This window comes from Campylobacter sp. 2352 PW, from assembly GCF_024723575.1.
Classification (GTDB): domain Bacteria; phylum Campylobacterota; class Campylobacteria; order Campylobacterales; family Campylobacteraceae; genus Campylobacter_D.
In genome coordinates this window covers 1-43,618 of sequence record NZ_JANQCX010000009.1, presented here as the reverse complement: position 1 = coordinate 43,618, position 43,618 = coordinate 1, and the positions used below count along the sequence as shown (strand labels likewise).

At 29.7% G+C, this 43,618-nt stretch carries 39 protein-coding genes; 30 read left to right on the top strand and 9 right to left on the bottom strand.

Translation table 11 applies throughout. From position 1 onward, the window contains the following. From CAMP5121_RS06200 to pckA, 4 genes are all read left to right on the top strand, one after another. Positions 1–756 (top strand): sodium-dependent transporter (locus CAMP5121_RS06200; protein WP_337215097.1); only part of this gene is annotated, 756 nt, incomplete at its 5' end. A gap of 9 nt (positions 757–765) precedes the next feature. Next, complete coding sequence (locus tag CAMP5121_RS06195; RefSeq protein ID WP_263663469.1) at positions 766–2,100, top strand: sodium-dependent transporter; 1,335 nt, start codon at positions 766–768, stop codon at positions 2,098–2,100. A 58-nt stretch (positions 2,101–2,158) separates the two neighbouring features. Then, entirely contained in the window at positions 2,159–3,943 is a 1,785-nt protein-coding gene (locus CAMP5121_RS06190; protein ID WP_337215096.1) for a biotin/lipoyl-containing protein, read from the top strand. Between the two features lie 9 nt (positions 3,944–3,952). After that, positions 3,953–5,527 (top strand): phosphoenolpyruvate carboxykinase (ATP), encoded by a 1,575-nt coding sequence (gene pckA / locus CAMP5121_RS06185; protein ID WP_337215095.1) that lies wholly within the window; start codon positions 3,953–3,955, stop codon positions 5,525–5,527. Positions 5,528–5,544: 17 nt separating this feature from the next. Here pckA and CAMP5121_RS06180 read toward each other — a convergent pair whose 3' ends face one another. Continuing rightward, the gene (locus CAMP5121_RS06180; RefSeq protein WP_240379776.1) at positions 5,545–5,910 is read right to left on the bottom strand and encodes a histidine triad nucleotide-binding protein; all 366 of its coding nucleotides are present in this window, start codon (positions 5,908–5,910) and stop codon (positions 5,545–5,547) included. 84 nt (positions 5,911–5,994) lie between these two features. On the opposite strand from CAMP5121_RS06180, the gene pheS reads away from it, so the two are divergent. The 8 genes from pheS to efp are packed head-to-tail and all read left to right on the top strand — an operon-like array spanning position 5,995 to position 15,839. Continuing rightward, positions 5,995–6,987 carry a phenylalanine--tRNA ligase subunit alpha gene (gene pheS, locus CAMP5121_RS06175; protein WP_337215094.1) on the top strand — a complete coding sequence of 331 codons (993 nt, stop codon included), beginning with the start codon at positions 5,995–5,997 and terminating at the stop codon, positions 6,985–6,987. After that, complete coding sequence (pheT, locus tag CAMP5121_RS06170; protein ID WP_337215093.1) at positions 6,984–9,314, top strand: phenylalanine--tRNA ligase subunit beta; 2,331 nt, start codon at positions 6,984–6,986, stop codon at positions 9,312–9,314. The genes pheS and pheT overlap by 4 nt, the downstream gene beginning before the upstream one ends. Continuing rightward, positions 9,311–10,597, top strand: a complete 1,287-nt coding sequence (gene aroA, locus CAMP5121_RS06165) for a 3-phosphoshikimate 1-carboxyvinyltransferase (RefSeq protein WP_337215092.1) — start codon at positions 9,311–9,313, stop codon at positions 10,595–10,597. Before pheT ends, aroA begins: the two co-directional genes overlap by 4 nt. Then, positions 10,587–11,423, top strand: a complete 837-nt coding sequence (locus tag CAMP5121_RS06160) for a 4-hydroxy-3-methylbut-2-enyl diphosphate reductase (protein WP_039668700.1) — start codon at positions 10,587–10,589, stop codon at positions 11,421–11,423. Before aroA ends, CAMP5121_RS06160 begins: the two co-directional genes overlap by 11 nt. Before the next feature lie 55 nt (positions 11,424–11,478). After that, a complete protein-coding gene (locus tag CAMP5121_RS06155; RefSeq protein WP_337215091.1) occupies positions 11,479–13,146 on the top strand; it encodes a 30S ribosomal protein S1 in 1,668 nt (555 codons plus the stop codon). Between the two features lie 6 nt (positions 13,147–13,152). Next, complete coding sequence (locus CAMP5121_RS06150) at positions 13,153–13,632, top strand: hypothetical protein (RefSeq protein WP_220555329.1); 480 nt, start codon at positions 13,153–13,155, stop codon at positions 13,630–13,632. Next, positions 13,629–15,209, top strand: coding sequence for an alpha-ketoglutarate reductase / D-3-phosphoglycerate dehydrogenase (locus CAMP5121_RS06145; RefSeq protein WP_039618935.1), 1,581 nt, complete (start codon positions 13,629–13,631; stop codon positions 15,207–15,209). Before CAMP5121_RS06150 ends, CAMP5121_RS06145 begins: the two co-directional genes overlap by 4 nt. Positions 15,210–15,269: 60 nt before the next feature. Next, positions 15,270–15,839, top strand: coding sequence for an elongation factor P (gene efp, locus CAMP5121_RS06140; protein WP_337215090.1), 570 nt, complete (start codon positions 15,270–15,272; stop codon positions 15,837–15,839). Positions 15,840–15,856: 17 nt separating this feature from the next. Here efp and uvrB read toward each other — a convergent pair whose 3' ends face one another. Continuing rightward, positions 15,857–17,830 (bottom strand): excinuclease ABC subunit UvrB, encoded by a 1,974-nt coding sequence (uvrB, locus tag CAMP5121_RS06135; protein WP_337215089.1) that lies wholly within the window; start codon positions 17,828–17,830, stop codon positions 15,857–15,859. A 154-nt stretch (positions 17,831–17,984) separates the two neighbouring features. On the opposite strand from uvrB, the gene CAMP5121_RS06130 reads away from it, so the two are divergent. From CAMP5121_RS06130 to ispG, 6 genes are all read left to right on the top strand, one after another. Then, on the top strand, positions 17,985–18,218 hold the full coding sequence (locus tag CAMP5121_RS06130) for a hypothetical protein (protein WP_012661890.1): 234 nt from the start codon (positions 17,985–17,987) through the stop codon (positions 18,216–18,218). Continuing rightward, entirely contained in the window at positions 18,205–18,444 is a 240-nt protein-coding gene (locus CAMP5121_RS06125; protein ID WP_012661889.1) for a hypothetical protein, read from the top strand. Before CAMP5121_RS06130 ends, CAMP5121_RS06125 begins: the two co-directional genes overlap by 14 nt. After that, the gene (locus tag CAMP5121_RS06120) at positions 18,445–18,915 is read left to right on the top strand and encodes a type II secretion system protein (protein WP_337215088.1); all 471 of its coding nucleotides are present in this window, start codon (positions 18,445–18,447) and stop codon (positions 18,913–18,915) included. After that, positions 18,912–20,756, top strand: coding sequence for a primosomal protein N' (locus CAMP5121_RS06115; protein WP_337215087.1), 1,845 nt, complete (start codon positions 18,912–18,914; stop codon positions 20,754–20,756). Before CAMP5121_RS06120 ends, CAMP5121_RS06115 begins: the two co-directional genes overlap by 4 nt. 122 nt (positions 20,757–20,878) lie before the next feature. Beyond that, the gene (locus CAMP5121_RS06110) at positions 20,879–22,372 is read left to right on the top strand and encodes a C69 family dipeptidase (protein ID WP_337215086.1); all 1,494 of its coding nucleotides are present in this window, start codon (positions 20,879–20,881) and stop codon (positions 22,370–22,372) included. Between the two features lie 56 nt (positions 22,373–22,428). Then, on the top strand, positions 22,429–23,493 hold the full coding sequence (gene ispG / locus CAMP5121_RS06105) for a flavodoxin-dependent (E)-4-hydroxy-3-methylbut-2-enyl-diphosphate synthase (RefSeq protein ID WP_412175499.1): 1,065 nt from the start codon (positions 22,429–22,431) through the stop codon (positions 23,491–23,493). Here ispG and CAMP5121_RS06100 read toward each other — a convergent pair. From CAMP5121_RS06100 to CAMP5121_RS06080, 5 genes are all read right to left on the bottom strand, one after another. Beyond that, the gene (locus CAMP5121_RS06100; protein WP_337215085.1) at positions 23,490–24,854 is read right to left on the bottom strand and encodes a nicotinate phosphoribosyltransferase; all 1,365 of its coding nucleotides are present in this window, start codon (positions 24,852–24,854) and stop codon (positions 23,490–23,492) included. The genes ispG and CAMP5121_RS06100 overlap by 4 nt on opposite strands. A 21-nt stretch (positions 24,855–24,875) precedes the next feature. Continuing rightward, a complete protein-coding gene (gene ftsZ, locus CAMP5121_RS06095; protein WP_039626779.1) occupies positions 24,876–25,982 on the bottom strand; it encodes a cell division protein FtsZ in 1,107 nt (368 codons plus the stop codon). 11 nt (positions 25,983–25,993) lie between these two features. Continuing rightward, complete coding sequence (ftsA, locus tag CAMP5121_RS06090) at positions 25,994–27,373, bottom strand: cell division protein FtsA (RefSeq protein WP_263663486.1); 1,380 nt, start codon at positions 27,371–27,373, stop codon at positions 25,994–25,996. Next, positions 27,370–28,848 carry a peptidylprolyl isomerase gene (locus CAMP5121_RS06085; RefSeq protein ID WP_337215084.1) on the bottom strand — a complete coding sequence of 493 codons (1,479 nt, stop codon included), beginning with the start codon at positions 28,846–28,848 and terminating at the stop codon, positions 27,370–27,372. The genes ftsA and CAMP5121_RS06085 overlap by 4 nt, the downstream gene beginning before the upstream one ends. Before the next feature lie 79 nt (positions 28,849–28,927). Then, a complete protein-coding gene (locus CAMP5121_RS06080; protein ID WP_257397147.1) occupies positions 28,928–29,506 on the bottom strand; it encodes a class II aldolase and adducin N-terminal domain-containing protein in 579 nt (192 codons plus the stop codon). A gap of 61 nt (positions 29,507–29,567) precedes the next feature. Between CAMP5121_RS06080 and rsmH the strand changes: the two genes are divergently transcribed. Together rsmH and CAMP5121_RS06070 are read left to right on the top strand one after the other, a co-directional pair. Continuing rightward, positions 29,568–30,485: a 16S rRNA (cytosine(1402)-N(4))-methyltransferase RsmH gene (rsmH, locus tag CAMP5121_RS06075; RefSeq protein WP_337215083.1), complete on the top strand. Its 918-nt coding sequence runs from the start codon at positions 29,568–29,570 to the stop codon at positions 30,483–30,485. A 3-nt stretch (positions 30,486–30,488) separates the two neighbouring features. Continuing rightward, positions 30,489–31,409 carry a hypothetical protein gene (locus CAMP5121_RS06070; RefSeq protein WP_337215082.1) on the top strand — a complete coding sequence of 307 codons (921 nt, stop codon included), beginning with the start codon at positions 30,489–30,491 and terminating at the stop codon, positions 31,407–31,409. Here the strand turns inward: CAMP5121_RS06070 and CAMP5121_RS06065 are convergent. Then, a complete protein-coding gene (locus CAMP5121_RS06065; protein ID WP_220517091.1) occupies positions 31,406–31,897 on the bottom strand; it encodes a hypothetical protein in 492 nt (163 codons plus the stop codon). The two genes, CAMP5121_RS06070 and CAMP5121_RS06065, sit on opposite strands and share 4 nt — an antisense overlap. Before the next feature lie 129 nt (positions 31,898–32,026). Between CAMP5121_RS06065 and CAMP5121_RS06060 the strand changes: the two genes are divergently transcribed. Together CAMP5121_RS06060 and CAMP5121_RS06055 are read left to right on the top strand one after the other, a co-directional pair. After that, entirely contained in the window at positions 32,027–33,004 is a 978-nt protein-coding gene (locus CAMP5121_RS06060; RefSeq protein WP_337215081.1) for a glycosyl transferase family 90, read from the top strand. Between the two features lie 11 nt (positions 33,005–33,015). Next, positions 33,016–33,873, top strand: coding sequence for an aminotransferase class IV (locus tag CAMP5121_RS06055; protein WP_337215080.1), 858 nt, complete (start codon positions 33,016–33,018; stop codon positions 33,871–33,873). Here CAMP5121_RS06055 and CAMP5121_RS06050 read toward each other — a convergent pair. Further along, on the bottom strand, positions 33,870–35,204 hold the full coding sequence (locus CAMP5121_RS06050) for a cation:dicarboxylate symporter family transporter (RefSeq protein ID WP_337215099.1): 1,335 nt from the start codon (positions 35,202–35,204) through the stop codon (positions 33,870–33,872). The genes CAMP5121_RS06055 and CAMP5121_RS06050 overlap by 4 nt on opposite strands. Positions 35,205–35,505: 301 nt before the next feature. Between CAMP5121_RS06050 and CAMP5121_RS06045 the strand changes: the two genes are divergently transcribed. The 8 genes from CAMP5121_RS06045 to CAMP5121_RS06010 all read left to right on the top strand — a co-directional run bounded on the left by CAMP5121_RS06045 (position 35,506) and on the right by CAMP5121_RS06010 (position 43,578). Next, on the top strand, positions 35,506–37,581 hold the full coding sequence (locus CAMP5121_RS06045) for an FTR1 family iron permease (protein WP_442863289.1): 2,076 nt from the start codon (positions 35,506–35,508) through the stop codon (positions 37,579–37,581). Further along, positions 37,578–38,099 (top strand): iron transporter, encoded by a 522-nt coding sequence (locus CAMP5121_RS06040; protein ID WP_337215079.1) that lies wholly within the window; start codon positions 37,578–37,580, stop codon positions 38,097–38,099. The genes CAMP5121_RS06045 and CAMP5121_RS06040 overlap by 4 nt, the downstream gene beginning before the upstream one ends. 75 nt (positions 38,100–38,174) lie before the next feature. Further along, entirely contained in the window at positions 38,175–39,596 is a 1,422-nt protein-coding gene (locus CAMP5121_RS06035; RefSeq protein WP_337215078.1) for a Fe-S-containing protein, read from the top strand. Then, positions 39,586–40,878: an ABC transporter permease gene (locus CAMP5121_RS06030; RefSeq protein WP_337215077.1), complete on the top strand. Its 1,293-nt coding sequence runs from the start codon at positions 39,586–39,588 to the stop codon at positions 40,876–40,878. The genes CAMP5121_RS06035 and CAMP5121_RS06030 overlap by 11 nt, the downstream gene beginning before the upstream one ends. Beyond that, positions 40,868–41,983, top strand: coding sequence for an ABC transporter permease (locus tag CAMP5121_RS06025; RefSeq protein WP_337215076.1), 1,116 nt, complete (start codon positions 40,868–40,870; stop codon positions 41,981–41,983). The genes CAMP5121_RS06030 and CAMP5121_RS06025 overlap by 11 nt, the downstream gene beginning before the upstream one ends. After that, positions 41,983–42,639, top strand: coding sequence for an ABC transporter ATP-binding protein (locus CAMP5121_RS06020; protein ID WP_337215075.1), 657 nt, complete (start codon positions 41,983–41,985; stop codon positions 42,637–42,639). Before CAMP5121_RS06025 ends, CAMP5121_RS06020 begins: the two co-directional genes overlap by 1 nt. After that, positions 42,629–43,120, top strand: a complete 492-nt coding sequence (locus CAMP5121_RS06015) for a TlpA family protein disulfide reductase (protein ID WP_337215074.1) — start codon at positions 42,629–42,631, stop codon at positions 43,118–43,120. Before CAMP5121_RS06020 ends, CAMP5121_RS06015 begins: the two co-directional genes overlap by 11 nt. Then, positions 43,081–43,578 (top strand): TlpA family protein disulfide reductase, encoded by a 498-nt coding sequence (locus CAMP5121_RS06010; protein WP_337215073.1) that lies wholly within the window; start codon positions 43,081–43,083, stop codon positions 43,576–43,578. The genes CAMP5121_RS06015 and CAMP5121_RS06010 overlap by 40 nt, the downstream gene beginning before the upstream one ends. Positions 43,579–43,618: the final 40 nt, after the last annotated feature.

The window sequence follows — 43,618 nt, the reverse complement described above, 5'->3', positions numbered from 1 at the left end:
GCAAGTGAGTTTTTATTTGTACCTGATTTTTCAAAATTAAGTGTTAATTCTATATTAGATGCACTAGGGCTTGCATTTTTTAGTATGTCTTTGGGTGTATGTGTGATTTTAACTTATGCAGCAAGTTTGCCCGATAAAACAAATTTTATAAGTAGTGCTTTAAATATTATCATTATTAATACTATCATTGGTTTGATGATGGGACTTATTGTATTTACTTTTATATTTGAATTCGGAGCTGATCCTACCCAACAAGGTCCAGGGCTTATATTTATATCATTAACAACACTTTTTGCAAAATTAGGATTTTTGGGAAATGTTTTAGCCATAGCCTTTTTTATAGCTTTATTTTTTGCAGGGATTACTTCAGCTATTTCCATGATAGAACCTTTTACTTTTTATCTTATAAATCGTTATCAAATTTCAAGAAAAAAAGCTTTGGTTTTTGTAGGTGTGATTGTTTATTTTCTTGGAAGCTTATCTATACTTTCTTTTTATCATGTAAGTGCGCCAAGTTTAAATTTCTTTGGAAAAAGTTTTTTTGATATTTTAGACTTTTTCATACAAAATTTATTAATGCCAATTTCTGCTTTAATTACAGCATTTTTTGTGGGTTTTGTGCTTAAAAAAGAAGCTTTGCAAATTTTATTTCATCCCTTTATGCGTGGGGTGTATTTTGAAATTTGGTATATCTTTTTAAGATATATTTCTCCATTAGCAGTGATTTTAATCATGGCCAGACAGCTTTTTTTCTAAGGCATTAAAATGAATGATAAATTTTCTAAAATAGGCTTTGTATTAGCCGTTGCAGGTGGTGCTATAGGGCTTGGAAATGCTTGGAAATTTCCAACCTTAGTAGGGCAAAATGGTGGTTTTGCTTTTGTGCTTTTGTATTTGCTTTTGACTATTAGCGTGGGATTTTGTGTATTTTTAGCTGAAATTGCTATGGGAAGATTAAGTCAAAGTGATCCTGTAAATGCTTATAAAAGTTTAGCAACCAAGTATGCTCAAAAATGGAAATTTGCGGGATTTTTTATGCTTGGTGGAATTTTTGTATTATCCTTTTATCTTGTTATTATGGGTTGGGTTTTAAAATACATGATAACTTCGATTTATTATTTGCCTAGTAATACCCAAGAGGCAGGAGCTTTGTTTGGAAATTTAATACAAAATAGTATTTTAGAAAGTAGTTTGTATTTTTTAATTGCTTTTTTTCTTACCTTGTTTGTTGTCTCAAGAGGGGTTAAAAGTGGTATAGAAAAACTGAATGTTTGGATCATGCCAAGTTTATTTATCATGCTTGTATTAATGCTAGTGTATTGCTTTTTTCAAGATGGTTTTAAAGAAGCTTTTGTTTATTTGTTTTATCCTGATTTTACTAAACTTAATCTAAACTCAGTTTTAACAGCTTTAGGCCTTGCTTTTTTTACCTTATGTTTAGGTATAGGTTGTATTACTACTTACGCAGCTTCATTAAAAGATGATACAAATTTAATCACAAGTTCAGCCATAATTGTGCTTTTAAATATCAGCATAGGCTTAATGATGGGGCTTATTGTATTTACTTTTATATTTAAATTTAATGCCAATCCCGCAGAAGGTGCTGGACTTGTATTTATATCTTTAACGACTTTATTTTCCAACTTAGGTGCTATCTTTGGGCATTTTTTAGCCTTTTATTTTTTCTTGGCTTTGTTTTTTGCAGGGATTACTTCAGCAGTTTCTATGATAGAACCTTTTACTTTTTATCTTGTGAATGAATATAAAATTTCAAGAAAAAAGGCTTTGGTTTTTATAGGGTTTGTGGTTTTTCTTTTGGGGATGAGTTGTATTTTATCTTTTAGTGCTAGTTATGGGGCTAGTTTTAGTTTTTTTGGTTTTAGTTTTTTTGATATTTTGGATAAATTAACTTCTAATTTTATGCTCCCACTTGGAGCTATTGCTAGTGCTATTTTTGTAGGATTTTTTGTAGATAAAATGAAAATGTATAATTTGTTTTCTAAATTTATGAGTAAAAGTATTTTTGAAATATGGTATTTTTTACTCAGATTTGTTGCGCCTGTTGCGATTATTATCATTATGTTAAACCAAATTTTATAAATTTATTTTTTAAGAAAGTAAGGTTATAATTGCAAAGATGCAAAAATAAGGAAAAATTATGGCTAAAAAATTAATTGATGTGATGGATACCACATTTAGAGATGGTTTTCAATCTGTTTATGGTGCTAGAGTTTTGATGAATGACTTTTTTCCTGCCTTAGAAGCAGCTAAAGAAGCAGATATTAAGCATTTTGAATTTGGCGGTGGAGCTAGGTTTCAAAGCTTATTTTTTTATTTAAATGAAAATGCCTTTGAAATGATGGATAAATTTAGAGCCATCGTTGGAAAAGAAGCAAATTTGCAAACCCTTGCAAGAGGGGTTAATACTGTAGCGCTTGATACAGGTAGTAAAGAAATTATTGATTTACATGCAAAAATGTTTGCAAAACATGGCACAACCACCATAAGAAATTTTGATGCATTAAATGATGTAAATAATTTGAAATTTAGTGGAGAATGTATAGTTAAGCATGGTTTAAAACATGAAATTACTATTACTTTAATGGATTTGCCTCCAAAATGTAAAGGTGCGCATAATGTACCTTTTTATGAAAGAATTTTAAAAGAAATCCTACAAGCGCAAATTCCTTTTGATAGTATTTGTTTTAAAGATGCAAGTGGAACTTCAAATCCAAATAAAATTTATGAAGTTATTAAAATGGCTAGAAAAAACTTGCCTGAAAATATGCATATAAGGTTACATACGCATGAAACTGCAGGGGTAAGCATAGCATGCTATTTAGCAGCTTTAGAGGCAGGTGTTGATGGTATAGATTTGGCTGCTGCTCCTGTTAGTGGTGGTACAAGCCAACCTGATATTTTAACTATGCTTCATGCTCTAAAGGGAAGTAATTTTGATCTTGGTTTGGATGAAGAAAAAATTTTAAAATACGAAGAAGTGTTAAAAGATTGTTTAAAAGATTATTTTCTACCACCTGAAGCAACAGCGGTAAATCCTTTAATACCTTTTTCGCCTATGCCAGGTGGAGCATTAACTGCTAATACACAAATGATGAGAGATAATAATATTTTAGATAAATTTCCTCAAGTTATAAAAGCCATGCAAGAAGTGGTAGAAAAAGGTGGTTATGGTACTTCGGTTACCCCTGTATCGCAATTTTATTTTCAACAAGCTTTTAATAATGTAATGTTTGGACCTTGGAAAAAAATAGCAGATGGATATGGTAAGATGGTTTTAGGATATTTTGGAAAAACTCCCGTTGCTCCAGATCTTGAAGTAATTAAGCTTGCAAGCGAGCAATTAAAATTAGAACCAACTACACAATTAGCAACAGATATCGCTGATGCAGATGAGAGTAAAAGTATAGCTTATATTAAAAACTTATTGGAAAAAGAAAATTTAGAAGCAAGTGAAGAAAATATTTTTATCGTTGCAGCTTGTAAAGAAAAAGGCATAGCTTTCTTAAAAGGAGAAGCTAAGGTTAATGTTAGAAAAAATAGCAAATTAAAACCAAGTCTTATCAATGAAAATCAATTTACCGTTTCAGTTAATGGTAATAAATATCATGTGGAAGTAAGTGCAGGTTTTGATAGAGATGTTAATGTTAAAAGTGCTGTCAAGGTAAATTCAGACAAAACAGAAGTGAAAAAGGCACAAGTAGATGATAGCGCTAATGCCATCGTTGCGAGTATGAATGCAAATGTATTTAAAATTTTAGTAAAAGAAAATGACAGTGTTAAAGCAGGTCAAGTTGTAGCTGTGCTTGAAGCTATGAAAATGGAGATTGAAGTTAGTGCAAGTAAAGATGGAGAAATTGCAGAACTTTTAGTAAATGCTGGTGAGAGTGTAAGTGAAGGCCAGGTTTTAATGACTTATAAATAAGGAGGCAAAATGATAGGTTTAGAAAATTTAGGTTTAGAAAATATCGGGCAAGTTTTTCATAATCTTAGTTATGATGAGCTTTTAAAACATGAAAAAAATAACAATGAAGGTGTATGTACTAAAAATGGCACTTTTAGTGTGGATACGGGAATTTTTACCGGAAGAAGTCCTAAGGATAAATATTTTGTAAAACAAGATCCTTCACAAAAATATATTGCTTGGGGTAAGATTAACCAACCTATTAGCGAGGAATTATTTGAAAAACTTTTAGCAAAAGCTAAAAAGCAGCTTAGTAATAGTGATATTTATATCCAAGATGCATATTGTGGTGCTTCGTTAAAAAGTCGCAAAGCTGTGCGTTTTGTAACACAAATTGCTTGGCAAGCGCATTTTGTAAAAAATATGTTTATTCGTCCAAAAGAAGAAGAGCTTGGTGAGTTTAAACCTGATTTTGTGGTGTATAATGCTTGCAAATGTGTGAATGAAGACTATGAAAAAGATGGTTTAAATTCAGAAGTTTTTGTCATTTTTAACATAGAAAAAAATATAGCAGTAATTGGTGGGACTTGGTATGGCGGAGAGATGAAAAAAGGAATTTTTTCTATGATGAATTACTGGCTTCCGCTAGAAAATAAACTTCCTATGCATTGTAGTGCTAATGTTGGAGAAAAAGGTGATGTGGCGCTTTTCTTTGGACTTAGCGGTACAGGTAAAACTACTCTTTCAACCGATCCAAAAAGAAAATTAATAGGCGATGATGAGCATGGCTGGGATGATGAGGGTGTGTTTAATTTTGAAGGAGGTTGTTATGCAAAATGTATTAACCTTGACCCACAAAGTGAGCCAGAAATTTATGGAGCTATAAAGCAAAATGCACTTTTAGAAAATGTAGTTTTAAAAGATGATTTAAGTGTTGATTTCAATGATGGTTCTAAAACTGAAAATACTAGAGTTTCTTATCCGATAGAACATATTTTAAATCACGAGCCAAGTCTTAGTGCAGGTCATCCTAGTAATATTATTTTCCTTTCAGCGGATGCTTTTGGTGTTTTACCTCCGGTTAGTAAACTTAGCAAAGAACAAGCAATGTATTATTTTCTAAGTGGTTATACTGCAAAAGTAGCAGGAACTGAAAGAGGTATTACTGAGCCTGTTGCGACTTTTTCAGCTTGTTTTGGAGAAGTATTTTTACCATTACACCCAACTGTTTATGCAAAACTTTTGGGTGAAAAAATCAGCAAGCATAATGTAAATGTTTATTTGGTAAATACCGGTTGGAGCGGTGGAGCTTATGGTGTAGGCAAAAGAATGAGTATAAAAGCTACTAGAGCTTGCATTAATGCGATTTTAGATGGTAGCATACAAAATTGTGAGTTTGAAAATTATGATTTATTTAATCTTGCAGTTCCAAAAGAATTAGCAGGTGTAGAAAGTAAGCTATTAAATCCTATTAATACTTGGGAGGATAAAAAAGCTTATAAGGAAACCAAATTAAAGCTTGCAAAAATGTTTATAGAAAATTTTAAACGCTATGAAGATGTAAAAGAAGGAGCAGAATTTAAATTAGCTGGTCCTGCTATCTAAAAAGAGTTAAGCTCTTTTTAAAATAGTGATTCAGGATTGATTTGGGTTTCTTTATTTTTTGGAAGCTCAAATCCACCTAACATATGAAAATGTAAATGAAAGACTTCTTGCCCGCTATTTTTTCCACAATTTGTGATTAATCTATACCCACTTTTATCAAGCCCTAAAAGAATAGCTAGTTCTTGAATAAATTGTGTCATTTCACTCATTAATTCAGGTCTTAATTCTTGAAAGTTTTCAAAATGCTCTTTTGGAATGATTAAAATATGAATAGGTGCTTTAGGATTAATATCATGAAAGGCTAAAAATTTTTCACTTTCTAAAACTTTATTAGCAGGGATTTTTCCTTCTATGATTAGTTCAAATACGGTTTTTTCTCTCATTTAGTAGTCCTTTTTTTGTTATTTTTGCTAATTTTAAATAATTTTACATTAGAATGTTTAAAAAAAATTTAGTTGGAGCTAAAATTGCAAGATATGATAGAAAAAATTGCTTCTGCAAGTACTTTAGCAGAACTTGAAAATATAAAAGTAAGTGTTTTAGGAAAAAAAGGTATTTTGACTTTGGAATTTGCAAAGTTAAAAGATTTGCAAGGTGAAGAAAAAAAAGAATTTGCTAATGGTTTAAATAAAGCAAGAGATGAATTTAATGAAGCTTATCAAATAAAATTAAAAGAATTAGAAGAAAAAGCTTTAAATGAAAAAATGAAACAAGATGTGCAAGATTTTAGTTTTTTTGATGAAACTTCAAATGCAGGTACTTTGCACCCAATCATGCAAACTATGGATAAAATCATAGAATATTTTACAGCTTTAAATTTCAGCATAGAAAAAGGGCCTTTGATTGAGGATGATTTCCATAATTTTGAAGCATTAAATTTACCACAAAATCATCCTGCAAGAGATATGCAAGATACTTTTTATTTTGAAGATAAAACCTTGCTTAGATCTCAAACTTCTCCAGTTCAAATTAGAACTATGCTATCTCAAAAACCACCTATTAGAATGATAGCACCAGGTGCAGTTTTTAGAAGAGACTTTGATATTACCCATACACCTATGTTCCATCAAGTGGAAGGACTTGTGGTAGAAGAGGGTGATAAGGTAAATTTTGCAAATTTAAAAGATATGCTAGAACATTTTTTAAAACATATGTTTGGTGATGTAAAAGTGCGTTTTAGACCTAGCTTTTTTCCTTTTACAGAGCCATCTGCTGAAGTAGATATTTCTTGTGTATTTTGTAAAGGTTGTGGATGTAGGGTTTGTAAGCAAACAGGATGGCTTGAAGTTTTAGGGTGTGGTGTTGTTGATCCTAATGTTTATAAATTTGTTGGTTATAAAAATGTAAGTGGCTATGCTTTTGGTTTGGGTGTGGAGCGTTTTGCTATGCTTTTACATAAAATTCCTGATTTGCGTTCTATGTTTGAAGGTGATTTAAGATTATTGGAGCAATTTAGATGATTATTAGTAGAAATTGGTTAAATGAATGGATTGATTTAAGTGAAATATCAACGCAAACTATAGTAAATACTTTAAATTCTATAGGATTAGAAGTTGATAGTTTCAAAAGTGTCAAAGCTCCCCAAAAAGTTGTAATAGGTAAGGTTTTAGAAAAAGTTAAACATGAAAATTCAGATAAATTGAATATTTGCAAAGTAGATGTTGGGAATGAAATTTTACAAATTGTTTGTGGTGCAAAAAATGTTGATAAAGATCAATTTGTAGCCGTATCTTTAGTGGGTGCAGTGCTTCCAAATGGACTTGAGATAAAACCTGCCAAACTTAGAGGGGTTGAATCTAAGGGTATGATTTGCTCTTCTAGTGAGCTTGGTTTTGGAAAAAGCAATGAAGGCATTATGGTTTTAGATGAAAGCATGGGAGAATTAGTTCTAGGAAAAGCCTTAAATGATTATGAACTTTTTAATGATGAATTAATTGAAATAGAACTTACTCCAAATCGCGGAGATTGTTTGAGCTTATATGGTGTTGCTAGAGATTTAAGCGCAGCGCTTGATTTAAATTTAAAAGAATTAAATCCTTTAAAAGAAAGTGAAAATAGCGTAGGTATAGGAAGAATACTAAGTGTTAAAAATCAGAGTGATGTTGAAGGCTTTTTTGCTTATAAAGCATTAGAGATTAAAGAAGAATTTAAGCTAAATATTACGATACAAATTCGCCTTGCCTTGATTGAAGCATACAAAAATAATAACATAGAAAATCTTTTAACATATGCAACTCATGCAAGTGGAGTGATTTTTTGTGCTTATGATTTTCATAAACTTTGTCAAGATTGTCAAATCGATGAAAAGATTGTTTTAGAAATTAAAACTCAAGAACATGGAGAATATGGAGTTTATTATAAAGATGAGTTGATTGCTTTAGCGGGTATAGAGCAAGAAGATAAATTTAAAATTAATGATGAGAGCAAAATCATCATTATAGAAGCAAGTTATACTCATCCTCAAACTATAGCAAATGCAATAGCCTTTTATAAAAAGAAAAATGACACTATATATCGTTCTTTAAGAGGTAGTGAGCCTAAGCTTTCTTTGGGAATGGAGTATTTATTTAATGAGTGCTTGAAAATTAGCGCGATGAATGTTTTTTCTGGAAGTCAACAAGTTTTTAAAGAAAATGAAGCAAATATTATTGGTATTTTTGGTGCAGAGATTGATAAAATCATTGGTATGTCTATAGATAAAAATAATTTAGTAAAAATTCTTAAAAAACTAGGCTTTGAAATAAGTGTAGTAAATGATGAACAATTTAATATCAAAATCCCACTTCATCGCAGTGATATAGCAAATATAGCTGATATTAGTGAAGAGATAGTAAGAATTGTTGGCATTGATAATATCCCATCAAAAGCTTTAGAATTTAAAGAAAAAAATCGCCTAAATCAAGTATATTTTGATTATCAAGAGCTTAAAAATTTAAGATTAAAAGCAAGTAGTAATGGATATTTTGAAAGTGTACATTATGTTTTAGATAATGAAGAAGAATTAAGTCAATTAGGATTTAAATGCATTAAAAATAAGCTTATTAATCCTATCACCAATGAACTTAATACTTTAAGAAGCACTTTGATAAATCACCTTTTAAATGCAGCAAGCTTTAATCTAAGAAATTCAAAAAAGAAAATCAAACTTTTTGAATGTGGTAGTGTTTTTGATGAGTTTTCAAATGAGCATGCTAAATTTGCGATGATCTTTAGTGGCTACAAAGAAGAAGCTAAAATCACAAATAAGGCCAAGCCTATTTTGGTAGATTTTTATACTTTTTTAGCAGAACTAAAGAGCATTATAGGTGAGTTTAGTTTGCAAAAGTCAGAATATGCATTTTTAAGCCCATATGAGCAAGCAAATGTATATAAAAACGGTAAACGTATAGGTTTTGTAGGTAGAGTGCATTTAAGTATAGAAAATAAAAGAGATCTGGTTAAAACTTATATTTGTGAGCTTGATTTAGAAGGCTTAAAACAAGACTTTAAAACCGCTAAAGCATATTCTAAATTTCCATCTATGAGTAGGGACTTAAGTATAGTTATACCTAAGGGTTTTGAATATGAAAAAATCAAACACACTATTGCTAAATTAGATATTGAAAGATTAGAAAGTTTTAGAGTAGTAGATTTATATACAGATGAGAATTTAGGCGATTTTTATAGCTTGACTATTAATTTAGTATTTAGAGATTTTGAAAAAACCTTAGAAGATAATATTATTCTTGGATATATTGATAAAATCATCAAAGCTTTAGATGATGAACATGGTTTAAAACTTCGATGAAAATCAGTCCTATTGATTCTTTTACAGCAGAGCTTGAATATATAGCTTCTGATAAGTCTATATCTCATCGCTTTGCTATCTTTTCTTTGCTTACCCAAGGAACTTGTAAGATTAAAAATTATTTAAAAGCCCAAGATACTTTACATACTTTAGCAATCATTCAAGCTTTGGGAGCTGAGGTTGAAGAAAATGATGAATTAATTTGTATTAAAGCTCCAAAATATATAAAATCTCCAAATTGTGTTTTAGATTGTGGCAATTCAGGTACAGCTATAAGACTTTTAATAGGTCTTTTAAGCGCTATTGAAGATGAATTTTTTGTACTTAGCGGGGATTGTTATTTAAATGCTAGGCCGATGAGACGTGTAAGTGAGCCTTTGATGAGTTTAGGAGCTAAAATTTATGGAAGAGCTAATGCAAATTTAGCGCCTATTTGTATACAAGGGGCTAAGTTAGATGGTTTTGATTTTAGTAGTAATATTGCTTCAGCTCAGGTAAAATCAGCTTTAATCTTAGCAGCTTTATTTGCCAAAAAAGAAAGTTATTTTAAAGAAGTTGAGCTTTCAAGAGATCATAGTGAGATTATACTTAATAAAATGGGGGCTTGCATTGAGTATTTAAATGAGGATAAAACTTTTATCAAAATCAATCCTTTAAAAGAAAAATTAAAAGCATTTGAAGTATGTGTACCAAATGATCCATCATCAGCCTTTTACTTTGCCTTAGCTGCTTGTATTTTACCTCATTCAAAAGTAGTTTTAAAAAATGTTTTGTTAAATAAAACACGTATTGAAGCCTTTAAAATTTTAGAAAAAATGGGTGCAAAGATCACCTATAATATTACCAATGAAGATTTTGAAAGTATTGGAGAAATTTGTGTTGAAAGTACGCCTTTAAAGGCGGTAAATGTGAGTGAAAATATCGCATGGTTGATTGATGAAATTCCAGCTTTGGCTATAGCTTTTGCTTGTGCAAAAGGAAAAAGCATTATAAAAAATGCTAAAGAATTGCGCGTAAAAGAAAGTGATAGAATCAAATCAATTGTATTAAATTTGCAAAAATGTGGCATAAAGATAAAAGAATTTGAAGATGGTTTTGAAGTAGAAGGTGGCGAAGCTAAAAGTGCTAAAATAAAAAGCTTTGGAGATCATAGAATTGCGATGAGTTTTTTAATTTTAGGTTTAAGATGTGGAATGGAAGTAGATGATAGTGAATGCATTAAAACTTCTTTCCCAAATTTTATTGAGATTTTAAAGCAAATAGGAGCTAAAATTGGAGATTGAACTAGCAAAAAGCTATGGATTTTGTTTTGGGGTAAAAAGAGCTATTAAAAAGGCTGAACAGATTAAAGATGCAGCTACCATAGGCCCTTTAATCCATAATAATGAAGAAATCACAAGACTTTGGAAAAATTATAATGTTAAAACATTAAATGATATTAATGAATTAAGCACAGAAAAAAAAGCTATCATTAGAACCCATGGTATTACAAAGCAAGATTTAGAAAAATTAAAGCAAAAAGATATAGAAATTTTTGATGCAACTTGTCCTTTTGTAACTAAACCTCAAAAAATTTGTGAGCAAATGAGCAATGAAGGTTATGAAGTTGTGATTTTTGGAGATGAAAATCATCCTGAAGTAAAAGGGGTTAGAAGTTATGTAAGCACTAAGGCATATGTAGTGCTTGATGAAAAAGAATTGTTTGATATTAAATTGCCTTCTAAAATTGCAGTGGTATCACAAACTACAAAAAAGATAGAAAAATTTATGGAAATTGTAAATTATTTAATGCTTAGGGTTAAGGAAGTGCGCGTTTTTAATACCATATGTGATGCGACTTTTAAAAACCAAGAAGCAATCAATGAGCTTGCAAAAAAAAGTGATGTAATGATAATAGTTGGAGGAAAAAATTCAGCCAATACTAAGCAACTTTTTTTAATAGCAAAAAATTACTGCGAGGATAGCTACTTAATCGAAAATGAAAAAGAAATTCAAAAAGAATGGTTTAGCGGTAAAGAAAAATGCGGTATTAGCGCAGGTGCTTCTACACCTGATTGGGTGATTGACTTGGTTTTGGAAAAAATCAAAGAATACACCAAAATTAACTAAGTTTAAAGAAAACAATACTATAATCAAGAATTAAAATTTAAAACAAAGGACCACGATGAGCGAGGTGAACAAAAAAGTTCAAAACAGACTAGAGGATATTATCATAGAAGAAGATTTTGAGCAAATGCTTGAGGAATCTTTCAAGTCTGATGAGGAGGCAACTACACAGGGTATAATTGTCGCGATTAAAGGCGATGAGGTATTTGTAAATGTAGGGCAAAAATCAGAAGGTATTTTGGCAATAGAAGAAATTCAAAACGACAAAGGCGAATTTATCTTCAAAGAAGGCGATACATTAGAAGTTGCTATAGTGGGTTCTCGCGGTGGCAGATCTTTACTTTCTCATAAAAAAGCTTTAAGAAAGCAAAAAGTTAAAGAATTTATTGATAATTATAAAGATGATGAAAGTATGTTTGATGTAAAAATCATTGGTAAAAATAGAGGTGGTTTTGTAGCTGTGGATGAAAATGGAGTAGAATTTTTCTTGCCAAAATCACAAAGTAGTTTTAAAGATTCAAATAACATCATCAATAAAACTTTCAAAGTTAAAATCATCAAAATAGATAAAGAAGCTCAAAGTATAGTAGTTTCTAGAAAAAAAATAGTAGATGAAGAAAGAAAAAAACGCAAAGAGATTATCTCAAATGTGTTAAATCAAGAAGAAATCATAGAAGGTATTGTTAAAAAAATCACCACCTATGGTATGTTTGTTGATGTAGGCGGTGTTGATGGTTTGGTTCACTATAGTGAAATTTCGTATAAAGGACCGGTAAATCCTAGTTCATTATATAATGAGGGTGATAAGGTTCCTGTAAAAGTGATTAAATATGATAAAGATAAAAAACATCTTTCTTTATCTATCAAACTTGCTATGCCTGATCCTTGGGATGAAATTAAAGATGGTTTAGAGGTTGGTGACACTATTAAGGTTACAGTTTCAAATATAGAGCCATATGGTGCTTTTGTTGATTTGGGAAATGATATAGAAGGATTTTTACATATAAGTGAAATTTCTTGGGATAAAAATGCTAAAAATCCAAAAGATTATATTAGCGAAGGCCAAGAGCTTGATGTGGAAGTAATTGAGATTAATGCTAAAGAAAGAAGACTTAGAGTTTCTTTAAAAAATTTATTAGCAAAACCTTTTGATGAGTTTTTAAAATCACATAAGGTAGGTGATGTGGTAAAAGGTAGTGTTACTTCTGTAACTAATTTTGGTGCCTTTGTAAAAATTGCAAACTTAGAAGGTTTGCTGCATAATGAAGATGTTTCATGGAATAGAAACGATAAATGCAAAGATATGTATAAAGTTGGTGATGTTATAGAAGTTAAAATCATCAAGCTTGACAAAGAAAATCAAAAAATTTCTTTAAGTACTAAAGAATTGCAAAAAAGTCCTGTGCAGGTTTATGCACAAAAACACCAAGTAAATGATATTATCTCAGGAAAAATTAGAGATATTAAGGATTTTGGAGTTTTTGTAGAGCTTGAAGAGGGTGTTGATGCGCTAATTCACAAAGAAGATTTGGGTAATATTGATTTTTCAAGTTTAAAAGTAGGCGATACAATAGAAGCTTTAATTGTTTTCATTGATGAAAAGAAAAATAGAATTCGTTTAAGCGTAAAAAGTCTTGCAAGAATGAAAGAAAGAGAAGCGTTAAATGAAATCAATGATAATGATAAAGTAACTTTAGGTGATATTATCAAAGATCAACTTTCATAATAACAAATGAAAAAATATACCCTTTATGGTATTTTAGGCTTTTTAAGCCTAGTTTTGATTGTTGCTTTTGTTTTTATGGTGAGATATGTAAGTGTTGGAAATTTACCTATCTCACAAAATGTTAAATATTCTTTTGATGAAATAAAAAAAGAATTGCCACAAACTTGGCAAGATAAACTTTCAAATCTTAAAGTTAATGATTTTTCTCCAGCAGCGAATGAATTTTATATGAGTTTTAATATGGATGATTCTGTAGTAAAACCAAAACAAAAATTCTATATGCTCGATGTAAATAAAAACGATGTTTATTCTATGTTTTGTTTAAAGCAAACTTTGCATTCTTTTTTTATCAAATACACTTTAACACAAAGCAAAGATGAAGTGGCAATTTATTTAGATACAAATAATGAAAAAGTTTTAAACGCACTGATCGACAAATTAAAAATTTACAACATAAATGCAAAATTAAAGGAGGTTTGGTTATGAAAAAAATTATTGTATGTGATGCAATATTAGACAAAGGTGTGGAGCTTTTAAGAAAAGCTGATGATGTAGAGCTTATTGAAGCAGCGCATTTACCTAAAGATGAGCTTTTGACAAAATTAAGTGATGTAGATGTGGCTATTACTAGAAGTTCAACAGATGTGGATTTGAAATTTATCAATGCATGTTCTAATTTAAAAGCTTTAGTTAGAGCAGGTGTTGGAGTTGATAATGTTGATATAGATGAATGTTCTAAAAAAGGCATTATAGTTATGAATGTGCCAACGGCTAATACCATAGCAGCAGTTGAACTTACTATGAATCATCTATTATGCTCTGCAAGATCTTTTGTAAATGCTCATAATTTTTTAAAAATACAAAGAAGATGGGAAAGAGAAAAATGGTATGGTGTTGAACTTATGAACAAAACTTTAGGGGTTATAGGTTTTGGTAATATAGGTTCAAGAGTAGCTGTACGCGCAAAAGCTTTTGGTATGAAAGTTATAGCTTATGATCCTTATGTGGTAGCTTCTAAAATGACTGATTTGGGTATTGAGTGCGTGAATTCTTTAGATACAATTTTAACTCAAAGTGATTTTATTACCATACATACACCAAAAACAAAAGAAACAACAGATATGATTTCTTTTGAAGAAATTTCTAAAATGAAAGATGGTGTAAGATTGATAAATTGCGCCAGAGGTGGTCTGTATAATGAAGATGCTTTGTGTGAGGGATTAAAAAGTGGTAAAATAGCTTGGCTTGGTATCGATGTGTTTAATAAAGAACCTGCAACTAATCATCCGTTTTTAGATTTTGAAAATGTTTCTGTTACTTCTCATCTTGGTGCAAATACTTTAGAAAGTCAAGAAAATATAGCTATCCAAGCATGCGAGCAAGCTTTAAATGCTGCAAGAGGAATTTCTTATCCTAATGCTTTAAATTTACCAATTAAAACTGAAGATTTGCCAAGTTTTGTAGCACCTTATATTGAGCTTATTTCTAAAATGGGCTTTTTGGCTGCTCAGCTTGATAAAACTCCTATTAAAGCTATTAAACTTGAAAGTGAAGGACAAATTAGTGAGTATAATGAGTCTTTGCTAACTTTTGCAACAGTGAGTGTTTTAAGAGGAATTTTAGGTGAAAATATTAATTATATTAACGCACATTTTGTAGCTAAAGACAAGGGTGTGGAACTTTCTTCTTGTATTTTACCAAGTAGTGGTTATAGTAACAAAATCACCATAAAGGTAATTACAGATAATTCTAACCTTTCTATCTCAGGGACTATTTTTGGTGAAAATGAACAAAGGATAGTAGAGTTAAATGGTTTTGATGTAGATTTTAAACCAAAAGGGAAAATGATAATTTTAAATAACAATGATATACCAGGAGTTATTGCTAATGTTAGCGGAATTTTAGCTAAAAATAATGTCAATATAGCTGATTTTAGACTTGGTAGAAATGGTTTTGGAAAAGCTTTAGCTGTGATTTTGCTTGATGCAAAAATTTCAAAAGCTTTGCTTGAAGAATTAAGAGCAGTTGATGCTTGTATTTTTGCAGAATATGCAGAAATTTAAGGCTTTTTATAAGCCTTAATTGTTACAATTATTTTTTAATTTTAAAATTAAGGAAAATATATGGCTTCTTATGGAATGGGAGATTTAAAAAAAGGTTTAAAAATAGAAATTGATGGTATTCCTTTTAAAATCGTAGAATATCAACACGTAAAACCAGGAAAAGGTCCTGCTTTTGTACGTATTAAAATTAAATCTTTTATCGATGGTAAGGTTTTAGAAAAAACTTTCCATGCAGGAGATAAATGTGAATCTCCAAATTTAGTAGAAAAACAAATGCAATATCTATATGATGATGGTGAAAATTGTCAATTTATGGATACTCAAACTTATGAGCAAGTTGCAATTAGTGATGAAGATGTGGGTGAAGCTAAAAAATGGATGCTTGATGGAACCATGGTGGATGTTTTATTTCACAATGGAAAAGCAATTGGTGTGGAAGTACCTCAAGTAATGGAGCTTAAAATTATCGAAACAGCGCCAAATTTCAAAGGTGATACTCAAGGTTCAAACAAAAAACCAGCTACTTTAGAAACAGGCGCAGTGGTGCAAATTCCTTTCCATGTGCTAGAAGGGGAAGTAATTCGCGTTGATACTGTGCGTGGAGAGTATATAGAAAGAGCAAATAAATAATCCCTTATTTTAAGGGATTATAAAGTTCTTAATTTATTAATCTCATCTCTAAGCATTGCTGCTTTTTCAAATTCAAGATTTTTAGCTGCTTCTAACATTTGTTTTCTTAATTCTTTTACTATTTTAGCGCGTTCTTTTGCAGGCATTTTTTCAAGTTCTTTGCCTTTACGATAAATTTCTCCTTGCTCAAGTTCATGTTTTAAACTTTCTTCTATATTTCTTTTTACTGAGGTTGGTGTGATGTTGTGTTTTTTATTATAAGCTTCTTGTAAAGCCCTTCTTTTGTTAGTAGTATCGATAGCTTCTTGCATAGATTTTGTGATTTTTTTGGCAAAAAGTAAAACTTTTCCATTGACATTTCTAGCAGCACGCCCCATCGTTTGAATGAGTGCAGTGGTACTTCTTAAAAAGCCTTCTTTATCTGCATCCATAATGGCTATAAGAGAAACTTCAGGTAAATCAAGTCCTTCTCTTAAAAGATTAATCCCGATTAAAATATCAAAAGCACCACTTCTTAAACCACGGATGATTTCATTACGCTCTATTGCATCAATTTCTGAGTGCATGTATTTTACTTTTAAGCCAAGTTCTAAGTAGTATTTACTAAGCTCTTCAGCCATTTTTTTAGTTAAAACGGTTATTAAAACTCTTTCATTGCGTTCTATAACTTTTTTAGCTTCATCGTATAAAATTTCTACTTGATTTTCACTATCTTTGATTTCTATTTTAGGATCTAAAAGCCCTGTTGGACGCATGATTTGATAAAAAATATTTTCTTTGCTTAATTCTAGTTCTAAAGGTGCAGGTGTAGCTGAAACAAATAAAAATTTACAATTTTTATTAATAAATTCATCAAACATCAAAGGTCTATTATCTAAGGCGCTTGGCAAACGAAAACCATAATCAACCAAAGTTTGTTTTCTACTTCTATCCCCTGCAAACATCCCGCGAAATTGTGGTAAAGATACATGAGATTCATCCACAATGACTAAAAAATCTTGATTTTTAATGGCAAAATAATCAAAAAGCGTATAGGGTGTATCGCCGCTCTTAAGCCCTGTTAAATGCAAAGCATAATTTTCAACTCCTTTACACATTCCAGTGCTTTGAAGCATTTCAAGGTCAAATTCTACTCTTTGTTTTAACCTTTGTGCTTCTACGAGTTTATTTTCATTTTCAAAATAAGCAAGGCGTTCATTTAATTCAGCTTTTATACCTTTTATAGCCTCTTTAAGCCTAGCTTCACCTACGCTAAATTGACTGGTTGGGTAAAGTATGAATTTTTTTAAATCTTTACCTTTCTTATTTTCTAAGACATTATAATGATACATTGCCTCAAGCTCATCGCCAAAAAACTCAAGCCTAATAGCTTCATCTTCATAATAAGCTGGATATATATCTACTATATCTCCATTTACTCTAAAATCAGCCCTATCAAAGAAATTATCATTGCGCTTATAGCCCATATCTACAAGTTTTTTTAAAAGTTCTTTTTGATTTATTTGCATATTAAGCTCTAAAATCAAAACCATACCCACATACTCACTTGGGTTTCCCAAACCATAATTTGCTGAAACACTAGCTATGCAAATAACATCATCATAACTTAAAAGCGAAGCACTTGCGCTTAGTCTTAATCTTTCTAAGTCTTCATTAGTAGAGCTGTCTTTTTCTATAAAAACATCGGTTCTTGGTATATAAGCCTCGGGTTGATAATAATCATAATAGCTTATAAAATACTCCACATGATTATTTGCAAAAAAACCTTTAAATTCGCTATAAAGTTGCGCACATAAGCTTTTATTGTGACTCATGATAAGAGTAGGCATGTTTAAGTTTTTAATGATATTTGCCATAGTGAAAGTTTTTCCACTGCCTGTAACACCTAGCAAGGTTTGGTATTTATTACCCGCTTTAATGCTTTTTACTATACCATCAATGGCTTGTTTTTGATCAGGACTTGGCTTAAAATCACTAGTAAGTTCAAACATAAATTTTCCTAACTTGTATTTTTGCTAATTTTACACAAAATTTTTTGTAAAAATTTAAATTTTAAAACAAAAAGCTATGCAAAATTAAATTTTTTTTTGTTACAATTATGTGTTTAAAATACTCTAAATATAAAATCAATAAAGGCAAGAAAATATGTATGATGAAAGAATAATCAACACAATGACAGATAAAGTAAATGAGCTTTTGGCTAAATATAATGAAGTATGTGAAATCAATGAAAATTTAAGAAATGAATTGGTAAGTGTAAAAGCACAAAATGAAGCTAAAAATAATCAAATCGCACGTTTAGAAGAAGAGCTTAAAAATAAAAATATTGAAAGCGAAGATGTGATCAAAAAAATAGAGGCAGTTCTTGGCAAACAATAACCAAAGAAAAGTTACAATTAATGTCTATGCAAAAGACTTTGTTGTAACATGCAGTAATGAATTTGCAAATCATCTTGAAGATGAAATTGCTTTAATTTCTGGAGGTACAGGCAAGATAGAGCTTGCAAATTTCATTAATGCTTTTGTAAAACTTAGCTACGAAAACTATATCTTAAAAAAAGAACTCAATAAACTTATCAATACTATCGATGAAGAAATAAAATAAATGCAAACAAAAAAAGCTTTTACTTTGATAGAGCTTGTTTTTTGTATGATGATTATTGCTATTCTTAGCGTAATTGCTTATCCGTATTTTTCTTTTGGAAAAAATGATGCTAAACTCATTCAAGTAAAAAGTGAAGTGGAGCTTATCAATGCTTCTTTGTCTTTACTTAGAAATCAGTTTTTATTTAAAGAAAGTAAGGATTTTCCAGCAATTTTAGATGAAGCTTTGATAAATAGTGAAAATCAAAAATTATTTGTATGTTCTCATTCTCAAAATCATAAAAATACAAAACAATGCACTTACAGCGTTTTAGAAAAACCAATCATTTCATCTAAAAAATCGTGGATGAAAATAGCAAATACTCAATATAGATTTTTTATAAATACTAAAAATTACATAGATTTTTCTTATAATAGTGAAAAAGTTTTTTTAGAATGTGTGAGTTTAAATTGTAAGGATTATGGGTTTTGAATTTTTATCAACTTGCTATTAAAGGATATTATTTAGATACCTTAACTTATGAAAGTGAAGAAGAATTTGAAATTTTAGATGAGGTAATAGTTGATCTTGCAAGGAAAAAAAATCTCAAAGCTATAATTTTACAAAAATGTTCAAAGCCTGATTTTAAAACCCAAGCCATAAAGGAAAAAACAGGTTTTAAACTAACGCAATATCAATACGAACTTGCTCAATTTATTGCTTATTATTATGCTAGTAAAATAGCTTTTGTTTTAGGTATGTTTGAAAGTATTAAAGAGTATAAAAATGAAAAAATTCATATAGAAAAAGTACCTAGTTTAAGTAAAAACCAACAAGAGGCTTTGGAATTTATAAAAACTAAACAAACTAGTTTGCTATTTGGTGATACAGGAAGTGGTAAAACTGAAATTTATATTAGCTTGATAAAAGAATATCTAGAGCAAGGAAAGCAGGTTTTGCTTTTAATGCCAGAAATCGCTCTAACTCCACAAATGCAAAAAAGATTAAAAGTGTATTTTGGCGAGCATTTTTTCTTGTGGCATTCTAAAATTACTAAGAAAAAAAAGCAAGAATATTTGCAAAATTTAGCAAATTCAAAAGCTCTTTTAGTGGTGGGAGCTAGGTCGGCTTTGTTTTTACCTTTTAAGAATTTGGGTTTGATTATTATTGATGAAGAGCATGATAATTCTTATAAAGCTTCTAATAATCCAAAAATCAATGCAAGAGATTTGGCTTTATTTATAGCAAAAAAAATGCATATAAAAGTTCTTTTGGGTTCTGCTACTCCAAGTGTTGTAAGTTTTTATAAACATCCTTGTTTTAGACTTAAAGGAACTTTCTTTGAAAGTAAAAAGCAGTTTTTATACGATCAGAGTGAGCTTAGTGTTTCATCAAAATTGCTTTTAGAATTAAAAATTAGTTTAAGAAATAAAAAGCAAGCCGTGGTATTTTTACCTACAAGGGCAAATTTTAGACAAATTTTATGCAAAGAATGTACTAATACCATTAAATGCCCTTTTTGTTCTATTGCTTTGAGTTTACATAAAAATAAAAATGCATTAAAATGTCATTATTGTAATTTCACTAAAGAAATCGATCAAACCTGCCCAACTTGCAATGGAGTTATGCTTGAAGCTAAAAAAATGGGCACAGCAGAGCTTTGTGAGCTTTTAGAAAAAGAATTAGCGGAGTTTAATCCTATCATAAAAAGATTTGATAGTGATGAGATTAGCAGTGTAAAAAAGCTTGATATGATTTTAAAAGATTTTAACCAAGAAAAAATTGATATTTTAGTAGGCACTTCCATGCTTGCTAAAGGACATGATTATCACAACGTTGATTTGAGTGTGATTTTGGGGCTTGATGAATATTTATTTAGGCCTAATTTTAAAGCCTTAGAAGAGACTTTGGCTCTTGCTATGCAAGTAGCAGGTCGTGCAGGTCGAAAGGGTGAGGGTAGGGTGCTTTTACAAACTAAAAATAGATCTTTTTTTGAAAAATATATACAAGATTACGATAGTTTTTTAAAAGATGAATTAAATGCTAGAAATGAACTTTATCCTCCATTTAAAAGACTTTTAAGGCTAATTATTGAAGATGAGGATAAGAATAAAGCTTTAAATTTGTGTGAATTTATAGCTAATAAAGTTCAAGAATTAAAACAAGTGCAATTAGTAGGCCATGGTGCTTGTGGTATTGAAATGCTAAATAAAAAATGGCGTTTTTATGTGTTATTGCGTGCTAATACCCATCAAGAACTTGTAAAATTTGAGCATTTTGCTTTAAATTTTAAAAATATTACTTGCGATATAGATCCAGTTGATTTTTCTTGAAAAATATATTTATTTATAAATAATTATTGTTTTATAACAAAAAACAATATTTTATTTTTAATTTTAAATTTATTTTGATAAGAATATACTTTTTTTAATTTCTTAAATTTAAAGGAGAGAAAATGAAAAAGTTTAGTTTTCTTGCAGGTTGTGTACTTTTTGGTGCTTTGCTTAATAATACTTTAGCTTGCACTACTATTTTAGTACCAAGTGAAGCAAGTAAAGATGGCTCTATGTTGGTTGCAAGAAGTGCTGATAGTAAGGCAGATAAAGCACAAGTTTTTCTAATCCACCCAAGAGTTGAAAATCAAAAAGGTATTTATAGCACTAAAGCACATCAAGGAATGAATGATTTTACTTACCCTTTGCCTACTAAATCTTTTCAATATAGCACTATAGCTAATTGGCAAAGTAAATTACACGGTGCTACTGGTTTTAATGAAATGGGTGTTGGGATAAGTGCTACTGAATCAATTTATGCAAAAGATGAACTTTTAAAATTTGATCCTTATAATGAGAAAAATGGCATTAGTGAAGATGATATTTTGGATGTTTTGCTTCCAAGAATTAAAAGTGCAAAAGAAGGTGTTTTATTATTGGGTGATATTATAGAAAAACAAGGAGCTGCTGAGGGTTTTGGAATAGCTTTTGTGGATTCTAAAGAAATTTGGTATTTAGAAAGTGCCACAGCACATCAGTGGATGGCTGTAAAAATTCCTAATAATTCGTATTTTGTTAGTGCGAATCAAGGTAGGCTAAAACAACTAAAATTCAACGATGAAAATACCTTGCATTCTAAAAATTTAATAAATTTTGCCATAATACATAAAGCGTATAATCCTAAAGTGGATAAGGATTTTGATTTTTTTAAAGTTTATACAAGAAATGATGATAGAGATTTAACTTATAATTATCCTAGAGTTTGGTGGATACAAAAAATGTTTAATCCATCTTTAAATCAAGATGTAAAAAATGGCGCTAATTTTAATGTGTTTTTGCAACCTGAGCAAAAACTTAGTGTGGATGATTTAAAAAAAGCTTTAAGATCGCACTATGATGGAACAAAATATGATCCATATGCAAATTTCAATGAAAATGAAAACATTTACCGTGTTGTGAGTGTGTTTAGAACTTATGAATCTCACATTATGCAAGTTAGACCGTGGCTTCCTAAAGAAATAGGTAGGTTAAATTATGTCGCAATAGGAATGGCTGATTTGAGTGTGTATTTGCCTTATTATTTTGGTAATGATGAGTTTATTGCAGGATATCAACAAGGAACAAATGAAGCTGATGATAAATCAATTTATTGGATTTATCGCAAGTTGCAAACTCTTGTAATGAGTGATTATAATAAATATGCTCCTATCGTAAAAAATGCTTATGCTAAATTTGAAAAAGACACATCTTTAAAACAAGAAGCTATGGAAAAAGAATATTTAAGTCTTTATAAAAAAGATAAGAACAAAGCAAAGCAAATTTTAGTTGATTTTTCATTGCAAAATCAAATGGAAGCTAAAAAACTTACTCAAGATTTGACAAATCAAATTTTTACCCTTTTAACAAGAGATACAGATATAAAATATAAATCTCTTAATAAAAATAAAAAAGATTAATGATATAGCCCATTTTTGGGCTATAATACTCTAAAAATATTTTTAGAGTGATTTTAATGACAAGGTACAAAACAAGACAAATAAAAGTAGGTGATGTTTTAATAGGTGGAGATGCTCCTATTTCAGTGCAATCTATGCTTTTTACTAAAACAAGAGATATTGAAGGTTGTTTAGAGCAGCTTAACAGACTTTATTTTGCTGGTGCAAATATAGTGCGTTTAGCCTGTTTGGATATGGCAGATGCAAGAGCTTTAAAAGAAATCAAAGCAAAAAGTCCCTTACCTTTAATAGTGGATATACATTTTAATCATAAGCTAGCAGTCTTTTGTGCTGAATTTATCGATGGGGTGAGAATTAACCCAGGAAATATAGGCTCAAAAGAAAATATCAAAGAAGTGGTGCAAGCTTGTAAACAAAGGAAAATTCCTATTAGAATAGGGGTAAATCATGGCTCTATAGAAAAGCAATTTAGCGATAAATATGGTTATAATATAGAAGCTATGCTTGGGAGCGCTTTATATAATATAAAATTACTAGAAGATTTAGACTTTTTTGATATTAAAATTTCTATGAAAACTTCAGATGTGCAAAATACCATAAAAGCTTATGAAGCTCTAAGACCACTTTGTGATTATCCATTTCATTTAGGAGTTACTGAGGCAGGGACTAAATTTCATAGCACGGTTAAAAGCTCGATTGCCTTAGGAAATTTGCTTTTAAAAGGTATAGGCGATACAATGAGAGTTTCTATGACAGGGGAGCTTGAAGAAGAGATTAAAGTAGCAAGGGCTATTTTGCAAGATAGTGGAGTGCAAAAAAGTGGAGTAAATATCATCTCATGTCCAACTTGTGGAAGAATTCAAAGTGATTTGATCAAAGCGATTAAAATAGTAGAAGAAAAAACTAAGCATATAAAAGAACCATTAAATATAAGTGTTATGGGTTGTGTTGTAAATGCCTTGGGCGAGGCTAAGGGTGCTGATGTGGCGATTGCTTTTGGAAAAAATCAAGGTTTAGTTATAAGACATGGCGAAGTAGTGGCAAAATTAAAAGAAGATGAGCTTGTAGATAGATTTTTACTTGAAGTAGAAGATGAGGTAAAACTTAGAAAAAAAGATTAATTTTTTTCTAAGTAAGTTTTTTGCATATTTTGTAATTTTTTAGAAATTTTTACTTTATAAATACTTGGATTTTGAAGTTTTTTTAGTTTAAAATCCAAACTATCAATACTTTTTTTATGATACTCTTGAATATTTTTCAAACTAGGAAGCTCATAAACTAATTTTCCATCTTTAAAAATAAGCTCATGTAAATTTTTATATGTATAATCTTGATAATTTTTAATACTTTCATCATGTGCATATAAGATATCAAAACTTGCTTTATTTTCTTTATAATACCTTATGAGTTTTTTAAAATGTGGCAAGGTTGTTTTGCTTGAGCTTGCACTGATTTTTATTTTAGGGATGATTTGATTGTTTTTTTCTAATGCAACAAGCTTATAAACAGCTCCAAAAATAGGCGAACTTGCCGAAGTAATAAGCTTTTCTCCAATGCCAAAAGCATCGATTGGGGCTTTGTTTTTTAGTAATTTTTCTATGATAAACTCATCTAAAGTATTACTAGCTATGATTTTGCATTTTGTTAATCCAGCAAGATTTAGTTTTTTTCTAATATATTTAGAGATTTTAAGCAAATTTCCTGAGTCAATACGGATAGAATAATTTTGCATGGAATCTTGTGCATTTAACTTATTAAACACTAAAATAGCATTTTCAATACCTTTTTTATAATCATAAGTATCAATCAAAAGACTTATATTATCTTTATAAATTTGACAATATGCTCTAAAAGCACTTAGCTCATCATCAAACATTTGCACCCAAGCATGAGACATGGTTCCACTAATAGGAATATTAAATTTTTTCCCAGCTAAAGTACAAGCACTTGCATGAAAACCACCGATAAAAGCAGCTCTAGCACCATTTAAAGCTGCACTTTCTCCATGGGCTCTGCGAGAGCCAAATTCTAAAAGCAATTTTTCTTTTGCAATTTGAGTAATTCTGCTAGCTTTAGTGGCAATTAGACATTGATGATTTAGGGTTAAAAGTATGAAAGTTTCTAACAATAAAGCCTCTATTATAGGTGCTTTAATAATCATTAAAGGAGTATTAGCAAAAACGCATTCACCTTCTTTAACGCTTAGTATATCTCCACTAAATTTTAAAGTTGAAAGGTAGTTTAAAAATTCATCATCAAATTTTTTAGTATTTTTCAAAAAATCTATGTCATCTTTAGAGAAAGAAAAATGATTAATATGATTTATGATTTGTTCTAATCCACAAAAAACAGCATAAGAAGCATTATCAGGAGCTTTTCTAAAAAAAACTTCAAAATAAACAATTTGCTTATGCATATTTTGTTTAAAATAAGCATAAGCCATACTTAGTTCGTAAAAATCACATAATAATGAAGAATTCATATAAGGATTTTTACTAAAAAATTAATCCATTTGGCGACGCAAGAAAGCAGGAACATCAAGCTGAGAAATCACTTCTTCATCAAATCCACCGCTAGCTTTACGTAAATTCATATAGCTATTTTTTTTACTTTCTTCTTGTTCTTTAGCACTTTCTATTTCAGCTTTATCTTCAAAACCTGTAGCAATGATAGTAACTTCAACGCGATCACCCATACTCTCATCAGTCGTTGCACCAAAGATTACTTTTGCGTTTTCATCTGCTATATCGCTAATGCTTTGAGTAGCTTGTGAAATTTCTATCAATGAGCATTCAGGACCAATTTTATAATGGATGATTACGCCTTTAACGCCTTTCATAGTCATGCCGTCTAATAATGGAGATTCTATAGCACTTGATAATGCATCCATGATAGCATTTTCACCTTCTCCATGACCCACGCCCATTAGTGCTAAACCTCTGTGGCTCATAACAGTTCTAACATCAGCAAAGTCAACATTAATATCGCCATCTTCTAAAAGGATAGACACCATACCCCTAACAGCTCTAGCTAAAATATCATCAACTAGTTTAAATGCTTCTTTTATACCTGCTTTTTTTGGGAGTATACTAAGAAGTTTTTCGTTTTGGATTACAATGATAGAATCACTTTCTTTTTTTAATTCAGCTAAACCAGCTTCTGCTAATTTTTTTCTTTGTTTTCCTTCAAATGCAAAAGGCATAGTTACAACTGAAACAGTTAGCGCACCTACTTCTTTAGCAGCTTGTGCTACAACAGGAGCTGCACCTGTACCAGTTCCACCACCAAGTCCTGCTGAAATAAATACTATGTCGCTTTGACTTAAAGCAGCTTTTACTTCTTCAAAACTTTCTCTTGCGCTTTCTGCTCCAATTTCTGGTTGCATTCCAGCACCCAAACCTTTGGTTTTTTTCTCACCTAGTTGAATTCTAGTTTTTGCTAAAGATTTAGCTATAGCTTGTGCATCAGTATTAGCTGAAATAAGATCAAGATCATGTAAACCCATATTTACCATATGATCTATCATGTTACCGCCACCGCCACCGCAGCCTATGACTTTTATTTTTGCACCTTTTGCGTGTTGCATTTCTTCCACTAGATATTCGCTCATTGTGTCTCCTATTAGAACTGGTTTATTAATTTATTCCAAAATTTATGCATTAAATTCGTTTTTTTATCTTTCTTTGTTTCTATTTTTGCTAATTCTGTTTTTTCATCTTCAAATTCTTTTTGATCTTGAAAAATTTCTTCAAAATCTTTATTTTCTTCTTCGTTTTCATCTATGGTAAGATTTTGTTTGATTTGTTTATTGATAAATTCAGGCTCTCCTTTGTATCTTAGTTTCTCATTAGAATCTAATTCATAAGGAGTAAAATGCCCACCACCATATAAACAAAGACCTATAGCACAGCTATTTTCTGCATCTTCAAAAATTTCTTTAAAACCATCCATAGTATCTTTTTTTGCAGTCGCTATTCTAACAGCTTTATTATCAAAATAAGCTGAAGCAAGCTTGTCAAGTCCTGCAAATTTTGTCATTCCACCTGTTAATACTATACCTGCTCCTGCTTGATTTGCACAAGCATTATCGCTTAGCATTTTAGCTAAAATAATAATAGTTTCTTCAATTCTTGCATAAATTACATTGGATATGACTTCTACTGAAACTTCATTTTTTCTTTTTTCATCACCCATGTATGGAATTTGTATAATTGAGTTTTCATTTTGCGCTAAAGATGCATAATTTAATTTTAGTTTTTCTGCTTCTTTTGGCGGGGTATGTAAAGCTATGGATAAATCATTGGTGATATTTACTGAGCCAATTTGTAAGCATTCATTATATCGTATAGAATTACCCGCATGAATGACCATATCGCAAACTGCTCCACCCATATCGATTAAAATAGCGCCTAATTCTTTTTCACTATCATCAAAGCAAGCAATAGAAGAAGCATATCCTGAAAGAACGATGTTATCTACTCTAAGATCAGCAAGCTCCACAGCTTTTTTTAGATTTTTAATATGCACTTCTTGTGAGATTACAATATGCGTAGAAACTTCAAGGCGATTTCCACTCATTCCCAAAGGATCTTCTACATGTTCAAGATCATTTACTTTAAAATTATAAGGTAATACATGAATGATTTCATATCCACTAGGTATATTTGCAGTATGCTTTGCTGTGCTTACTGCTCTGTGAATTTCTTTAATACCTATTTCATGATTTGGTATATTAACTACACCTATACTATCTACACTTTTTGCATAAGCACCTGAAATAGATACAATTACTTTATCATAATGCACGCCTGACATCATTTGTGCATCAGCTACTGCTTCTTCTATGGATTTTGAAGCAAGTTCTATATTAGTAATTGCTCCTTTTTTTATACCATTTGATTTTGATTTTCCAAAACCAATGACTTTTAGTCCTTCTTCGCTTTTTTGTGCTAATATGGCGCAAGTTTGTATTGAGCCTAAATCAATTCCTAAAATATTCAATTTGTATTTCCTTTATAATAGCGTTGAATTGGATATAATTCTATAAGTTTTTTTAATAATTCTTCCTTAAGTAAAGCTTGTTTAGTTTGTTTAGCACTTTGCTCTATGATAAATTTGTAAATTTCTTCTTTGTTTTTATTTTCTAAAGTTTGTTTTGTGATCTCATAAACTATTGCTTTATCATCAAATAATACATAAGATTTAGCTTTGTTTGAGTCAAATACATGCATTAAAAACTCGCTAAATTCAGCATCATTCATTATATTACCCACTTTTGCATTTTTGCTTGAGTCACGGCTATAAGTACCTATGTCTATACCTTGGAAATTATCTAGGGCGAGTTTTGCTTTTTCTTCTAATAAGGCTTTAGTTTTTTCTTTAATGTAAAGTTTACTTACTTCGTTTTTAGCTTGCTCAAAAGTCATAGTTTGTATAGGATTTATTTTTATAATTTTTGCAATCATATAGCCGTTTTCAAATTTAAAAGGCTTAATAAAATCATTTTCTTTAGCTTTTTGTATATTTTCTAAAGGATAATAAATATCAGCATCGCTGATTGTGATATTTTTATCAAAACTAAGCTCGTTCTTTCTCAAAGCCACATAGCTTTCATTGGCTTTAAGTTTAAGTTTAGAAAGTTTTAAATCTTTTATAACTTTATCTTTGCTTTGTTCTAGACTTAGAATTTTTCCTGCAAAATCTTTATAATCATTTTTATTTTCTTCATAGTAAGCTTGGATTTCTTTGTCATCAATTTTGATTATATCAGGGTTTAAAAAATAAGTTGCAAGCTCGTAACTTTTTTGCGTCTTATAAAGCTCTTTATTTTTCTCCCAAGTTTGTTTTAACTTTTTTTCATCCATTGTTATGTTTTTATTATCAAGTTTTATGGCTTGAACTTTTAAACTATCTTGCATTAAAAAACTTGCACCAAACATATCAAGTTCATTTGGTTTGATTTGTAAATTTAAAATAGCATTGATTTTTTTAAGTAATAACTCATCGTGAATGATTTTTTCATAAGTTTTTGGTGTATAGTTGTTTCTTGCAAGCAGATTATAGTATAAATTTTTGTCAAAAACACCCGAAGTATTATGAAAGATTTTTTGATGTGCTAAATCATAAGCGATTTCTTCCTCGCTTACATTTAAACCCAAGGTTTTAGCATAAGAAAGTAGTAGTTTTTCTTGTATAAGTTCATTAATAGCTTGGGTGTCTAAACCATCTTTTTGTGCTTGTTCTTGTGTGTAATTGCCATTGTTTAGCTGAGAATAATAGCCAAATAATTGAGAATATTTAAGATTAAACTCATCATAACTTATTTTTTCATCGCCTACTTTTGCAACAGAATTTGACCTGTCAGTGTTAAAATCATAACTCCCCCAACCAACAAAACCTGCTCCAACAAAAGCAATAACGCTAATCCAAATAGTTACAACTAAGTATTTTTTATGATGCTGCATCCAAGTGAGCATTTTTACCCCAATCTGATTAAATAAATTAAACTATAAATTATAAATAATTTGTGATTAATAAAAGATTAATTTTAAATTATTATGATAAATTTGTTTCCGCTAAATGGATAATTTTGCAAGAATTTTCAATTAAATCTATAATTTTACCTAATTCATAACTTGTTCTACCATAGGCAAATATACCATAGCCCTTTACAACAACAAAATTTTGTTTTTGTTCTAACATATAACGATAAATTTCAGTTTGTGATCTATCCTCCCAATCTTCATAATTTTTAGGATTATAAACTCGAATTTCTTCTAGAAAAATTTCACCAAAATAATCTTGAGGTGTTATAAAATCATGATTTAAACTCATAGATAAGGTATAGGTTGGGCAGGCAAAACATATAAATTTAGCTTCAGGTATATTCTCATATATACTTTTATGGATTTCACTATCGCTGCTTGCCTCATCCCAGCTATAATCTTTTGCAAATTTTAAAATACTTAAACTTTTTTCATCTAGTTGATTTAAAAAAGTGTCATTTTTATTTATAATAAAAGAACTTTGAGATAGTTTTGCTGAAACTGATCCGTGGCAAATTCCAAAAAAATTTTTTTTAAACATTGAAGTAGAAAGTATTTTGATTTGAGAAATGATATTTTCTTTATTCATTAAAAACCTTGTTTTAAACTTAACTAAGATATTATACTAAAAAATATTTTAAAGGTTTATTTTGCAAAGTCCACATATTCCTGTTTTACTGCAAGAAGTTTTAGATGCTTTTGATGATTTTGATAGTGGAGATTTTTTAGATTGCACTTTGGGTTATGGAGGGCATTCTAAGGCGTTATTGCAAGCTCATGAGAAACTAAGATTAATTGCTTGTGATAAAGATTTAGAAGCTTTAAATTTTTCTAAAGAATTTTTAAAAAAATTTCAAGATAGGATAAGTTTTAATCATATAGGTTTTAAAGATATTTTAACTCAAATTTCAACGCAAAACTTAAGAGGAATTTTAGCTGATATCGGTGTATCTTCTTTGCAACTTGATAAAAATGATAGGGGTTTTTCGCTAAATTCTGATTTTTTAGATATGAGAATGGATCAAAATAACCCTTTAAGCGCTAAAGAAGTGGTAAATTCTTACAGCAAGGAAGCTTTGGAGCAAATTTTTAAAGACTATGGAGATTTAACTCCGGTTGCTTCAATGCTTGCTCAAAAAATCATCAATGCAAGAAGTCAAAAAAAGATTACAAGCGCAAAAGAATTAAGTCAAATCATAGGAAATGCTAAGCTAAAAGGACGCAATGTGTCTTTAGCTTTACTTGTATTTCAAGCTTTACGCATAGAAGTAAATAATGAGCTTGGCGAATTAAAATCCTTGCTTGAAAACATAGAAAAAGCAAAATTAAAAGATTGTAAATTAGCCATTATTAGTTTTCATTCTTTGGAAGATAGGATAATAAAAAATACTTTTAAAAGATGGGAAAAAGACTGCATTTGCGATGAAAGAGCCATAAAATGCGAATGTGGTAAAGGACATAGTCTTGGTAAAATTTTAAGTAAAAAAGCTATAAGTGCCTCCAAAGAAGAAATAAGCTATAATAGCAGATCAAGTTGTGCAAAAATGAGAATTTTTTATTTTAGGTAAATAATGGTTGAAGATGATTTTTTAAAAGAAAAGCAAAATATACGTGAAAAAATGTTGAAATATTCCAGGGCTATTAAAGAAGGTAGGTCTTATGAAGAATATGAGCAAAATTTTAATGAAAGTGATCGTATACTAAAAAATAGAATACAACGTAAAAAAAGACCTAAATTTACAGATTTTTATGAAGAGTATGAAGAAAAACCTAGGAAGCAATCTGCTATTTATTTAAAAGAAGATTTGATTAATGTTAAATTAGAAGAAAAAAAGCCTTTTAAATTACAACTTAATTTTTTCAAAAAGCAAAAAGAAAAATTCGATAAAAAAAATATTGCAAATTCTAAAACGTTTAAAAGTAACAAATCAACTCAAGAAGTAAGAAAAATAGAAAAAAAACAAGAAAATAAAGATCCTATTCAAATATCTAAAATTCTTACTCAAAGCAATGTTTTTGTCACTTCAAAATTTCAAGATTTAAAAGAAAAAAGAAAAGAAAAAGCTAAACTCAAACAAGAATTAAAAGAGCAAAAAAAAATCGAACAAGAAAAACTAAGAAAAGCTCAAGAGGAATTAAAAGAAAAAGAAAAACTAGCCAAGCAAGAACAAAAAATTTTAGAAGAAAAAGTAAGACTTGAAGAAAACCAAGAGTATAATCAAGAAGATAAATATGAACTTTTAGATAGTATAGTAAGTGAGGAGAATAAAAATTTAAGTCCTAAAAATTTAATATATGCAGGTTTGATGATAGCATTTGCTTTATTGATATTTTTCCCGCAAATTTATATTAGAAATCAAATTTATTATGTAAGTAGAGATATAGCGGATTTAAGATCGCAAGAACTTGTTTTAGATGAGGAAAACAAAGAGCTTCAAAGACAGCTTGAGGCGCTATATTTTCAAAATCAAGTTTTAGACTTTTTAGATTAATCTTGTGTTTGAATGATTTTTTCTAAAACATATTGCTCGAGTTGGTTTTTTGGGATTTCTTCTTTAATGGCTTGGTTATAAATATTTTCTGCTATTTTTGAATATTTTTCATAAGCAAAATATGGAAAATGCAAAGCCCAAGCTTTTTTTAATAATCTTTTACTTATTACTTTTCTAGTGTAAATTTTAAAAATATCATAGCCAATAAAAACACAAGCGGTTACAAAAACAGCGCTTAAAATACTAATATGAAAATCAATAATTGTTAAAAAATAATGACTAATGATAAGCATAGGAACTAAAATAGCTATGCAAAAAAATGCATAAATAAGATAAGAATTAAACACCTTAAATTTAAAATTTAATTTTGCAGGATCTACCATCATGCCTTCATTAAGTAAGGCGTTCGCTTCTAATAAATCTTTTAAATTAACAGGTTGGTTTGAAACTTTAAAAATAAAGTTTAAAATAAATTCTTGTATTTTCATTTTTTACCCAATTAGTATGTGATTTTTGTGATTTTAACATTTTTGTTTTTAATTAAACTAAATTTTAAGTCTTGCAAATGAATTCTTGTGTTAAAATTTATATTATTTTAATATCAAAATGGAAGAAAAATGGCAGATTCTAGATTTATGATGAATGTAAAAGGCATAGCTAAGAGTTTTATACCTAGAAAAATTTATCAAAATCAATTGCAAAATATTTTAAAAGAAATTTTAAAATTAAAAAATATAGATAACATTATTACTCGCTTGAATTATTATAATCTGCAAAATGATTTTTTTGATATAAAAAAATTTGAAAATTATGAAAAAATAGGAAAATTTCCTTTTAAAAAAACTTCTTATGCTTATGATGCTTATGCAATCAGTAAGTATTTTGATGATGATTTTTTATGGGTTAAAGGTTTTGGGGATATTAGTTATAATCTTAAATATCCAAGTATAGCTAAATCAAGACCGGTTGAAAATGGTTTTAATAACATCATTTTAAAATTAGATAAAAACAGACATTTTGATTTTATACAGGATAAAAATCAATTTGAAGATAAAAAAGACTTGCTTTTTTTTAGAGGTGCGATTTATCAGCCTCATCGTATTAAATTTTTTGAAAAGTATTTTGATAATCCTCGTTGCGATATTGCTCATGTTGGTGGTAGAAAAATTCAAGCTGAAAAATGGATTAAAAATTTAAATTTTAAAATCAGTAGAGCTTATCAAACGCAGTTTAAATTTTTACTTTCTTTAGAAGGCAATGACGTAGCAAGCAACTTAAAGTGGGCGATGAGAACAAATTCTTTAGTTTTAGCTCCAAAAATGCGCTATGAAACTTGGTTTATGGAAGGAAAGCTAGTTCCAAATGAGCACTTTGCTTTGATTGATGATGATTATGAAAATGTAGAAGCTTTGCTTGATTATTATTTAACTAATCCGCATAGAGCAAAAGAAATCATTCAAAATGCTCATGCTTGCATAGAGCAATTTTTAGATGAAAAGATAGAATTTTATATAGGAATTTTAGTTTTAGCTAAGTATTTTTATTATTCTAATCAGCTTGATTTGCCAAAAGATATTGTTGATTTATTTGATTAAAAGGAGGACTTATGCAAGAAATGGAAGTGGTGTTTTTAAATGATGAGTTTGTAAAAGCTAGTGAAGCTAAAGTGAGTGTTTTTGATAGAGGTTTTATCTTTGGAGATGGAATTTATGAAGTAGTTCCTGTGGTAAATGCAAAAATAGCTGACAAAGAAGAATTTTGGGAGCGTTTTGAGCGTAGTTTGGCTCAAATTGAACTACAAATTCCTTATACAAAAGAAGAATTTGAAAATATTTTAGAGCAATTAATCATTAAAAACTCTCTCAAAGAAGGTGGGCTTTATATGCAAGTTACTAGAGGGGTTGCTAGTAGAAATTTTGCTCTTTTAAAGGGATTAAAACCTACTATTATGGCTTTTGCTTTTGAATGTAAGGTGATTGAGCATGAGCATGCTAAAAATGGGGTAAGTGTTATTTCAACATCTGATTTAAGGTGGAAAAGAAGGGATATAAAATCAATTTCTTTATTAGCTCAATGTCTTGCAAAAGAAGAAGCTATAAAAACTAAGGTTTTTGAAGCTTTTATGGTAGAAAATGCTTTAGTAACGGAAGCTTCTAGTAGTTCAGCTTTTATTATAAAAGATAAAACTTTAATTACTAAGCCATTTTCTAATGAAATCTTACCAGGAATTCGCCGTAAAAATATCTTGAAATTTGCCAAAGAACTTGATCTTAAAGTAGATCAAAGAGCTTTTAGTATGAAAGAAGTATATGAGGCTGATGAGGTGTTTATTTCTGCGGCTACTTTTTTGATTTTAGGTGTTATAAAAGCAGATAGCAAGGTGATTAATGATGGTAAAGTAGGCTTTTATACCCAAAAACTAAGAGAAAAATATGTAGAAAAAATACAAAAAGAGGTTTTTTAATCAAAACCCGCATTAGTAAATTCTTTAGGATTATCAAGAGCGTAGCGAAACTTTTCCCAGTCTATTTGTTTATCCCAAATAGCTACGATTAAAGCTGCTACGCTATTACCGCATAAATTTCCTACCGCACGAATTTCAGACATAAACTTATCCACACCCAAAAGTATAGAAATAGCAGCTACGGGTAAAACCTCGCCTAAACTTGCTCCTAAGCCATTGTTAGCTTCTGCAATATGCATATTAGATAAAGCTGCAAGTGTGCTTCCTAGTATGATAAAACCTGAACCAGTTACACCAACAGCACCTTTTGATGCTATCATCAGTACGATTAAAATGCTAATTTCATGCGTTAAAGAAAGCTCCACATTAAAAGCTTGTGCAAGGAAAATCAAACTCATAGCCAAATAAATATTAGTACAATCAAGATTAAAACTATATCCAGTTGGCAATACCAAACCCACGGTGGCCTTTGAAATTCCTGCTTTTTCAAGCTTTCTCATAAGTGGAGCTAGTGCTGATTCGCTAGAGCTTGTAGCAAAAACTATCAAAACTTCTCTTGAAATAAAACGCATAAATTTAAAAATATTTACTTTGGCAATAAAACAAATAAGTCCTAAAACTCCAAAGATAAAAAGCAAAGAAGCAAGCAACATAACAACAAGTAAATATCCTAAATTTAACAAAGAGTCAAGTCCATATTTTGCTACTAAAAATGCCATCGCAGAAAAAGCAGCAATAGGAGAAAAATACATAATGATTTCTAGGATTTTAAAAACAAAACTTTGCATTATTTCTAAGGTTTTTTGTATAGCTTTTCTCTCATCAATTCTCATAAGTGAAACAATAAAAGCACAAGCTAGGGCTATAACTAAGATTTGCAAGGTTTTTCCCTCGCTAAAAGCAGCGATGATATCAGTAGGTATAGCGTCTTTTAAAATATGTAAAATTTCATTTTGTGCACTTATTTCTATATTGTTATTGACAAATTGAGCTACACTATCTTTATCTAAGGTATTTGGATCAAGATTCATTCCTTTCCCAGGCCCCATAATATTTGCCATAAAAATACCAATAGCTAAAGCAAAAGTACTCACTACTTCAAAGTATAATAAAGCTTTAGCACCTATACTTCCAACTTGCTTTAGATTTTCAAGGCTAACAACTCCTAAAACAATAGTTAAAAATATAATAGGCCCTATTAAAAATTTTAAAGCTTGTATAAAATAATCCACTCCGATTTTACTAGCTAGTGCAAGTTCTTTATCTAATAAACCAAGGCTAATGCCAGCTATAATTCCTATAATCACCCAAAAACCTAAATTTTTTAACATTTTTTTGAGCTTGCTTGGTTTTTCATGAGTGATTACTAACACAAAAACTCCTTGTAATTTTAAAAACAACACATATTAGCAAAGAAAAACTTATTTTTATGATTAAAATAAATAAAAAATAAACAATATTCTTAAAAATAATAATTTTTTAGCTTATTTTGTATATAAAAGTAGCATTTTGTAGTATTTTTATCTGATTTATTATGAAATAAATAATGATAATGTTTATCTAAATTTAAGAAAGCTAGTACTATACTTGCGACTATGATTTTAAAAATGAATATCATTTCGGAGTAAAATAGTGTTTAAAAAAATAAGCTTATTGATAATTTTTTTATTTTGTACTATTGTTTATGCTAGAGAGATTGATTATCAAAAAGAAGCCCAAGCAATCAAACAAATTTTAAATGAAAGTATGATTTTATACAAAGAAAATAAAAATTTAGAAGCAAAGAAAAAAGCTGAAGATGCATACTTTCAGCATTTTGAAACCATGGAAGGTTCTATTGGACGTAATGTTGGTAGAAAAGCCATTGTTATGGAGCGTAAATTTGTTAATTTAAGAAAGTTATATAAAGATAAAGAAGATTTTTCTAAAATAGAAGCTTTGATTAGTAGTTTGTATTTTGATTTAGATGAAATAGTTCCTATTTTAGAAAAAGGCTTCCAGCTTAAAGCTGAAGCTAGTGATGTAAATTATGATAAAAAAGCAGCTGAAAACTCATCTTTAAAAGCAGAAAAAGAACGCCAAGCACAAGCTGAAGCGATGTTTGCTGCTTTACTTGGAGAGAATGTTAAAGAACAAACTTCACAAAACTCAACTCAAAGTTTGATTGCTCAAGAACAAAGCACTCAAAAAGATGAAGCATTGCTAGCTTTGCAAGAAGCTTCGGCTTTGGATGCAAGGTTGCAATTTTTAATGGATTCTATGATTTCAAAGCTTGATCAAGCCGCATTAGCTTTTGTAAATAAAGACTATCAAAAAGCTAAAGATTTGATTCAATCAGCATTGTTTGAAGACTATAGAAATTCAAAAGTAGAAGTTTTAGTGGCAAGATATACTAAGGCAGGAGTGGATAAAAAAATTCAAACTAAACTTAGAACTATTATAAGAAAAATCAATGCTAATACTTTAGATGAAAAAACTATTAGAGATGAAATTTCAAACATATCAGATTTATTATATGAAGCGTTTTTATCTTTGCCTAAAGAAGAATTAGCTTTGCTTCAAGTTAAAGGCTTTGATGAAAGTGCTATGAGTACTAAAAACTATACTAAAGTATATGATGATATGAAAATTGCTCTTAATGATATTTTGCAAAATTATGAGGGATTTAGTTTAAATAGTATAGATGCTTTACAAAATGTGTATTTGGATATTTTTGAAGCAAGTGGTATGGAAAGTAAAATTGGTGTTATTGATAGTGCTTTAAAATTAAAAATAGAAAGTTATTTTTCAAAAGGCGTTGCACTTATTAAAGCAAGTGCCTCTAAAGAAGAATTAAAGCAAAATTTTGATGAGCTTAGTGCCTTAGTAGAAAGCTCTTTGGATAAAATTCAAGAATCCTCACCTATGTCTTTATTTATATGGGCTTTGGGTATTATCTTAAGAGAGGGTTTGGAAGCTTTAATTATCATTGTAGCTATAGTTTCATACCTAGTTCAAAGTGGCAATAAAAAGCGTTTAAATATAGTATATTCAGCACTTTGGAGTGGGATATTTTTAAGTTTTGTAACAGCATTTTTTATTTCATGGATTTTTAAAGAACAAGCAGGGCAAAGCAGAGAGTTGCTAGAAGGTATTACTATGCTTGCGGCTGTTGCATTATTATTTTATGTGGGTTTTTGGCTTTTATCAAATGCACAAAATAAAAAATGGGCAAATCACATAAAAACTCAAGCAGTTGAAGCTATGTCAAATAATTCAGCAAAAACCTTATGGTTTAGTGTGTTTTTAGCTGTATATAGAGAAGGTGCTGAAACTATTCTTTTTTATCAGGCTTTATTGTTTGATGCAAAAACAAGTACAGATTATAGTTTTATATTTATAGGATTAGCTAGTGGATTAATTATACTTGTCATACTTTATTATTTATTAAAAGCTGGTGCTTTAAAAATACCAGTAAAACAATTTTTCTATATAACTTCATACATTATTTTTTATATGGTCTTTGTCTTTACAGGCAAAGGCATTGGTGAGCTCATAGAAGCTAAGGTTATCACCCCAAACTTACTTCCTTTTGATTTTGAAGGAATTTTATGGCTTGGAATTTATCCTTATTATGAGAGCATCATACCTCAGTTTATGGTTTTAATCTTACTCATTATGGGTATTTTTATAACAAAGCAAATTTCAAATAAAAGGGAAAAAATATGAAAAAAACTTTATTAAGTTTAGGCGCAGCAGCTAGTATTTTAGCTAGTTCAGTTTTTGCAGCAGAGATGCCAATTGGCGATCCTTATGAGTTAAATGGTATGGAAATAGCAGCGGTTTATTTACAGCCAATCGAAATGGAGCCAAGAGGGATTGATCTTGCAGCAAGTTTAGCAGATATTCACCTTGAAGCAGATATCCATGCATTAAAGGGCAATAAAAACGGCTTTCCAGAAGGCTTTTGGATCCCTTATTTAACTATAGCTTATAAGCTAACTAATCTTGACAATGGTAAAGTAAAAACAGGAACTCTTATGCCTATGGTAGCAGATGATGGCCCTCACTATGGTGCGAATTTAAAAATGGATACAGGTATTGGAAATTACGAGTTAGTATTTTTAATAGAAAGTCCAGAAAAACAAGGTTTTGGACGCCATGTTGATAAAGAAACAGGTGTTGGTAAGTGGTTTGAGCCATTTTCAGTTAAATATAACTTCAAATACACAGGAAAGCCTAAGTGATTTTTCCCTAGCTTTTGCTAGGGTTTATTTATGAAATTATTGATTTTATAAATAAATTCTATCAAAGAAGAGCCTATGTCGATTTATTTTGTACATTTTTTTGGAGTATTTTTTTCTTATGCGCTTTTGAGTGCTTTATTTTTTTATAATCTAAAAAATTCTTTAGTGTTTAAACTTGCTTTTGTAGGTTTTGTTTTTTCTTATTTTGCTTTTTTTATTAGCGCTAAAACACTAAGTTATGATTTGTTATATTTTTCTAATGATATTTTATTTGTTTTATTGTTTTTGGGTGTTATCATTTTTTCTTTTGTGAAAAATAATTTTTTAAAAGAAAAAATTCAAGCAATATTGCTTTTTTTATTATCTTTTGCTTTTGGTATAAAATACTTACATATTTCTATTGATTTTCCTATATTAAGCACTAATTTTTTAGATTCTTTAGCGATTAGCTCTTTTGGGCTTATTTTACTTGCTTTTATTATGTGTTTTGGGGTTTATCTTTTTACAAGATGGTTAAGGAAATTTAAATTTAAGTTTTTAAATTTATTTTTATTTATTATCGTGATTTTTTATCTAAATGAAGCTTTAGCGCAAATTTTATTGCACCTTATGAGAGAAGGCGTGGTAGAAACAGAAAGTTTATATTTAAGCTATGTGGCAAAAAGTGTATATTATGCTAAATTTTATACTTATGTATGGTTTTTATTGCTAGGAATTTGTATAGTTTTAGCTCTAAAGCAAAGAGTAAGTGAAAACAGCAAGAAAAAAGATTTTGATATAGAATTTAGAAAAAATCAAGCAAAAAATTCAACTATAACTAATTTTAGTGCAAGTATTTTTAGTGCTATGGTTTTAAGTCTTTGTATTTTTCTCTTTTATGACTTGCATGCTTCAAGACCGGTAACCATAGACGAGCCAACTTATGTAGAGCCAAATGAAAATGATGAATTTGTCTTTGATGTAGCGATTTTAAGAGATAATAACTTACATCGCTTTGCTTATATTAGCGATGAGGGTAAAGTGGTAAGATTTTTTTTAATTAACAAAAGAGAAGATAAAGACTCGCCAGTAGCTGTTTTTGATGCTTGTAGTATATGTGGGGATATGGGGTATGTTAAAAAAGGTGGAGAATTAATTTGTATCTCATGTAACGTTAGAATTTTCTTACCAAGTGTAGGTAAAGCAGGTGGGTGTAATCCTATCCCTATGAAGTATAAATTTGAAAATGGTAAGGTTATTATACCTTTTTCAGAAATTTTAGATGGGGTGAATTTTTTCACTCAAGTAGTAGAAAAGAAAGTTTATGATCCTATTGATAATACTGAGCTTATTAATTTAAAAGCGCCAAGATCTTACGTTTATAAAGGTAGAACATATTTTTTTGCGAATGAAAAAAACTATGAAGAGTTTAAAAACGATCCTTTAAAATACATCGATATGAATAAGACTTCAAAATATAGAATTCATAATTTATTAGGAAATGACTATGCAAGTTAAGATTGTAAAAAATTCCATTTTTCAAAATAAAATTCAAAAATCCCTAGCTTTGTTAACGATTTTTTTAGCTACTTTGCTTATGGCTACTATGTTAAATCTTACTTTGGGTATAGGTAATGAAATCACAAAAGAATTAAGAAGTTATGGGTCAAACATTTTAGTTTTACCTAAAGGTGCAAGTTTAAGTGTAGAAGTGGGTAATAAAATCTATGAGCCTTTGAAAAATCAAAATTTTTTAGAAGAAAACAAGCTTCATACTATAAAAGAAATTTTTTGGAGAAATAATATCAATGCCTTTGCACCATTTTTAGATACCCAAGTAAAAATTCAAACTCCAAATGCAAATCATGAAAATATCTCTTTAGTGGGAACTTATTTTGATAAGGCTATAAAGGTTCAAGATGATGATGATTTTTATGCAGGTATTAAAGAATTGTACAAATATAGTCAAATTAAAGGAAATTATCCAAAAGATGATAGTTTAGATGAAATAATGCTAGGAAAAGACTTAGCACAAAAATATGATTTAAAAATAGATGATGAAATCATCCTTGTGCAAAATGATCAAATTTTTAAAACAAAAGTTGTTGGTATTATAGACTTAACTCAAGCCTTTTCAAATAAAATCATTACTTCTTTACTTTTAGCACAAAAACTTTCTAAAAAAGAAGGTTTATTTGCTAAAGCAGAAGTTTCGGCTTTGACTATACCTGAAAATGATTTAGCACAAAAAGCAAGACGCGATGTAGATAGTCTTGATCAGCTTGAGTATGATCAGTGGTATTGTACTGCTTATGTAAGTTCTATTGCTTATCAAATTGCAGAAGATTTTAAAGGCGCTAGCACAAAAGTAGTGAGTGCGATTTCAGATGCAGAAAGTTTGATAGTATCTAAAATTCAATCTTTAATGGCAGTGGTTAGTATTATATGTTTAATTGTAGCTTCCATAGCTATATCATCTTTAATGAGTGCAGATATTTTTAGAAGAAAAAGTGAAATAGGGCTTTTAAAAGCTTTAGGCGCTAGCACTTTGCAAATTTATATGATTTTTGCGTTAGAAGGGGTTGTAGTAGCTTTAGTTGGAGCAGTTTTTGGTTTTGCTTTTGGCGTGGGAGTTTCAGAAGTTATTGCTCTTAGTATATTTGATCATGCTATTGCTATATCTTGGATTATTTTACCAATTTGTTTATTTTTTGCAGTGCTTATAGTGTTTTTAGGATGTTTGTTTTCTATCAAAGGAATTTCTAAACTTTCTACTTCAGAGGTTTTATATGGGAAATAATTTTTTTATGCAAGAGGTTTTTAAATCTCTTATTTTTTCTTATAAAAGAGTTTGTATTATTTTTATAGCTGTGTTTATGGGTGCTATGGTTAGTGCTTCATTTTTTAATATTTATTTTGATATTGACACAAAATTGTCCAAAGAATTAAAAGCTTATGGGGCTAATTTTATCATCACACCAAAAGATGATGAGTTTTTAAGTATGGATGAATTTAATCAAGCCAAAGAAAGCTTGAAAGCAAAAGATTTAACCCCATTTTTATATGGTTTTTATAATCTTGAAAGCTCAAGTGCGGTAGTTGTTGGGGTTGATTTTGCAAATTTAAAGCTTACCAAGCCTTTTATGGAGGTTTTAAAAGGAAGCTTTTCTTTGAGTGATTTTAGTGAAGATAGTGCCTTTGTAGGGGCTGATTTAGCTAAACAACTTGAACTTAAAATAGGACAAGAATTGCAAATTTATAATCCAAATATATCCAAAATAGTCAAAGTAAAAATCAAAGCTATTTTAAGAAGCAACGATGAGCAAGATGGGGTTTTAATCATCTCTTTAAAAAAAGCTCAAGAGTTAGCAGCTAAAGAAGTGATAAATTATGCTCAAGCTATTTTGCTAGGTGATTATGAAAGTTTAGATCAAAAAGCAAAAGAGCTTAGCAAGGGCAATGTAGAAGCTAAAGTCATAGCTTCAGTGTCCATTAGCGAAGGTGTGATTTTAGAAAAGATCAAAGCTTTAATGGCTTTGATTAGTTTAACTATTTTACTCATTAGTTCTTTGAGTGTAAATACCACTCTTAGTGCGGTGATTTTTTCAAGAAAAAAAGAAATAGCCTTGCACCTTGCACTAGGAGCTAAGCATAAAGAAATCATCAAGCTCTTTGGAGCTGAAGTATTTATTTTAAGTTTAAGTGCGAGTTTGCTTGGTGCTTTTTGTGGATATTTTTTGGCAAATATTTTTGGGTATTTGATTTTTAATGCAAGTATAGATTTTAGGTTGCTTTCGGTATTTTTTGCGGTGCTTGTTTCTTTGGTATTTGCATTTTTTGCAAGTATTTTGCCGCTAAAAAAAGCTTTAAAAATCAATGTTTGTGAAAATTTAAAGGGTGAGTGATGAAAAATATTATAAAAATTTCAAATTTAAATCGTAATTTTAATGAAGTTAAAGCTTTGCAAAATATCAACCTAGAAGTAAAGCAAGGTGAATGGCTAGCTATCATGGGTCCATCAGGTTCAGGTAAATCAACGCTTTTAAATATACTTTCTTTGATGGATACTCAAAGTAGCGGGGAGTATTTTTTAGATGATAAAGAAGTTGGAAATTTAAGTGAAGAAGAAAAAAGCGTGATTAGAAGAGAAAAAATAGGCTTAATTTTTCAACAATTTCATTTAATACCTTATTTAAATGCTTTAGAAAATGTTATGCTAGCGCAGTTTTATCACTCAAGTATAGAGCAAAAAGACGCTATAATGGCGCTAGAAAAAGTAGGGCTTTCACACAGACTTACGCATTTACCAAGCCAACTAAGTGGCGGGGAACAACAAAGACTATGCATAGCAAGAGCTTTAGTAAATGAACCTGAAATTTTATTAGCAGATGAGCCAACTGGAAATTTAGATGAGGCAAATGAAAAAAATATTCTAGAGCTTTTTTGTAAATTAAAACAAGATGGTAAAACCATAGTTTTAATCACTCACAATCCAGACTTAGCAACCTTTGCTGATAGAACGATCATTTTAAGCCATGGAGTGATGAAAAGTGAAAATTAAAAGTATAATTTTAGCTTGTTTATGTTTAGTTTTTTTAAGTGCTTGTTTTGAAAACAACAATAAAAATGGCGGTAAAATAGGCCTAAAAGCACCAGAAATCGCAGCTAAAAATTTAGAAGGTGAGAAAATCAAACTAGCTGATTTTGATAATCTTATCGTTTTAACTTTTGTGGAGCAAGGTTGTGCATCTTGTTTAAAAGACTTACCACTTTTGGAAAAACTAGCTAACGAATACCCTAAAAAAATGACTATTTTAGCGCTTGATTCTATAGATAAGGGTAAGGATTTTGAAGAATTTGCTACAAAATATGATTATAAAAATATCACATTTTTGCAAGATGATTTAGATATCTCATGGCAAAGATTTAGCGTTTTTGCAGTGCCAACTACTTTTGTCATTAAAGATGGAGTTGTGCAAGATAAAATTATAGGAGAAAAACCATGGTCGCAACTAAAAGCTTCTATTGCTTCTTGGCTTTAATAAGCATTTTTTTCTTTAGTGCATGCTCAAATAATGAATTTCAAACCTTAAATTCAAATCAAAACTATACTTTTAAATATGATGGTTTTGAAAAAACCTTAAAAACACAAAATACAAATCAAGCTTACGCTTTATTTTTTTTCACGCAAGATTGTGGTGCATGTAATGCGCAAATTCCTATGCTAAATGAGCTTTATAAAGAAAGAAACTTTCCTATTTTAGCGGTGCTAAATGGAGCTAATTCAAAAGAAGAAGCTCAAAAAATTCTTTTGGAAAAAAAGCTAGATTTGCCACTTTTATATGAAGCCAAAGCAAGCTCATTTTTATCTAAAGCTGTGGGTGGAATTTATGGTGTGCCTGTGATAGTTTTTTATGATGAAAAAGGCAAAATAAATGAAAAATTCATCGGACTTACCCCAAAAAGTATTTTAGAAAATAAGATTAAATTTTTACAATAATTTTTTTATTGAAAGCATTAATATTGTTATGTTTAAAGTA

Coding starts and splice junctions, on each gene's coding strand:
- CAMP5121_RS06020 (WP_337215075.1), top strand. CDS start 41,983: ATGAAAAATATTATAAAAATTTCAAATTTAAATCGTAATTTTAATGAA.
- CAMP5121_RS06130 (WP_012661890.1), top strand. CDS start 17,985: ATGTATGATGAAAGAATAATCAACACAATGACAGATAAAGTAAATGAG.
- CAMP5121_RS06190 (WP_337215096.1), top strand. CDS start 2,159: ATGGCTAAAAAATTAATTGATGTGATGGATACCACATTTAGAGATGGT.
- CAMP5121_RS06155 (WP_337215091.1), top strand. CDS start 11,479: ATGAGCGAGGTGAACAAAAAAGTTCAAAACAGACTAGAGGATATTATC.
- CAMP5121_RS06085 (WP_337215084.1), bottom strand. CDS start 28,848: ATGCTCACTTGGATGCAGCATCATAAAAAATACTTAGTTGTAACTATT.
- CAMP5121_RS06060 (WP_337215081.1), top strand. CDS start 32,027: ATGGCAGATTCTAGATTTATGATGAATGTAAAAGGCATAGCTAAGAGT.
- CAMP5121_RS06195 (WP_263663469.1), top strand. CDS start 766: ATGAATGATAAATTTTCTAAAATAGGCTTTGTATTAGCCGTTGCAGGT.
- CAMP5121_RS06180 (WP_240379776.1), bottom strand. CDS start 5,910: ATGAGAGAAAAAACCGTATTTGAACTAATCATAGAAGGAAAAATCCCT.
- efp (WP_337215090.1), top strand. CDS start 15,270: ATGGCTTCTTATGGAATGGGAGATTTAAAAAAAGGTTTAAAAATAGAA.
- CAMP5121_RS06050 (WP_337215099.1), bottom strand. CDS start 35,204: ATGTTAAAAAATTTAGGTTTTTGGGTGATTATAGGAATTATAGCTGGC.
- CAMP5121_RS06030 (WP_337215077.1), top strand. CDS start 39,586: ATGCAAGTTAAGATTGTAAAAAATTCCATTTTTCAAAATAAAATTCAA.
- uvrB (WP_337215089.1), bottom strand. CDS start 17,830: ATGTTTGAACTTACTAGTGATTTTAAGCCAAGTCCTGATCAAAAACAA.
- CAMP5121_RS06065 (WP_220517091.1), bottom strand. CDS start 31,897: ATGAAAATACAAGAATTTATTTTAAACTTTATTTTTAAAGTTTCAAAC.
- CAMP5121_RS06110 (WP_337215086.1), top strand. CDS start 20,879: ATGAAAAAGTTTAGTTTTCTTGCAGGTTGTGTACTTTTTGGTGCTTTG.
- CAMP5121_RS06010 (WP_337215073.1), top strand. CDS start 43,081: ATGGTCGCAACTAAAAGCTTCTATTGCTTCTTGGCTTTAATAAGCATT.
- CAMP5121_RS06100 (WP_337215085.1), bottom strand. CDS start 24,854: ATGAATTCTTCATTATTATGTGATTTTTACGAACTAAGTATGGCTTAT.
- CAMP5121_RS06150 (WP_220555329.1), top strand. CDS start 13,153: ATGAAAAAATATACCCTTTATGGTATTTTAGGCTTTTTAAGCCTAGTT.
- ispG (WP_412175499.1), top strand. CDS start 22,429: ATGACAAGGTACAAAACAAGACAAATAAAAGTAGGTGATGTTTTAATA.
- aroA (WP_337215092.1), top strand. CDS start 9,311: ATGAAAATCAGTCCTATTGATTCTTTTACAGCAGAGCTTGAATATATA.
- CAMP5121_RS06035 (WP_337215078.1), top strand. CDS start 38,175: ATGTCGATTTATTTTGTACATTTTTTTGGAGTATTTTTTTCTTATGCG.
- CAMP5121_RS06145 (WP_039618935.1), top strand. CDS start 13,629: ATGAAAAAAATTATTGTATGTGATGCAATATTAGACAAAGGTGTGGAG.
- CAMP5121_RS06025 (WP_337215076.1), top strand. CDS start 40,868: ATGGGAAATAATTTTTTTATGCAAGAGGTTTTTAAATCTCTTATTTTT.
- ftsZ (WP_039626779.1), bottom strand. CDS start 25,982: ATGAGCGAATATCTAGTGGAAGAAATGCAACACGCAAAAGGTGCAAAA.
- CAMP5121_RS06055 (WP_337215080.1), top strand. CDS start 33,016: ATGCAAGAAATGGAAGTGGTGTTTTTAAATGATGAGTTTGTAAAAGCT.
- CAMP5121_RS06120 (WP_337215088.1), top strand. CDS start 18,445: ATGCAAACAAAAAAAGCTTTTACTTTGATAGAGCTTGTTTTTTGTATG.
- pheT (WP_337215093.1), top strand. CDS start 6,984: ATGATTATTAGTAGAAATTGGTTAAATGAATGGATTGATTTAAGTGAA.
- CAMP5121_RS06080 (WP_257397147.1), bottom strand. CDS start 29,506: ATGAATAAAGAAAATATCATTTCTCAAATCAAAATACTTTCTACTTCA.
- CAMP5121_RS06070 (WP_337215082.1), top strand. CDS start 30,489: ATGGTTGAAGATGATTTTTTAAAAGAAAAGCAAAATATACGTGAAAAA.
- CAMP5121_RS06040 (WP_337215079.1), top strand. CDS start 37,578: ATGAAAAAAACTTTATTAAGTTTAGGCGCAGCAGCTAGTATTTTAGCT.
- pckA (WP_337215095.1), top strand. CDS start 3,953: ATGATAGGTTTAGAAAATTTAGGTTTAGAAAATATCGGGCAAGTTTTT.